Below are 57,044 nucleotides of genomic sequence, written 5' to 3' on the forward strand. Positions count from 1 at the left end.
CGGGTACGTCACCCCGCTCGAGACCAGGGCACTGACGACGCAAGACCTCGCCCCCGCAGCGTAACCACCCGCTGTCCACGATCAGGGGGGAGCTTCACTGGTCCGGAACTGAATGTCGTGTGGACCGAACACGGCGCGGGACGCCGTGTTCTCCGGGCTGGCCGAATCCGCTGATGCGGCTGGCTTGGCTTGATCATGCGTGGCAGACGGTGCCCCCGCGACGGCGGGTGGCTTCGAGTCGTCAGCAGAGCTGTGCCGGTTGTTGACGAACACCGTGGCTGCGATGCCAACGACGGGCACGACGATGCCTACGACCCACCAGGCCCAGCGCGGCTGCCCCGGCGCAGACGTGCCCGGACCCGCTGCCGACGGATTGCTACCGCTGCTGTTCGTCACAACTTCCCCACTACTTCACTGGCATCCCGGCCGTTCACACTATGACGGACTCCGTAGCCCGGTGATCAGTTCCCACTGCGTCACGGAGTCGAAGGTCGCAATCGGGCGGGCTGACCGCGCGCAGCGCCGCGAACGACGCCTCGCTGCGCAGACCTTCCGCAGAGGCTGGCCGCAACGGCGGGGCGCAAGTGAGATGATCTCTCATGCCGTCAGTGTGCTCGCGACCACTGACAACACCCACGGCGGCCCAGTAACACCCATCTGGACCTGCCCCGGGCGGGCGGCGACCTCCGGCGGGTGCTGGCGGTGCTGAGATTCCCGGAAGGAAACGGCTGGCCCTGGGCGCTCGCCGAAGGCCCGGCCGACGCCGGGGCGGCGAAAAGGTTGGTGTGCGGGGCCGAAGGAACCGGGTAACGTGTTTGTCATGTTCTTCCAAACGCCGATTTACGAGTGAGAGCGTGATGGGTCCCTGTGACGTCCTTTGATGTCGCCGCCCATCCCCCACCGATGAATCCGTAGATCACTTCACATCATTACCGGGAGAACCCGTGACCGTGAGCAAGAACATCAACAACCCCGTGGGCATGGGCGGTGGCCAGCGCAAGAAGCTGTCCCGCGCCGAACGGCAGAACAACGGTCCGCACCGCAACCTCGACCGCCAGGGCGCAGCCGACCAGAAGGCGGAGCTGGTGCGCAAGATGCGCGAGAAGACAGGCGCAGCCGAGGGCGCCGGGCAGACGAGCGACGACACCGCACAGAGCTGACGCACCGCCGCCGCAGGGCGGCACCGCATGGGGGCAGGGCCCGGACCGCGACGCGCGGTCCGGGCCCTGCTGCCGTACCGGGCACGGCCGGTCCCGCTCAGCTCTCGGCCGAGCACCCGCGTCTCAGCCGACCACCCGGGGCGGCCGCAGATTCAGCAGCCCCGTCACCACCACCCGAGCGTGCACCAGCAGCATCACCACCAGCGCGTTCCCCGTGCCCAGCCCGGGCGACACTGTCAGGAAGAGCGTGCAGGGCGTCCTTCGCCGCTTTGTGCGGGGTCAGTCCCGTCGAGCGTCCCTAGGGACGCCGGCAGTTCCGTCGCCTCAACCGTGGTGGCGACCGTCAGACCAATGCCGTGCTCCAACGCATCGTGTTCACCCGCCGGCGGGTCGACCCACGAACTCCGGACTATTACGAGCGCCGGATCAAGGAGGGCAAGACCCGGCGCGAAATCGTCCGTTGCCTCAAACGCTACGCGGCTCGGGACGTCTTCCACCTGGTCGGACAGCTACAGCCAGGACCCCGCTCACAGGGGCTGTGAGGCTGCCCCTGCAGGGCTGTCAGTGGCGGACTTACCGTGGGGCCGCCCCCGTCGCCTCGTCGAGGCCGACGGGCCAGGGCGCTGAGACGTTCGGGTCTCTGCAGAATTACACGTCATCTCATTTGGGCTGTTCGATAGCCTGCCCGTGTGGGGATCGTTGAGCGGCTGGTGCCGGATGAGCTGTGGGAGTTGTTCCAGCGTGTGGTGCCGGAGGCGCCGACTCATCCTCAGGGCGGCGGCCGCCGTCGGCACGGTGACCGGGAAGTGCTGGCCGCGATCGTGTTCGTCGCGACCTCGGGCTGCACGTGGCAGCAGTTGCCGTCCGCGTCGTTCGGGCTGTCGGGAGCGACGGCTCACCGGCGCTTCACGGAGTGGTCGAAGGCCAGGGTGTGGGCCAAGCTCCACCGCCTGGTCCTCGACGAACTCGGCTCGCGCGGCGAGCTGGACTGGTCTCGCTGCGCGATCGACTCGGTGAACATGCGGGCCCTGAAAAGGGGGAGCTGACAGGTCCGAATCCTGTCGACCGGGGCAAGTACGGCTCGAAGATCCACTTGATCACCGAGCGGACCGGCCTGCCCCTGTCTGTCGGCATCTCCGGGGCAAACCTGCACGACAGCCAGGCCCTGATCCCGCTGGTGAAGGGCATACCACCGATCCGTTCCCGGCGAGGGCGAAGGCGGCGCCGCCCGGGCAAGCTCCATGGCGACAAGGGCTACGACTACGACCACTTGCGACGATGGTTACGCGGCCGTGGCATCACGCCCCGGATCGCCCGCAAGGGCACGGACTCCAGTCAACGACTGGGCCGGCACCGCTGGACCATCGAACGCACCATGGCCTGGCTCGCCGGATGCCGGCGCCTGCACCGCCGCTACGAGCGCAAAGCCAGCCACTTCCTCGCCTTCACCAGCATCGCCTGCACCCTCATCTGCTACCGCCGCCTCACCAAATGAGACGGCTTGTAAGGACAAGGTCTGGGTGCACGGCGACCGGATCACCGACGGCCACGTCGCTCTCGACATGCGCCTCACCCCAGGTCTCGACCCTGGCGAGGTCGGCCGGGACGGGCAGTGGGTCCTCCGCAAAGCGCAGCCCTCACGCTGGGTGGCTGAGCAGCACCCCGACCTCTCAGACGTCATTCCTGACCAGGCCGACGGCGCGGACTGGAGCGAGGTCGCCTGGTCGGCCTGGGTGACCCGCGGCCTGCGTATCGGCGCGCTACAGGGCGCCGCGGTGGCAGTGGACCACGGATGGCTCTCTCGCCTCCAACCCGGCTACCGGATCGAGGAGGCTCCCGGACACGGGCTCCTGCGGATCGTGACCAAGAACCCCGAGCCGTCGCTGCTGTCGGACGGTACCGCGCACCGAACGGTGATCGGTGTCGTGATGCCCACGCCCATCGAGGGTTCGGGTGCTGTCCTTGAAGCCATCGTGCAGGACCTTGCCGGGTGAGCAAGCGGCCTCAGCTTCCAGGGGATCCCTCCGACCTGTACCTGCGCATCTCCTACGACGACGAGCTCTGGGACACCCCGCAGGCCGACACGCTGGAGCGGTGGAGTGTGTCCGTCCTCCACCGCCGGCGTGTGCACGACGGAAGCCAGGGGCCGACGGCCACGGGCAACTGCGTCACCGTGGAGTGCCCTGCGTGCACGGTCGAGGACGCCACCGTGGGGTCGATGACGTTCTACCGGGTCCACCTCGACCGCGGCCGGAATGCGTTCCGGGCGATGGAAGAGGAATCCGAGGAGCTGTACGAAACCGCCCAGGTGCTCCTCGATCCCGAGACGGGCTTCTTCACCAGCGAGGTCAGCGAACTGGTGGAGTACGTGGGCTCCGCGCTGCTCGTCATGGACCGTGTGACGCTGGATCCCCCGTGGCATGGGCATGGACTGGCGGCCGTACTTGGCTGCGAGGTGATCCACCGGCTCATGGCCGGCTGCCGGGCCATCGCCTGCTCACCTGGCATCACCGACCTCAGCAGCCAGCGTCTGACAGACCAGGCCGAGTGGGACCGCGTGAACACCAAGATCGCCCAGGGATGGCAGAGCCTCGGATTCCGCCTCTACCGCGACAACGTCTATCTCCTCTCGCCCGCCTCGCAGGACCTGGAGGAACAGCGCGGCGCCCTTCGAGGGCGGCTCGCAGAACTCGGTGCCTCCTGGCGGAAGGGGCACATCATGACTGGCCTCGCCGCCACGGGAGGCGGGCACGCCAGGGGTCGGGCTAGGCGCGGGCGGGGGGCAGTTCGTAGCGGCTGACTGCCAGGTATGTCTCCGGTGTCGCCGATTCGAGGAGACCCACGTTTCCCTCCAGGTCGAGTTCTGGCTCCCGGGGACGGCGTAGAAGGTCACTCCAGTTGCTTGCCGCACCCTGCTCATAGGCGTCGCGGAGTAGATAACGCAGCCGTGGGCGGGCTTCCTCCTGCTGTTCGCGGAAGATGCGCCGCTGGGTGAGCCCCTGTTCTTCCTGGGCTTCGTCGCTGAGTTCCAGGTCGGCAGGAGGCTGGTCCTCGGCGCGCAGTCCTGGGGTGCGCCGGGCGATGGCGAGGTCCTCCTCGTGGAGGCGCTCGCAGGCGGCGAACAGCTTCCGGGACATGCCGAGGTGGACCTCAGTTCCGGGGATGCGGCAGCTCAGGAAGTCGTCGAGGCCCATGGAGCGGATTCCGACGCGCAGCGTGTGCTCCTCCGCACCGGTCACTGCTCGGCGGGCGTCGGCCCGCATGGCGAAAGTGAGGCCATCGCTTTCCAGGGGCGTGGTCAGCCCGGAGCGCCGGTGACGGGAAGCGCGGTCGGCGGGAACGGGCACGGTGCGCAACTGTGAGGCGGGAGCCGAGCGTAGCGCCAGGTAGGCGAGCATCTGGGCGCGGGCCGCGCCGATGAGCGCGTCGTCGCTGTCGCCGAGGTGGTCTTCCAGGTTGCCGGGGCCCGCCGCGTCGTCGGCGGTGTCGGACCCGTAGGGGGCGAGCGGGGGCTGGCCGGGGTGCAGGTTGTGGTCGATGGTCAGGAAGAGGTCGTCACCGGGCCGTACGGACGCCCCGACCAGGACGGTGCGGTGCGCGTACGCGCTGAGGACGTTGCTGCCGGCCGTCAGCTGCGCCCACCCCTTGCGAAGTGTGCCGACACCGACATCGCCGCCCTTGGCCTCGATTAGCCAGTACAGCTCTTCTGCCTCGTGGTGCCCCCACAGGTCGGGCAGCTTCTTCTTCGGATCTTTGAACGTCTTGTGCAGAGCCGGGACGGGGCCGCCGAGTTCGAGGTGTTCGGTCTGGCCGAGGCCGAGCAGCGAGCGGCAGGCCCACTCGGTCATCGTCATGCCCAGCCGGTAGCCGGCGGCATTCTTCGCGCTGCGCTCGGTACCGTGGGCGTAGACCGGGTTCCAGGTGAGGCGCCTGCCCTTAGCGCCTGGCACGGGATGTCGGGGCTTCACGGGATGCGCGCCGAGGTAGGCGTACAGCGGGGCGACCCGGGCAACGAGCTCCCCGTGTGCGTAGCGCGGCTGGTTTTGCAGGTGCGGTGTGACGTCGCGGCCGACTTCGGTGGCGGCCTTGATGATTTCCCGCCATGTGGTGGTCGGCGCGTACCAGCCGTCGGCCGCCGGGAATCCGTCCGATCCGGTCCACGTCTTGTGCTTGGCCGTCCGCCACTGCCGCCGGGGCTTGTCTGCAGGTCCGTTGCGAAACAGGACCGGTATGTCGAAGCTGTCGGCGTAGGTCAGCGGCGGCTCGTCGGGGACGTGTGCGGGGATCATGCGGATCACTCTGGCACGGCTCAGGGTCCTTCCTGCCGCCGGGCGGCGGGCCGCCGATCTGCTTGACTCCCGTCGGCATGGTGCATTCACGGCCATGCCGAAGGCGACCGGCGTTGTTGGCCTGTCCGCACGCCTGCTCGCGTTGCACTGCTCACGGTCGGTCGGGCCAGAAGGTCGACAAGGGGAGTCGGACGGAGGGCAGTTGTACCGCCTGGATTGGTCCGAGAGCGGCTGCAGCAGCGCGAAGAGCTTGGTCGTAGGAGCCGGAGCCAAGGACTTCAGCAGAACAGGCAGGACAGTTACCGGGGCGGCGGGAATGACCGGCGCTGCGATCTCCGGAGCCTCGGACGTGCGCGAAGGCGTCGTCGGGAAAGTCGGCTCGCACGGCATGCCAGACTCCGAGGCGCTCGTCGTCGGGTAGCCCGGCCGCTACGGCAGGGCGCATTGGAGGCAGCAGGCGACCGTGGTCCTGGACAAGAAACACCCGGTCGGTGAAGTCGACGCTGTCCCCCTCGGGACGCTCCTGCTCCAGCCACGCCTGCGCCTCCTCGCGGGTGCCCGGCCCCCAGAGATAATCCGTCGGGAACCGCGTGGTCTCGTAGCGGGTGTCGAACTCCGCCCAGTGAGCATCGTCCCAGCGACTGCCCGGTACGAAGGGGATGGCGCGCACCACGACGTGCTGGTACTCGTCGTCCTCCTGATCTTCCATGGGACCGGGGACGGCGAGAGCGTGGGCGGGCTCCATCCGAGCCCGCCCGGAACCGTTCCAGCTCAGCACGGCGACCTCCCGGCGCAGAGGTGCCGGGTACAGGCGCCCACCGGGAGTGGCGTGCCCCCACAGCTGGTTGATCAGTTCCGCCAGATCCCGCACCGTTCGGGCCGCCTCGACGGGGGTGTCGACATGGTGGCCGGAGGGATGGGCAACGTAGTTACGCAGCCTGGCCAGCGCCTCTTCGACCGCGCGGCTGCGCCGCCCGCGGAGCAGACCCGCGGTACGCGCCCACAGGCGGAGCCCGTGCAGCATCCCGTTGAACTCGATGGCCTGGGTGGCGACGACCAGCTTCGCACGTTGCCGCGTCATTCTGTCTGCACGCTTCTTGACGTCGTCGTACGACGAGACGGTGTAGGAGACGTCCGGGGCCTGGGGGACGCGGAAGGTGATGGTGCCGGCGCACCATTCCAGGAAGCGGTCTCGCAACGCCTGCTCGTAGATGAGGAGCGCCTGGTCGCCGACGATGGTGTACACGTCGTAGCACAGCACGCCGTAGGCGAAGACGGTGCGCAGCCGCTCGAACGAGTCGCGTGTTCCGGCCGCGACACCCGCCGTCAGGTCGCAGTCGGCGATCTGACGCTGCTGGAACTCCGCAGCGTCATCGGGCTTCATACGGCCGCCGAGCCCGTAGGGATTGAACGCCAGCGACAGATCATCCGCAGCGCGCAACTCCTCAAGCGACCGGATCTCCATGTACTTCTCCTCACGATGGGAAACGGGCCAGCATGCACCTACAGGCCCCCTGTCGGCCACCCCTTTCCTTGGGGTGACTTGGCGAGGTCGACGCGAAATGACGCGGAACGGCAGTTGACCTTGGACAACGAAGCCAATCGCTCTGTCACCCAATCGAGGCGTTTGACCTCGGGATCGGGCTCGTGCAGTTCGATGCGTACGCGGCGCCGGTCGCCCTCGGCGGCGAGGAGTCGCTCGAAGGCGGAGTAGATCGCCTGGAGCATCTGCCCCGACCGCTTGCCTTACTTCTTGTAGTAGGAGAGGTCTTCGCACAGCGAGTAGGCCAGGTCCCAGTCGGACTGCTGGTAGAAGCTGGCCTGACTGGCCCCCTTCAGGGAGTCTCGCAGGATGCCAATTCCGGTCCGCCTTATACACCTTGACGGGCCGGGCCAGTCCGCGTGTCACGGACGGAACGTCGCCGCCCTTGCGCTCGCGGGGGCGAGCCAGGGCAGCTGCACGGCTGGGCACGGGGTCGGGCATCAGATCACCTCAACTCCGGCGATCTTGGCCGTTGTTGTGTAGCGTTGCTCCTGCGGACAGAGGGCAGGTCATTCTGCCCTTTCGTGCGCCCGACCGGTCTTCGCGGTCGGCTATTAGATGGGTCAGTTAACGGGCCGCTGCGAGACGCGCGCACCCGCCGGTTTCTGGCGCATTTTTTATTGAAGGCACCTGGGCCACGATCTGAAGGGTGAGAGTAAGACGGGCGCTGCAACGCCCACCTGGATGATTGCTCGCGTCGGCAGTCTCTCAGCACCAACCACGAAGTTAGTGGTCGGACTGAGGCTGCCTGCTTCCAGTTCGGCCCGTCGAGCTGGAGGCGCTCAACAGATGGACTGGAACTCCATCACCCTTTTTGTCCTCGGGGCATTCGGCATTCTGAGCCTGCTCGTAACGATGCTGACCTCGCTCGCGAGGCAGCTGCCCGAGCTAGCGAATGCCCTGCGTGCCGCGTGGTCCTCATTTCGGCGGCCCCGACGAGCGTCGCGAGTTGAGCGACAACGACCCCTAGAAGAAGCCGCCGGTCAGGAATTGAGCCGACAGCCAGGCGCAGAAGGCGAGGAACACGAAGCGACGCAGACGCACGGTGCCGGTGACTGCCGGTCGGGGCTCGTCGTGTCGGCCGATGCCGAACCACTTCCAGACGTGCTCGGAGAGGGTGTCTCGTCGGTCATCGGGGACAATGGCGACTCCTTCGATCGCACCGAACGCCCCGAGCCAGCCAACTTAGAGCTACGACCAGATATCCATGCCGGCCGAGAGGGACTCGACCCCCCACCAGTCACAGGCTTCGGAGACCGGCGCTCTACCAGTTGAGCTATAGACCCTCGTCGGTTCACAGAAGGCCGGTGTCCCTCGGTCCTGCGGAACCTGCGATCCATGCGCCGCCGCTTATCGGCCAGCGCGAGGGCGCCCCTCGTGCGTCGATCTGGCCTGGTGATGAAACCCGCAGAGCACTCGAAGGGCTGGTTTCTCGAAGGGGCATCACCAGGCACACAATCTGGTCCACGTCCGGGGCCAGGGGTGTTGCCGACCGACCCAATCGAGCGGTTCACCCAGGCCGCGTAGGTCCATCTGAACCGCCGAGATCATCCACGAATTGACGAGCGGCCCGGACGGTGGTCACGGGTCCCCGTGTTCTTCATCCGGAGCAGCGCCCGCCGGACAACCACGTGACCGCTCACGCATGGATGCCAGCACCTACTGGCCCGGCTGCACCTTCACGATGTTGATGTCTGTGGCGGCGCTCTCGGCCTCCAGCGTCCTCCTGCAGTCCTACGCGCGCTGGGCAGGTCGTAGCTCACCGCCGACGTGCGCTTCTTGCCGTCCTGTACCCACCGGACCCGGTAGTTGCTCCCTCGTCGGCTTGGTGTGCCACGACCAGCCGCGATTCCACAACCTCGCATCCAGGACTAAATGGGTGGCCCTGCCACGGTCAGAATGAGCCGGGCACTTGTGGGAGCGGCGGTGAGGACCGAACCGTCGCACGCCTCCGAAAATCAAAGTGATCAATTCTCTGTCTCCCCTACGCTGCCGGACACCGACAGCCCCTCCTGACGAGGACGCCCCGATGACGAGCAACCCTGCCGTGCACCCGGAGATCATCGACTTCTACACCCGGTCCGACGAAGCCGCACGGCTGCAGACCACCGCCACAGGCACCCTGGAGTTCGCGCGCACCCGCGAACTACTGCGCCGCCACCTCCCGCCGGCGCCGGCCCGCGTGCTCGATGTCGGCGGTGGTCCCGGAACGCACGCCCGGTGGTTGGCCAACGACGGCTACATGGTGCACGTCGTGGACCCAGTCCCCAAGCACGTCGCCCAGGCAGCCGCCATCGACGGCGTGACGGCCGAGCTGGGCGACGCCCGCCGCCTCACCGCCGCGGACAGGACGTACGACGTCGTTCTGCTTCTCGGCCCGCTCTACCACCTCCACGACAAGATCGACCGGATCTCCGCGCTGACGGAGGCGGCACGCGTGGCCCGGCCTGGCGGACTCATCGCCGCGGCGGCGATCTCCCGGTATTCGCCCCTCCTCGACTACATCGCGACCACCGGTATCACCGAGGCCGCGATCCAGGACGGGGTCCGTGACACCCTGGCCCAGGGGCGCTACGCCGGACAGCGCGGCTTCACCGTCGCCTACTTCCAGACCTCCGCCGAGCTGCGCGCGGAGGTCACGGAGGCCGGTCTTACCGATCCCAGCCTCTACGGAATCGAAGGACCCGGCTGGGTGGCGGTCAAGGCCATCGAGAAGTACACCAGCGCCAATCTCATGGGCACGGACATGTACGAAGCGGCCCTATCCGCGGCGCGCATCGCGGACCCGCACGCTGCCCTCACCGATGCCTCCGCCCACATTCTCGCCATCACCGGGCCCTGCCCGGTCTAGGGTGCCGCCTCATGACGCTGCTGATCGTGGGTGGGTCCGGGTTCCTGGGCACAGAGCTGGTCCGGCAAGCATTATCGGCGGGGCGCCCGACGGCCGCGACCTATACGACCAGGCCCGGCATCGCTCCGGGGGTTACTTGGCGCCGCCTCGACCTGCGGGATCCAGGGAGCGTGGACGCGGTCGTGGCCGAGGTGAACCCTCGCGTCATCGTCAATGCATCGAGCGGCGGGGCGGACTGGGCAGTCACAGCCGAGGGACCCGTCCGCCTCGCGATCGCCGCGGCGAAGGCCGGAAGCAGAATGATTCAGGTCTCCACCGACGCCGTCTTCTTGATCTTTATCTCGGGTTTGTGTGGCGTCGTTGCAGCTCAGGGCTTCGTTGCTGTGTGAGGGACGTTAGCCACGGTCCCGCTTCAAATAGGGTGACGGGGTGTCTCAGAGTCCTGATCAGCCGCTTCTGCCGTCTCGTCATCAAGTTGGCAGCCTGCGTGACTTCCTCCATGGAAGGACGTACTCGGCTGCCTCAGTCACCATCCGACTCGACGGTGCACCGTCTCATGCTGCGGGCTCGCCTCTGGATGACGTGAGCAAGGTCTCCGATGCCCTGTATGAGGTTGTCGACGGTCTTGCCAGGCAGGTGCTGGACGCGGTTTTCTCCGGGCAGCCGAACGCTGAGGCGCGTGGCGCATGGGTCGCGCTCTTGCTGATCGCCCAGAACTGGCGGGACTCACCTGATCTGCCGGCAGAGTTGAAGACCATGGTTGATGAGGCCCTTCCACTCTGATGGGCGGCAACGCTGGATCGTCACCAGTCGAGCTCCGTCAGGTCATCGCTCCTGGTCTCCAGCTGCGCGGAGTCTGGCAGCGGCTTCAGCCGGTGTGTCGTAGTAGCCGGGGCGAGCCAGGAGGACCGAGCTGAAGTAGTAGCCCTGTTCTTCGTCGGATTCGTCGTCCGCTTCGAAGGGGCGCCAGAAGCTGAGAAGAAGGTCTGGTGCGATGAAGGAGGCCGGGTCGTCCTCGGCCTCGGTGATCGTGGCGAGCCCTCGCAGCTGGGTGACCACCTCGGCAGCGGGCAGACCGAAGACATCGATGCCGCGGAACCGGACGATGTCCTGGCCGCTGGCGGGTCGGCCCAGCTCGATTGCTTCGAGCTTGCCGCGCGAGCAGTGAATGCTGACCATCAGGCCGCTTGGCCGGAAGACGAACCTGCCCAATTGGTCTGATTCCGAGATCGCTGAGGGATCGCGGAACGAGGCGAGCGCTTGGTCTGCCGCCTCGCGGGGCATGCCGATGACCAGGGCGCCGAGACCGGTAGGCGGCGTGAGTTCGAATTGTCGCCGTTCCGTGAACCGTGCCCCCCCTATCGGTCGATGAAAAGTGACCCCTTCCGTGATCAAGTGATCAGTCTGGCTCCATGGGAGTCAGGTGGAAGAGGTGATCGGTGTGGAGGACTGGGCTGAGATCCGGCGGCTCCACCGCGCGGAGGGCATGTCGATCAAGGGAATTGCGCGGCATCTGGGGATCGCCCGGAACACCGTGCGGCGGGCCGTGGCCAGCGACGATCCGCCGAAGTACCGGCGGGTGCCGAAGGGCTCGATCGTGGACGCGGTGGAGCCGGAGATCCGCGAGTTGCTGGCGCAGTATCCGCGGATGCCGGCCACGGTGATCGCGGAGCGGATCGGGTGGGAACGGTCGTTGTCGGTGCTGAAACGGCGGGTGCGGGAACTGCGGCCGGTCTACCTTCCGGCGGACCCGGTCTCGCGGACGGCGTATCAGCCGGGCGAGCTGGCCCAGTGCGATCTGTGGTTCCCGCCGGTGGACATCCCGCTGGGCTTCGGGCAGACCGGGCGCCCGCCGGTGCTGGTGCTGGTGGCCGGCTATTCGCGGGTCATCACCGCGCGGATGCTTCCGTCGAGGCAGGCCGCCGACCTGGTGAGCGGGCACTGGGACCTGCTGTCCGGCTGGAAAGCGGTGCCCCGGGCCTTGGTCTGGGACAACGAGGCGGCCATCGGACGCCGCCGGGAGGGTCGGGCCGTGCTCGGTCATGAGTTCGCCGCGCTGGCCGGGCTGCTGGCCTGCAAGGTGATCCTGTGCCGGCCCCGCGACCCGGAGGCCAAGGGCCTGGTCGAGCGGGCCAACGGCTACCTGGAGACGTCGTTCCTGCCCGGCCGGGTGTTCACCTCGCCGGCCGACTTCAACACACAGCTGGCCGGATGGCTCGAGGTCGCCAACCGGCGGGTGCACCGCACCCTTCAGGCCCGTCCGGCCGAGCGGTGGGAGGCCGACCGGGCCGCGATGCTGCTGCTGCCGCCGACCGCACCGCCGCGCTGGTGGCAGACCTCGGTGCGGATCGGCCGGGACCACTACATCCGCCTGGACACCTGCGACTACTCCGTCCACCCGGCCGCGATCGGGCGGATCGTGCGGATCGAGGCGGACACCGAAACGGTGCGGGCCCATCTGGACGGCCGCCTGGTCGCCGAACACGCCCGCTGCTGGGCCCGGCACCAGACGCTGACCGACCCCGACCACGCGGAGGCCGCCACGGCGATGCGGCACCAGTACCGCTCAGGCGGGGCCGTCGCCACGGCGGTGGAGGTCGCACAGCCGGATCTGCCGGCCTACGACCGCGTCTTCCATCTGATCGAAGGCGGCGGAGGAGAGGAGTAAATGCCATGGCCACCCGCACCACCACGTCCCGGGACGTCGCCGCCGAACTGGCTTTCCTCAGCCGTGCGTTGAAAGCACCGGCCCTGCTGGACGCCGCCGACCGGCTCGCCGAACGCGCCAGGGCGGAGTCCTGGACGCATCAGGAGTACCTGGCCGCCTGCCTGCAGCGCGAGGTCGCCGCCCGCGAGTCCCACGGCGGAGAAGGCCGCATCCGCGCGGCCCGTTTCCCCGCCCACAAGACCCTGGAGGAGTTCGACTTCCATCACCTGCGCGGGCTGAAACGGGAGGCGGTGGCCCATCTGGGCACTCTCGACTTCATCACCGGCAAGAAGAACGTAGTCTTCCTCGGCCCGCCCGGCACCGGCAAGACGCACCTGGCCATCGCCCTGGGCATCCGCGCCTGCCAGGCCGGACACCGCGTCGCGTTCGCCACCGCCTCCCAGTGGGTCGACCGCCTGGCCGACGCCCATACCACCGGAAAACTCCAGGACGAACTGCTGCGTCTCGTCCGCGTCCCGGTCCTGGTGATCGACGAGGTCGGCTACATCCCCTTCGAACCGGAAGCAGCGAACCTGTTCTTCCAGCTGGTCTCCGGCCGCTACGAACGTGCGTCCGTGATCGTGACCAGCAACAAGCCCTTCGGACGCTGGGGCGAGGTCTTCGGTGACGACACCGTCGCCGCCGCCATGATCGACCGTCTCGTCCATCACGCCGATGTGCTCTCCTTGAAGGGAGACTCCTACAGGCTCAAAGACCGCGACATCGGCCGCACACCGAGCGCGGCAACCGGATGAAACAACTGCACACGGGGTCAAAACTCACCGACCCCAAAGGGGTCCAGGTTCAGAGACCGCCGACACATGTCTGCATAGGACTGGATGGACGGCCCTGGACGGCTTCTACGACATGTGCCACGTGGTGCCCAGGGAGGGGCCCAGGATCAGGACCGGAGCGTCTTCCGGCCCGTCGAAGCGGTATTGCAGGGTGTTCGGTGGTGTCTCGCTCACGCCCCAGACCCTCTCACGTATCACGGACGCCCCTATAACAAGGGGCTCAGGACACCGTCCCAACCAGGTCGAACCCCTCTCGGGCGGCATGTCGCTCGAGGCATCGGATGCTCCCACGTTCGCCACACCTGACGGGCGTATCAGTGTGGCACCGTGTGTGGGCGAAAATGTCCGGAAACCGACTCGGTCATGTGGTCCAGGTGCTCGTACGAGCGTGCGACGACGTCTCGTGGTCCCCGTCCGGCGCCTGGCCTGCCGGTCCGGGCAGCCCGCCGGGACCGGCTCCTGGGAGCGGGCGTCCGGGGGCCGAATCGGCGCTCTCGCCGAGGAAACCGCCCGACTGGTGCTGCCACAGCTTGGCGTAGGCGCCGTCCGCCGCGAGCAGTTCCTCGTGCGTGCCCTGCTCTACGACGCTTCCGCGGTCGAGGACGACGAGACGGTCCATGCCGGCGACGGTGCTCAGACGGTGGGCGACCACGAGGGCCGTACGTCCGTCCATCAACCGCCACAGGGCGTCCTGGACGAGGAGCTCGCTCTCCGAGTCCAGGGCGCTGGTCGCCTCGTCGAGCAGCAGGATCGGGGCGTCGCGCAGGATGGCCCTGGCGAGGGCGACGCGCTGGCGCTGGCCGCCCGAGAGTTTCACTCCCCGCTCCCCCACCAGGGTGTCGAAGCCGTCGGCGAGCTGGTCGGCGAACTCGGTGACATGCGCGGCCGCGGCCGCCGCGTGGATCTCCTCGTCGGTGGCGCCGGGCCGGGCGAAGGCGATGTTGTCCCGCAGGCTGCGGTGGAACATGGCGGGTTCCTGCGGGACGTAGGCGATCAGTGAGCGCAGGTCCGTCTGGCGCAGCCGGCTGATGTCCTGACCACCGATCAGGATGTGGCCGTCGTCGATGTCCGACATCCGCAGCAGGAGCCGGGTGAGTGTGGTCTTGCCTCCGCCGGACCTGCCGACCAGACCGATCCGTGCGCCCGCGGGCACGTTCAGGTCGAGTCCCTGGAAAATCGGCCGCGCACCCGCGTGGGCGAAGGTCACCGCGTCGAAGCGGATGCCGGTGTCCCGCGGCGCGAGCGGTTCGGGTTCCGTCGGATCGAGCACGGTGGGCGGATCCAGCAGCAGCTCCGTGAACTGCGCGGCCTCGGTCATCGAGCTTTCCAGGCGCCGGTAGATCTGGTTGAACTCGAACATGATCTGGGTCGCGTTGGAGTAGTAGGTGAAGGCGACGACGACCTCCTCCACTCCCTGGCCCGAGCCACCGAAGGCGACGGCGACCAACAGACCCAGCACGTTGGTCAGCACCGACATGGGGGCGATCAGGGTGTCGACGCGCAGATTGCCGTAGTCCCACGATTTCAGCGTCAGGCGCCGGGAGTCCGCGACACGGCTGCGGTGTTCGTCGGCCTCCCGCCGCTCGGCCGCGAACGCCCGGATGGTCTCCATGTTCATGAGGCTGTCGGCGACGTGGCCGGACACCCGGGCGATCGCCACCTCACGGTCGTTGACGAGCCTCTGCCGGCGACGGATCAGCGGTGTCGCGGCCACCACGGTCAGCGCGATCATCACGAGGAGGCCGACGACGAGCATCGGTTCGTAGCTCCACAGCACCACGGCACCGAACACCAGGGGGACGAGACTGCCCACGATCCGGTACGTCACCGTGTCGACGAAGTCCTCGAAGCGCTTGCCGAAGCTGAGCACCCGTTTGGTCAGGGAGCCGGCGAAGTTGTCGTGGAAGAACGCCGCGTCCTTGGCGAGGAGTTCGTCCATGCCGCCCACGTACAGGTGTTCCATGCCGAGGGCGTCCACGCGGTTCAGGCAGTGCTGCCCCACCCGCCACACGGCTTCGGCGAGCAGCAACGTCACGCCGAAGCCCAGCACGTACGGCAGCGCCGAGGTGAGGGTGAGACCGCCGCCCTCGGCTGCCTGTCCCGCCAGTTTGGCGATCAGCAGGGGCGCGACGTAGCGGATGCCGATGTTGCCCACGGCCGGCAGCAGCAGCGCGGGCACGGCCAGCAGACGTAGTCGCACCAGTTCCCGGCCGTAGTGGCGCAGGGCCAGGACAACCGCGCTCCTGCCCGGCGTCGGCCCTCGCGTATCTGTTGTCCCCATCACACTCCCGGAAGGTCGGACGTCGGAAGTTTCCCGTCAGGGGAGGTCCCCGGTCCAGGCATTTACCGCGGACTGGCGAGAACCGGACAAAGCTGCGCTCGGCGTACGCGGCCTGCGATGCCCCGTCGTACCGGGAGTTCCCGAGGTGAGCGACGGGGGGCGGCACGCGGGCGGGTTCGTGTGGCCGCCGGCGGGGACCGAGGACGCGCGCCGGCACAACGACGAGTCGGTGCACGCGGACCGGTACGAGGAGTACGGCCGGCCGCGGGCCGCCGGGCCGGGTGACCGGTATACGCCGCCGGTTCACCCACGGAATGTGCCGATACCGCCTTCACCACTCCCTTTCCCGGCCACCGGCATAATCCGGTCGCCTTGGGGCACTCGGTGCCAGTGCTCCGCTCCGTCGGGAGGAAGAGATCACACAGGTAATGGATCACCCCGTCCCACTCTCCGGGTAACGTCAAGGTATGAGTCATCCGCACCCTGAGCTGAAAACCGCCCCGCCTCTTCCCGAAGGAGGGCTGCGGGTCATCCCCCTGGGCGGCCTGGGTGAGATCGGCCGCAACATGACCGTCTTCGAGCACGCCGGCAAACTGCTCATCGTCGACTGCGGCGTGCTGTTCCCCGAGGAGACCCAGCCCGGCGTGGATGTGATCCTGCCGGACTTCACCTCGATCCGGGACCGGCTGGACGACATCGTGGCCGTGGTGCTCACCCACGGGCACGAGGATCACATCGGCGGTGTGCCGTACCTGCTGCGGGAGCGGTCCGACATTCCCGTCGTCGGCTCCAAGCTGACCCTGGCGTTCCTGGAGGCCAAGCTCAAGGAACACGGCATCCGGCCGCGCACGGTGCGGGTGCGGGAGGACGACCGGCGCAGCTTCGGGCCGTTCGACTGCGAGTTCGTGGCGGTCAACCACTCCATCCCGGACAGTCTCGCGGTCGCGATCCGCACCGGCGCCGGGATGGTGCTGCACACCGGCGACTTCAAGATGGACCAGTTCCCCCTCGACGACCGCATCACCGATCTGCGTGCCTTCGCCCGCCTCGGCGAGGAGGGCGTGGACCTGTTCCTCACCGACTCCACCAACGCCGAAGTACCCGGCTTCACCACCTCCGAGCGTGAGCTGAACCCGGCGATCGAGCAGGTGATGCGCACCGCACCGCGCCGAGTCATCGTCTCCAGCTTCGCCAGCCATGTGCACCGCATCCAGCAGGTCCTGGACGCCGCCCACCAACACGGCCGCAAGGTCGCCTTCGTCGGCCGGTCGATGGTCCGCAACATGGGCATCGCCCGTGACCTGGGCTATCTGAAGGTCCCGTCCGGTCTGGTCGTGAGCACGAAGGAGCTGGAGAAGCTCCCGGACCACAAGGTCACTCTGGTGTGCACCGGCTCCCAGGGCGAACCGATGGCCGCGCTGTCACGGATGGCCAACCGCGACCACATGATCCGCATCGGCAAGGGCGACACCGTCCTGCTCGCCAGTTCCCTCATCCCCGGCAACGAGAACGCCATCTACCGGGTGATCAACGGGCTCACCCGCTGGGGCGCCCACGTGGTCCACAAGGGCAACGCCAAGGTGCACGTCTCCGGGCACGCCAGCGCCGGCGAACTCGTCTACTGCTACAACATCGTCAAACCCCGCAACGTCATGCCCGTCCACGGCGAATGGCGCCACCTACGGGCCAACGCCGACCTCGCCATCCGCACCGGCGTCGACCCCGAGCGTGTCGTCATCGCCGAGGACGGCGTCGTCGTCGACCTCGTCGACGGGCGCGCGTCCATCACCGGTAAGGTCCCCGCCGGCAACGTCTACGTGGACGGCATGGAAGTCGGCGGCGCCACCGAAGCGTCCCTCAAGGACCGCCTCACCCTCGCGGAGGAAGGCGTCGTCACGGTGGTGGCGATCGTCGACGCGGACACCGGCGCCCTCGCCGAGGCCCCCGACTTCCTGGCCCGCGGCTTCGTCCACGACGACGCCACCTTCGAGCCGGTCGTTCCCGTCATCGAGAAGACCCTGGCCACCGCGGCCGAGGAAGGCGTCGGGGACGCGCGCCAGCTGGAACAGCTCCTCGCCCGCGCCGTGGCGAACTGGGCGTTCCGCACCCACCGCCGCAAGCCCCTCATCATCCCCGTCATCATCGACGCCTGAGCCACAGCCCGGCAGCGCGGCCCCCGGTTCCCTCGCGGCCCCGCGAACAGCGGGGCCGGGCACGGAAGCCAGCAGCCACCCGAGGTGGCCGGGGTGGCAGCGCACGACACATGACGAGTCATCGGAAGGCATCACGACACGAGGGATCCGAGGTGCGGGTGGTAGTGCGTGGGGTTGCCCCGGTGGTCGAAGAGCACGCGGTAGTGCTGGTGGGCGGTCTCGTGATCGCCTTCCACGGTGGCGGCGGTGCCCAGCGCGCGGTGGGCGAGAGCGAGGACGGAACGGCTCTCCCTCGGGTCGACGAGCGACAGGGCGTACCGCGCCCGGGCGTGGGCCCCGGCCACGTCACCGCGCAGCGCGCACAGCAGCGCCTCCGTCGCGGCGGCACAGGCCGCGGCATGATCGAGACCGGCCGACGACGCGACGGCCGCGAGTTCGGCGCAGGCTGTCTGCGCACGGGCCCACCGGCCCTGTTCCAGATAGGCGAGGGCGGCTACCCCGCCGAGGCCGTCCGGCAGCGGCCCCTGCGAGGTCCACGAGGCGAACGCCGCCCTCGAGCTGGCACCCGGCCACACCCCCGGCGCCTCGATCATCCACCTGGAGTCCGGGGCCGACCGCGCGATCTTCGCCGGCGACCTCCTGCACGGCGCGATCCAGGTGCACGAGCCGCACATCAACAGCTGCTTCGAAGAGGACGAGGAGGGTGCTCGCGCCAGCCGTGCGCGCATGTTCGCGCACGCCGCGGACAACAACGCCCTCGTGCTCCCGGCGCACCTGCCCGGACACGGTGCCTTCGCGATGCGCCGCCGGGGTTCCGGCTTCGAGGTGACCGACTGGGCGCCGTTCGCCTGCACCTGATCCGACCACCCGTCCTTCGAGAAGGAACCCCCATGTCCACCAGTGGACAGCCGCCTGCGATGTGAACCCGCAGGTCAGGACCCTTTTTCAGCAGGCTCAAGAACAGCCACGCACTCCACGTGCGACGTCATCGGGAACACGTGGACGGCGAGTCTTCCTCGACGTCTGGACGGGCGCCCGGCCGTCTGCTGCTGCAAGCTCCGCGAACAGACGCGCGGAGCTTGCAGCACCCGAACCCGATCACGCTCGAAGCGACTGAGGTCAGGAAGTTCCGGGTCGCGGGCGCACCGGCCCCGCGCCGCAACAGATCAGGGGCCGCGCAGTATTGCTGCGCGGCCCCTGATCCCGTGCACGCCCGGCGCGAGAGCAGGCGCTCTCGTTCGGGTGGGCGGCAGAACCCGCACGGGCGGAGGCGGTCACCGGGCAGTGTGCGCGCTCCTCCGGGCGGGGCTGCGAGGTCAGGCCGGGGTGATGTTCTCGGCCTGCGGGCCCTTCTGGCCCTGGGTGACGTCGAACGTCACGATCTGGCCCTCCTGGAGCTCACGGAAGCCCGAGGAGTTGATCGCGGAGTAGTGCGCGAAGACATCCGGGCCGCCGCCGTCCTGGGCGATGAAGCCGAAGCCCTTTTCCGCGTTGAACCACTTCACAGTTCCCGTTGCCATGTCAATGCCTTCCGGTCGATGAACGCCTCCCACTCCATGTGGCAGGCGGAGGTGATCGCCCTGGTCCCTGCGGCACAGCACAGCAAAACGCCCACACCAAAGGCGCGGGCGAGGGTGAGCTCCGAACCACGACAGCTGACGCAGACGCTACACGCCCGCACACCGGGTCACCATAGGAAACGATCACGCCGCACACAGAAACCGTGCGCGCGGTGCCCGCCGACGCGGACGGGCGCCCTGATCTCACGCTGCTGCCGTCGGCTTCGCCGATTCGGCGGCGCGGCGGTATTCGGCGTGTGATGGCCGCGCCCGTACGCGGCGGCTGGTCGTCCGCGATCAGGACGGGGCCAGCGCACCGGTCGCACCATCATCTGCGCGACGCAGCGGGCAAGCGCCTCGGCGGCACCACGGGGCAGGTCGGCGACCGCCGCCTCCGGCAACGTGGTGATCATGGCCCGCAGCCGCGCGCCCGGCTCCGGCGACACGGTCCGGCGGACTCTCACCTGGTCCTCACCGCCGGCCCTCACAGGTCGCCCGGTGTGTCCAGACCGGTCAGGGCGCCCACCGGGTCCGGGTCGGGGGTGCCACGGGGCCACCAGTCGTCGTGGCCCGGCTCGGACTCGTAGGCGTACCACAGGTTGTCGCGGCCGAGGCGGAGCTGGACATGGCCCCGGGGGTGGGTGAGGCGGTTGCGCCAGGGGCGGAAGGCGGGGAGGTCTGCGGCGAGGAGGAGGGGGCGGGCGCGGTCGAAGCGGCCGGCCGGCGGGTCCCACGGCTCCTCGAGGACGGCGAGGCCCGTCCGTCCGCCCTGGCGCCAGGCGGCGACCGCGCGCGCCAGCTCCGCGGGGGTACGGCCGGTGGCGGTGGCGAGCGAGGAGTACAGGGCGCGCGTGGCCGCGGTCAGGCCCGAGCCGGGGCGGGCGGCGGCGAGACGCACCGCGTCGTGCCACAGGGTGAGCCGGCGGACGGGGTCGCGGCCGGTGGTGAGCAGGGCGTGCGCGCGGGCGGCGGCGTCGGTGGCCAGCTGGTCCAGCGCGAACGGGTCCGGCCCACCCGGGGACGCGGGGTACACGGGTGGCTGCTCGGGGTGCGGCGGCGGGGGCAACGGGGCCGGGAGCGGGGGAAGCCCGCGGTCGCGGCGGGCGAGGGCCTCCGCGGCCCGTACGCCGGGCAGAGGCTCCGGTTCCTTTCCCTGGGCGGCGCGGGCCGCGCGGGCGGCACTGAGCCGGGACAGCGCGTCGATCACCTCGCGCTCGCCGCGTCCGCGCAGCAGGAGCAGCACGAACGGGTCGGCGTCGAGGAGCCGGGCCGTCTGGTAGCACAGGGCCGCGGCGTGCTTGCAGGGGTGGCCGGAATCGGGGCAGCTGCACCGCGGGGCGAGGTCGCCGGGGCCGGGCAGCAGCGGGACTCCGCAGTCGGCGAGTGACTGGGGCATCTCCTTGTCCAGCAGTGCCGCGATGTGGCCGGGCCGCTCGGCGGCGGCGTCCAGGAACCTCTCCCATTCGGCGTCCCCGAACGTCCGCAGCCGCACCTGCACGCGGTACGGCCGCGGGCGGCTGCCCCGCACATAGGCGAGGACGAGGCCGGGCGTCACGGTGATGGCGTCGACGTGACCCTGCTCGGCATATCCGCGCCCACGTGCCAGGCGCGCGGCGTCCAGAGCGCCGTCCTCCAGCGCGGTGACCCACGCATGGCCCCACCAGGTCTCGGTGAGGCCCTCGCCGTCCGAGGCGCGGGGCGGGAACGCGGGGAAGGTGCGGCGGAGGTCGCCGTCCCGGGCGGGGGCGGCCATGGAACGCGGCGTGGCGTGGGGGGCGTCGGGCGTCGTCGGCGGCGACGCGGGGGTGGGGGCGGTGTCCCGCGCGGGACCGGGTGGGGCCGACGGGGCCGGGGCGGGGGGAGCGTGGGGCGTGGCGGTGGCTGAGGTCTCGGGGTGGGTGCGGGCGTCGGGGACGGGCTCCCGCTGTGGGGCGTCCGTCGGGGCGGGCATGTGGAAGGCGTCGGCGAGCGCCGCGCGTACCTCACGCGCACGGTCGTCGGCGGCACGGTCGCCGCGCGTGGTGCGCGGGACGCGAGGGGCGGGCGAGGGTGCGCGCCGTCGCGGTGTTCCGGCCCGCCCGTGCCGGTCGTCGGCCTCCTCGCGGGCGCGCAGCGCCTCCTGGCGGGCGGACCGCAGAGCGTCCCGCGCGATGTCCCCGGGACGCCGGGCCGGGCGGGCCGCGTCGCCCGGCCCCGTGACCGCCCCGGGACCGGAGGACACCGGGCCGGCTGTCGCCGCGTCGGCCCGGCCGTCCTCCGACTCCGCGCCGTCACCCGCTCTGCCGGCGGACGGCACCTCGTCACCTGCCCGGCCTGCGCCCGCCGTGCCGTCAGGCACCGGCTCACCGGACGCCGCGCCTCCCCCTGTCGCCGCGTCCGACGCCGCCTCGCCGGACGCGACGTCAGCGCCTGCCCCTTCGTCCGCCGCCCGCCCGCCGGACCGCGCCCCGCCGGACGCCACTTCACCGACCGTGACGTCGCCGGACGCGACGCCTCCGCCCGCCTCTTCGCCCCAAGCCCGCCCGCCGGACAGCGCCCCGCCGGACGTCACCTCATCGGGTGCCACCTCGCCGGACACGACGCCTCCGCCCGCCACTTCACCCCATGCCCTCCCGCCGGACCGCACCCCGCCGGATGTCACCTCATCGGGTGCCACCTCGCCGGACGTCCCCTCGCCGGACAGCGCGTCGTCGAGGCGCACCTCGGCCGCCTCGGACGTCGCGTCCTGCGGGGCGATCCGGTCCGTGCCGTCGGGGTCGCTGCTGAAGGAGGCAGCGGTACCGGTCGCCGGTTCCGAGGCGCGCCGGGCCCGCACCGCGCGACGCAGGGCCTCGCGGGCCACGTCACCCGGGCGGTGCTCCGGCGCGGTCGACGACTCGGTGGACGGCGCGGTGGTGGGCGGCTGATCCGGGGTGCCGGGGAGAGCCGGGTCGCGGGTCGCCCGGGCGCGTGCCGCGCGCAGGGCCTCGCGGGCCTCGTCCGACGGGCGGGGGGTCATGCCGGCCTCCGCAGGGACACCAGGTCGGACAGGTCGCGGTCGGACAGTTCCGTGAGGGCCGACTCGCCGGAGCCGAGGATCGCGTCGGCGAGGGCGCGCTTGGTCGCCAGCATCTCGGCGATACGGTCCTCGACCGTGCCCTCGGTGACGAGGCGGTGGACCTGGACGGGCTGGGTCTGGCCGATGCGGTAGGCACGGTCGGTGGCCTGTTCCTCGACCGCGGGGTTCCACCACCGGTCGAAGTGGACGACGTGGCCCGCGCGGGTGAGGTTGAGGCCGGTGCCTGCGGCCTTCAGGGACAGCACGAGCACCGGGGTCGCCCCGGCTTGGAAGCGGTCCACCATGCGCTCCCGCTCCGGCACCGGCGTACCGCCGTGGAGGAGGTCGACCGGGACCGCGCGCTCGGCGAGATGCGTGGTGATCAGGCGGGCCATCCCGACGTACTGGGTGAACACGAGGGCCGAGCCGTCCTCGGCGAGGAGGGTGTCCAGCAGCTCGTCCAGCAGGGCGAGTTTCCCGGAGCGGGCGGCGAGCCGGTCGCCGCCGGCCCGCGTGTGTTCCTCCTTCAGGTACAGCGCCGGGTGGTTGCAGATCTGCTTCAGCGAGGTCAGCAGTTTCAGCACCAGGCCGCGGCGGCCCATGCCCTGCGCGGTCTCGATGGCCGTCATCGACTCGCGCACCACCGCCTCGTACAGCGCGGCCTGTTCGCGGGTGAGCGGTACGGGATGGTCCGTCTCGGTCTTGGGAGGCAGTTCGGGGACGATGCCGGGATCGGACTTCTTGCGCCGCAGCAGGAAGGGGCGCACCAGTCGGGCGAGGCGCCGGGCCGCCTCCTCGTCCTCGCCGGTCTCCACCGCGCGCGCGTGCCGGGCGCGGAACGACTTCAGGGGGCCGAGGAGTCCCGGGGTCGTCCAGTCCAGGAGGGCCCACAGCTCGGAGAGGTTGTTCTCCACGGGGGTGCCGGTCAGCGCCACCCGCGCGGGGGCCGGGATCGTGCGCAGGGCCTTCGCCGTCGCGGAGTGGGGGTTCTTGACGTGCTGTGCCTCGTCGGCGACGACCATGCCCCAGGCGTGCCCGGCCAGGGCCGGCGCGGCGGAGCGCATGGTGCCGTAGGTGGTGAGGACGAAGCCGCCGGTCAGATCGTCCAGGCTGCGGTCGGGGCCGTGGAAGCGGCGGACGGGGACGCCGGGGGCGAACCGGGTGATCTCCCGCTGCCAGTTGCCGAGCAGGGAGGCCGGGCAGACCACCAGGGTCGGTTCGGTGCGGGCCCGTTTGAGATGCAGCGCGATGAGGGTGATCGTCTTGCCGAGGCCCATGTCGTCCGCGAGGCAGCCGCCGAGGCCGAGGGAGGTCATGAGGTCGAGCCAGGCCAGACCCCTGAGTTGGTAGTCGCGCAGGGTGGCGTCGAGGCCGGGCGGCGGTTCGGCGGGCAGGACGCCGGCGGTCAGGCGGGCGTGGAGGGCGGCGAGGGCTCCGGCCGGGACCACCTCGACCGTCTCGCCGTCGATCTCCGTGCTGCCGGTGAGGGCGACGGACAGCGCGTCGACCGGGTCGAGCAGCCCCAGGTCCCGTTTGCGGGCCTTGGCGACGAGGGCCGGGTCGACCAGCACCCACTGGTCGCGCAGCCGGACGACCGGACGGTGGGCCTCGGCCAGCGCGTCCATCTCCGCCTCGGTGAGCGGATCGCCGCCGAGGGCGAGCTGCCAGCCGAACCGCAGCAGGTCCTCGCTCTCGAAGAAGCCGGTGCCGTCGGTCGCGGAGCCGGGGGCGGGGCGGGCCACCGCCGTGGCGGTCAGGTCCTGCGCGAGGTCCCGGGGCCAGTGCACGGCGACCCCGGCCGCGGCGAGCCGGGTGGCCGCCACGCCGAGCAGATCGTTCAGCTCGTCCTCGGACAGGGCCAGCACGTCGGGCACGTCCTGGTCGGAGAGCCGGTCCAGGGGTGGCCAGACACGGGCCGCGCGGCGGACGGCGAGGGCGGCGTCCACCCGCGCGCGGGGGCCGAAGGCGCTGTCCGCCTCGCCCGCCCACAGGGCCGCCGCGTCGGCCACCAGGGTCGGGTCGGCGAGACTGTGCACCTGCACGATCGCGGCACCCGCGCCGCGCGCGCCGCTCCCGTCCCCGCCGGCTCCCTCGCCGGCGTCGAAGAGGTCGTACGCCGACAGGTCGAGGCGGAGCGAGATCCGTACCCCGGCGTCCATGCCGGCGGCGACCTCGGCGGCCCAGTCGTGGGCGTGGGGCAGCCGCTGGGGCTTCCGCGCGGCGAACGGCAGTCCCGAGGCGTACGGCGCGGCCGGGGTGCGGGGCAGGGTGTCGGCGACCGCGTCCAGGAAGGCGCGGACCAGCGCTTCCGGCCGGGGCAGCCGGATGGGCCCTGGGCCGGGCAGCGGGACGGCGTAACCCTCGTAGGGCAGGGCGGCGGCCACCGCGCGCAGGTGGGCCACGTCGTCCGGGTCGAGCGGGCCGGCGCGCCACGCGTCGTGGCCGGTGGCGGTCAGGCCGGGCAGCAGCCGGCCGCGGGCCGTGAGCCGCAGTGCGTGCAGGGCGGCGGCGCCCCAGCAGGCGGTGGCGGGGTGGGCCGCGGGGTCGTGCCGGGCGCGGACCAGCAGCGGCAGTGCCTCGTCGACGGGGAGGGACAGGGCGGGGGTGGTCCGCCGGCGCACTCCGGCGCCGTGCGGCCGGACGACGGTGAGTCCGGTGCGTCGCGCGGACTCGGGTCCGGCGGCCCCGTCGACCGTGGGTCCGGCCGGACCGTCGGGCTCGGATGCGGCCGTCATGTCGCGCTCGGGCATGGCCGCCCCGTCGGGCGCGGATCCGGCGTCGAGCGGTCCGAGGCCGCCTTCCCCACCGGGGGCGCCCTCGGGGTCGTAGAAGGCGATCCGTCCCTCGCGCGGGAGGGACGCGGGCAGGAAGACGGCGGCGAGCCGGACGGGGATGTCCGCCCCGCCCGTGCCGCCGGGTCCGGTCGTGTCCCGCCCGGCCGTCACGGTCCGCTCGCTCATACGTCTGGTCACCTCCCGCCCGCGTGCCGGATCAGCCGTCTTCGACTCTACGGGCGGGGTCTGACAATCGGCCCCGGCGGCCGGTGCGGATCGGTGTGCGGGATCAGGGCACGGTACGGGAGACGAGGTACACCCTCGGGTAGCCCGGCTTGTTGTGGTGGACGACGATGTCGTGCGTGGGCGCCGGCCTCTTCTGCTCGTGGACGAGTCCCGACCAGGTGCCGGGGCCGTCGAAGGTCCAGCCGGTGACGTTCCGGTCGCGCTCGCCGATGGTGATGTCGTCCCGCTTCAGATCGTTCTGCTGCACGCCCATGCTGGTGAGGAAGGCGCTCAGGCCCGCGTCGGTGGTCTCGAACTCGACGTACAGGCGGCTGGTCTTCCAGTTGTTGGTCTCGTAGGTGGCCACCCACCAGGCGGGGTGCGGGACGGGCACCTGGTAGAGGCGGCGCTGGAGCTTCGACGGCCAGCCGTAGGTCAGCCCGGTCGCGGAGTACTTCGCCTCCTTGTCCTTGCCGCTGGCCCTGCTCTGGTTCGCGGAGATCACCAGATAGCCGGCCGGGATGCCGATGAGCAGCACGATGATCAGCAGGGTGAGCGACCTGCGGCGGATCATGTGCCGCCGGTCCTCGGCCGGGCGGGGCTCGCCCGGGAAACCTGCCTGCTGGGGAAACTCGCCGGTCACAGCGACTCCTGGGTGGTACGCCGGGCCTCCGAGTACCGCTCGTAGCGCTCGTACCGCTCGACCCGGCGGCGCTTGGCGCGGCGGAAGCGGCGGGCGACCAGGCGGGCGAGGTCGGCGGCGCCGACCATGCCGGCCTCGGGGCCGAGCTGAGCGCGGACGATGTGGGCCTCGGGGCGGTAGCCGCGGCCGGTGAGCTGGCGCTTGAAGGCGTCCCGCGCGGGGCCGATCAGCAGGTCGTCGGCGGCGGAGACGCCGCCGCCGATGACGAAGCAGGAGGGGTCGAGGGCGGCGGCGAGGTTGGCGATGCCCACGCCGAGCCACTGGCCGATGTCCTGGAGCAGTTCGATGCACATCGCGTCGCCCTCGCGGGCCAGCTCGGTGATCATCGGGCCACTGATGTCGGCGATGTTTCCCTTGACGTGCTCGATGATCCCGTAGGCGACCGGCGAGTCGGCCGCGGCCAGCTCGCGCGCCTCGCGGACCAGCGCGTTGCCGGAGCTGTACTGCTCCCAGCAGCCGCGGTTGCCGCAGGGGCAGCGGTGGCCGCCGGGGACGACCTGCATATGGCCGAACTCACCGGCGACGCCGTACTTGCCGCGCTTGACCTGCCCGTCCTCCAGGATCGCGCCGCCGATGCCGGTGCCCAGGGTGATCATGACGAGGTGGTCCTCGCCGCGCCCGGCGCCGAAGCGCCACTCCGCCCAGGCGGCGGCGTTGGCGTCGTTGTCGACCAGGACGGGGACGGCGAGGCGGCCGGCGAGGCGGTCGCGCAGCGGCTCGTTGCGCCAGGACAGGTGGGGGGCGAACAGCACGCGGTTGCGGTCGGCGTCGACCCAGCCGGCCGCGCCGATGCCGACCGCGTGCACGTCGTGCCGGTCGGACAGGTCCAGCACCAGTTCGACGATGGTGTCCTCGACGACCTTCGGGCTCTTGGACTTGTCCGGGGTCTCCGTGCGGAGCCGCTCCAGGATGTTGCCGTCGGCGTCGACGACGCCCGCCATCACCTTGGTGCCGCCGATGTCGATGCCGACCGTCGGGACACGGGGCGCCGTCAGGTGGGAGCGGCGCTCCCTGGTGCCGACGGTTCTCAGGACCGGGGCACGGCGGGAGCCGATGGGGGCGGTGAAGTCGCGGTAGGTGCTCATCGTGTGCGATTGTGCCGCACGGCTCCGCCGGGTGCCGAACAGATCCCGGGTGCGTGGTGCGGATCATGGCCGGGTGCGGGTGCGTCGGGGCCGGTCGCGCAGTTCCCCGCGCCCCGGACAGTGGCGCAGGCCGTTCAGCTCGTCTCCGCCGGCCGTCCGCCTTGCCGGCTCGTCCCAGGTGATGCGGTCCCGGTGCCGTCCGCCTTCTTGTCGACGGCCGCGTCCACGAGCTGCGCCCGCTGCTGGGCCTCGCCGTCGGGGAGTACAGGAAGCGGATGGTGTCGTTCACGGCGGCCTCGGCCAACGGGCGGAGGACGCCCGTTCGGCCGCGGCGGCCCAGGGAAGGGCGGGGGTGAACGCCCCCGCTGGTTGCGTGCGCAAGGGGCTGATGACCACAGCAGCCCCAAACGCCCCCTTCCGGACACGGACACCGGGCGTCCCCGCGCGGGGGACCACAAGCCGGTCACATTGTCCGGACAATGCGACGAAGCGGAGTGCGGGTGCGCGGCGGGCGCCGCGGTGCTCAGGACCGTACGAGCAGCTGGAACTCGAAGGAGTAGCGCGAGGGCCGGTAGGTGTGCGTGCCGAACTCCACCGCGCGCCCGGTGTCGTCGAAGGTCACGCGCTGCATGGTGAGCAGCGGGGCGCCCGTCTGCTCGCCGAGCCGCTCGGCCTCGGTGGCGGTGGCGGACCGTGCGCCGATGGTCTGGCGGGCGCTGTGCAGGGTGATCCCGGCGGCCCGCATCAGCCGGTACAGACCGGTGGCCTCCAGTTGCCCGGTGTCCAGGTCGAGGAGGCCGGGCGGCAGGTAGTTGCAGAGGTGCGCCATCGGTTCCCCGTGTGTGAACCGCAGCCGTTCGAGCCGGTGCACCTCGCTGTCCTCGGCCACGCCGAGCGCGGCCGCGACCTCGGCGGACACGGCGACGACGGTGTTGACCAGCACCTTGGTGGCGGGTCGCTGCCCGGCCGCCTCCAGGTCGTCGTAGAGGCTGCTGAGTTCCAGCGGGCGCTTGACCTGGCTGTGCACCACCTGGGTGCCGACCCCGCGGCGGCGTACCAGCAGACCCTTGTCGACGAGGGACTGGATGGCCTGGCGGACGGTCGGACGGGACAGGCCGAGCCGCGCGGCGAGCTCGATCTCGTTGCCGAGCAGGGTGCCGGGGGTCAGCACGCCGCGCTCGATGGCGGACTCCAGCTGCTGGGACAGCTGGAAGTACAACGGCACGGGGGAGCCGCGGTCCACGCTCAGCTCCAGCTGCACGGTCGGGTCCACTTCTGGTTTCGGCACGGCCCGAGCGTAGCCCCGTGCGCTGTTGACGGGAAGTCGTGTAGTCCGGTTGTCCGGACATACGAATTGACAGGGAGCGGCGCCGGGCCCACTTTGTTTCCATGCGCATCGGGGTCATCGGTACGGGCCGTATCGGCACCATTCACGCCCACACACTCAGCAGGCACCGCGACGTCGGCTCCCTGATCCTCACGGACGTGGATCCGGCGCGGGCCCAGGCCCTCGCCCACCGGCTCGGCGAGACGGCGGCGCCCGGGGTGGACGAGATCTACACCTGGGGGGTGGACGCCGTGGTGATCACGGCGGCCACGTCCGCCCACGCCGATCTGATCGGCCGGGCGGCACGCGCGGGGCTGCCGGTGTTCTGCGAGAAACCCATCGCCCTGGACCTCGCGGGCACGTTACAGGCGATCACGGAGGTCGAGACCGCCGGGACAGTGCTGCAGATGGGCTTCCAGCGCCGGTTCGACACCGGCTACAGGGGCGCGCGCGAGGCGGTGCGCTCCGGACGGCTCGGGCGGCTGCACACCGTACGGGCGATGACCAGTGACCCGGAGCCGCCGCCGGCCGGGTATCTGCCGCAGTCCGGCGGCCTGTACCGGGACAGTTCGATCCACGACTTCGACATCCTGCGCTGGGTGACCGGCCGGGACGTCGTGGACGTCTACGCCGCCGGGTCCGACGCCGGACCCGCCGTGTTCCGCGAGGCGGGCGACGTCGACACGGGCGCGGCGCTCCTCACCCTCGACGACGGCACGCTCGCCACCGTCACCGCGACCCGGATGAACGGCGCGGGCTACGACGTACGCATGGAGCTCGCCGGGGAGCGGGACCAGATCGTCGTCGGCCTGGACGACCGTACGCCGATCGCGTCCACCGAGCCGACCGGGCCGCCCGCCGCGGACAGGCCGTGGACGGGGTTCCTGGAGCGGTTCGCGGCCGCGTACGAGGCCGAGCTGATCGCGTTCGTCGAGGTGGTGCGCGGCGAGCGGGCCAACCCCTGCGACGGACGCGAGGCCCTTCAGGCCCTGCTGATCGCGGAGGCGTGCGAGCTGTCCCGCCGGGAACGCAGACCCGTCCGGCCGGCGGAGCTCACGAGCGGGGCGACCGCGGCGTTCACCTGACGCGGGAGCCGGCGCAGGCGCATCCCGCGGGCGTCCGGATCCTCAAGGGCCGTCGGTCTCCTCCAGGAGGCCGGCGTCGTGGGCGAGCAGGGCGATCTGCACCCGGTTGTTGAGGTCGAGCTTGGCCAGGATCCGGGAGACATGGGTCTTGACCGTGGCCACGCTCATGTAGAGCTCCCCGGCGATCTCGGCGTTGGCCAGACCGCGGCCGACCGCGACGGCGACCTCGCGTTCGCGGTCGTTGAGGCCGCCGACCCGCGTTCGCGCGCGGGTGCGCCGCGTGTCGGCGGCGGTGCCGGCCGCGTGGGCCATCAACTGCCGGGTGACGGTGGGCGACAGCACCGGATCGCCGGCCGCGACCCGGCGCACCGCGGCGACGATCTCGGCGGGCGGGGTGTCCTTGAGGACGAACCCGGCGGCGCCCGCGCGCAGCGCCCGCAGCACCTGCTCGTCGGCGTGGAAGGTGGTGAGCACCACGACCTGCGGGGCGTCCTCGCGCCCGCGCAGCGACTCGGTCGCGGTGAGACCGTCGACCGTCGGCATCCGGATGTCCATGAGGACGACGTCCGGGCGGGTGCGGTCGACGAGCTCCTCGACCTCGCCGCCGTCGCCCGCCTCACCGACGATCTCGATGTCGTCGGCGCCGCCCATCATGAAGGACAACCCGGCCCGCACCAGCGGGTCGTCGTCGACGAGGAGCACTCTGATCGCAGCCATGGGCGGTACGTAATCACGGCCGGACGGGGCAGGACACAAGAAGCGCCCGATCCGCCGGACCGGCGCCGTGTCCCGGGGAGTTCGGCGCACCGCGCGGGCCGCGGTTCAGCCCCACGGCAGCCGCGCCCGTACCTCGAACCCGCCGTCGGAGGTGGGCCCGTGCTTCAGGGTGCCGCCCGCGAGGTTCGCCCGTTCGGTGAGACCGATCAGGCCCTGCCCGGCGCCGGGCACGGCGGGTACGTCCCCTCCCGGCGCGGGATTGCGCACGGTCACGGTGAGGTCCTCCCCCGGGCCGCCGGTGACGGACACGGTGACCTCCGTGCCGGGGGCGTGCTTGCGGGCGTTGGTCAGGCCCTCCTGGGCGATCCGGTAGGCGGTGCGGCCGACGGAGGCGGGGGCGTCCGCGGCGTCGTTGACACGGTGGTCCAGGGTGACCTTCATGCCGGCCTGCCGGGACTCGGCGACCAGGGTGTCGAGCGCCGCGAGCGTCGGCTGCGGCCGGCCCGAGTCGTCGGACTCCCGGGCGCGCAGCACGCCGATGATCTCCCGCAGGTCCTGCAGCGCCTCGTGCGCGCTCTCCCGGATGACGCCGGCCGCCCGCGCGATCTCCTCGCGCGGGGCGTCGGGCCGGAACTCGAGGGCGCCCGCGTGCACGCTCAGCAGGGTCAGCCGGTGGGCGAGCACATCGTGCATCTCCCGCGCGATGGCCTCGCGCGCGAGCCGCTGCGCCTGCTCGGCCCGCAGCCTCGCCTCCGTCTCGGCGCGCCGGGCCCGGTCCCTGAGGCTCAGCATGAGCTGCCGCTTGGACCGTACGAACATGCCCCAGCCCACGACGGCGACCGTCATCGCCATCAAGAGGATGACCGAGGCGAGATACGGCAGATCCGGATCGGGGCGCCACCAGAAGTAGAGCGGGACGAATGCCGCCTGTGCGCCGCCCACCCAGACGACGTACCGGAAGGGCCGGTGCACGGCGAGCGAGAACAGGGCGATCATGGCCACGCCGCCCGAGGTCTCCGAGACGGAGCCGACCGGGGCCATCACGGCGGCCAGTCCGAGCGGCCACCGCCGGCGCAGCCAGACCGCGGCGCAGGACAGCGCGCCGAGCACCTGGTCGGCGGTGGCCAGCGAGGCGGGGACGCGGGCGTTGGCGGTGAGCGCGTCGGCGGCGAGCAGGCCCACCCCGACGGCCAGCAGGAAGCAGGAGAAGTCGACGAGCCAGTCGCGTGCGGTGCGCCGGGGCCTGCGCCCGGAGCGGGCCTCGTCGGGGTCGAGTTGGTGGATGAGGGCGGACGGGAAGAACCATCGGGGCCCCGTGAACTCCTGGGCGTACTGCGCCGCCCTGTCACCAGTCACAGTCGACGAATCTACGCAAGGGGCACCGTGGGCGTCGCGGGTCCGGCGGGATCGTCGACCGAAGTCGCGGCACCGCAGACTTTCGGCGCGCCGGCCGGCGCGCATCGTGTCCTTCCGTCGGACAGGGCTCGCCCCGCGGCCGATGTGGGTGGGGGGTCCGCGGGGCGAGAGTCGGTGGCATGAGGCAATTGCTGGGGGTTCTGGGTTTCCTCGCCGTGGTGCAGGGGGTGGCGGGAATGGTGAGCGAGTTCTCCGACTGGGACGGGGGGCTCGTGCGGCGGTTCGATTTCCTCGACGGCTACGAGGTCTACGGGAGCATCGCCCTGCTCGTGCTGGGCGTCGCCCTGTTCGCCGCCGCGGAGAGCCGGGGCCGGAGGTCCGGCTGATCGCCGGCCGGACCTCCGGCCGGGCGGTCAGCAGCCGTGGTCGACCAGGTCGAACGAGGCGTAGTGGTCGGCGGTGTAGTAGTCCTCCTGGTGCTCCTCACCGGTGACGATGCGGCGCGCGCCACGGGTGGGGGAACCGGGCGTGATCACCGTGTACTCGTGGTAGTAGCCGCTGGACTGGCCGGGCAGCAGGCCCTCCCGGTTCTGGAAGACGGTCCCGTCCTGGTCGAACGGGTAGGGGCCGCCCTGCTCGATCAGGTCGAGCGTGTCGTGCGCCTCGGGGGGCAGGTCGGTGTAGCAGATGTCGCCGACCGCCAGGACGGAGGCGGAGGCGACCGGGCCGGCGGCGTGGGCGGTGGTCGCGGAGACCGCGCCGCCCAGGAGGAGGGTGGACAGGAGTACGGCTGCGGCGCCGGTCCGAGCGGCGCGTGGGGGGAATCGCATGACCCCATGATGACGCGCGTAGACGCTGGCATGTCAATGACAACTACGAGGAAATTCCCGTCAGGTCCGGTGAACGGCAGGGGACTTGGAGCAGCAGCGGCCATTGCCCCGGCGCGCGGTCCGGCCGGCCGTCGAGCCCGCCGCGGGCGAGGGTGTCACGGCGGACGAGGCGCGCCGCCGGGCCGCCGCGTCGCCGGACCTGATGTGCCGGCCGCCCGGGAACGGCCTGCACCTCCGTGAAGCGGCATGCGCCGCACGCCCGGGAACGGCCCGTACGCCCACGGATAGGCGTCACGCCGTGTTCGGCGGTGTCGGCGGGGATCGTCATGGAGGAACAGGCGGTCATTACCATCCCTGGCGCGGCCCGCGTGAGGGTTTGTGACCCACTGCGGACATGAATGTCCGAGTCGACACGCCAACGCATTCCGGGATACCGGAACCGCCCGCACGTCGCGGACGAGCTGACGACCGCCCGCATTCCCACCCTGGCACACCATCCGGACATCAGGAAAGATCCCCCTCGAGGAAATCCCGCATCTGGGACGGGGCTTGACGGACAGTCACGATCAATGCATCCTCCAATTACTTCCACCGGCGGACCGCCTCCGACCACGAGATAACGGCTCCACCTGCCATGACAGTCCAGTGAAGCGCACGTTTCTCGACGGTTAAAGGAAATGCAGATCCAGTGAAGAATCGTTTCTTCTCATGGAGACGCGCACCCGCCGGAAGGCTGTACCGAAGCACGTGACCAAGAAGTGAGAATCTCTCACGTTCACCGGCGGAATGACCCGCGAGTCGGCGCGACAACCGCGCGAGCAACTCGCCGATAAAGGGAGAAGAACAATGAGCGTTGACGTGGTGCGGGAATCCGCGCTGGCCGACCGGGTCGTCATCTGGGAGGAGTCCGCACGTGACGGAGCCCAGGCCAAGACCCTGATGTCCCCCGACTTCCGGGTCCGCCTCGCACGCGAGGAGGGGAAGATGTTCGGCGAGGACGGCCCCCGGCACGTGGTCTTCGCCGCCGGGTTCCCGGCGGTGTGCGCCGAGGAGTTCGAGGCGGTCCGGCAGGTCGCCGTCGAGGCCGAGGGCACGGTCAGCGTGTCAGCGGTGTGCCGGGGGACGGCCCAGGACGTGCGGCAGGCCATGGCCTCGGTCAAGGGCACCGAGCACGCCCGGATCATGGTGATCGTGCCCGCCTCGGAGGCGATGGCGCAGGTGATGACCCACCGCCCCGCCGCCGAGGCGCTGGCGGCCGGCGTGGACCTGGTCAGGGAGGCCCGTGACACGGACGACTCGGTGATCGTCGACGTGTGCCTGGCCGATGCCTCCCGCGCCGACCACGCCCTGATGGCCGCCTACTCCGCGCAGATGACCGAGGCCGGTGCCGGAGTCGTGGTCCTGGCCGACACCGTCGGCGACCAGCTCCCCGCCGAGGCCGGCGCGATGTTCACCGCCGTACTGGACCAGGCGGGCCCGGACGTGGTGTTCGCCTCCCACCTGCACAACGACCTCGGGCTGGGCCTGGCCAACACGCTCCAGGCCGTGCAGTCCGGCATCCGCGTGGTGTCCAGCTCGTGGCTGGGCATCGCCGAGCGCAGCGGCCTGGTCGCCACCGAGCAGTTGCTGTTCCTGCTCGCCTACCGGCCCGACCGCGCCAAGGAGCTGCTGGGTGAGCACGCGACGCCGTGGTGGACCGCCCCCGACCTGACCCGGCTGCCCGAGATCGCCCGCATGGTGTCGCAGGAAACGGAGGTGCCTCTGAGTGTGACCACGCCGATCGTCGGGAGCGGGGTGGGTACCATCTCCACCGGCACCCCCTTCGTCCACCCGCAGCTGTTCCAGCCCTACGACCCCCGCGAGCTGCTGGGCATCGAGCCCCGCATCCTGCTCACCCACCTGGCCAGCGCCCGAGTGATCACGGCGGTCGCCGCGCGGCTCGGACGGGAACTGGACCGGGAACAGACGAAGGCGGCGGCCCAGTGGGTCAAGAGCCGCGCCTACCGGCAGGGCCGCGCCCTGGTCGACGAGGACGAGTTCGCCGGTTTCCTCGACGGCCTCGTCGCCACTTCCTGAGAGGCACCGCATGACCAGCAGCCCCACCATCGACGCCGGCCGCGTCCGGCAGGCCCTGTCCGGCCGGCGGGCAGTGGTGCTCCCCAACCCCGCACCCCTGACGTACGTCGTCGCCGCCACCGCCCCGCGCGCCGTCAACCTCGCCAAGTCACGGCCCGCCGACCAGGCGGTCGCCCTGTGGGTCCACCACTCCCGCACCGCGGACACCGTCTTCGACGCGCTCGATCTCGGACCGGATCTGGCCGCCGCGGCCCGGCGTCTGCTCACCGAGGAACGGGTGACCCTGCTCGCTCCGCTGCGGGAACACCACCCGCTGCCCGACTGGCTGGAGCCGGCCGCCAAGGACGGGTGGACCCTCCTGTTCGGCGCGCGCTGGACTCCCCTGCTCCCGGTGGTGCGGGAGCATCCGGTCCTCTACGTCAGCAGCGCCAACCGCACCGGTCACCCGCCGGCCGCGACCGCCTCCGCCGCCCGGGCGATGTTCCCCGACGACGTCCCCGTCCTGGACCCCGCCTCGCTCCCCGGCACCGAGGAGGAACCGACGGGAACACCGCGCGCGGCCACCACCACCGTGCGCCTGCGCACCGACGGCTCGCTCGACCTGCACCGCGGCGGCGCACAGGACCGGACGCATGCGGGTGCCGGCACCTATCTGGACCACCTGCGCACCGCCTACGGTCTCCCCGGGGGCCAGGCACGGCCGTAGGACGCCACCGCCGGGAGGCGTCGCGGCGGCCGTCGGATCCGTACGGTCTCCGGGACGCCTCCCGGCGGGCGGTGCGGCGCCGGGCGTACGGCCGCCGTGGTCAGGCGTCCTCCGGGAGGTCGTACGTGCCGTACTCGGGGCTGCCCGCGACGTCGTAGCTCTGGACGGACACGCCTGCGGCGGTGATGTGCCCGCCGGTGTGCCGGAAGGCGGTCGGCAGCGACCCCTCCGCGAACAGGCGGCGCCCCGCTCCCAGGACGACCGGGTAGGTCAGCAGGTGCAGGGTGTCCACGAGTCCGAGCGTGAACAGGGACTGGGCGAGGGCACCGCTGCCGTGCACCTGGAGCTCGCCGTCGGTGCGCTCCTTGAGGGCGGTGACCTCCTTGGCGAGGTCCCCGCCGATCACCGTGGTGCCGGCCCATTCCGGGTCGGTGAGGGTGCCGGAGACGACGTACTTCGGCAGGACGTTCAGCTTGCCGGCGACCGGGTCGGCGGGATCGGTCATCTTCGGCCAGTACCCGGCGAAGATGTCGTACGTACGGCGGCCGAGGAGGAAGGCGCCCACGCGGGCGAACACCCCGTCGACGAAACGGCCGAAGTCCTCGTCCACGTACGGGACGCTCCAGCCTCCCTGGCCGAAGCCGTCCCTGGTGTCCTCCTGAGGGCCGCCGGGCGCCTGGTAGACGCCGTCGAGGGTGACGAAGGTGGTGACGACCAGCTTGCCCATGACGGTTCCTGCCTTTCGGTGAGCGGGGGGTGTGACGTCATCAGCTCAGACCCCGGCGGGGCCCGCAACTCCTCGGCCGTACGACAGGTCGACGTCCGTTCGCCGCCAGCACCCCGGGGACTCGGGCGCTGAGATGGGCCCATGACTGCACACACCTCTGAGAAGACCCTGCTCGGCAAGGCGGCTCTGGTGACCGGCGCGAGCCGCGGCATCGGTGCGGCGACGGCGCTGCGGCTCGCGCGGGACGGCGCGGACGTGGCCGTGACCTATGTGAACGGCAAGGAGGCCGCCGAGGACGTCGTCCGGGCCGTGGAGGCGCTGGGGCGCCGCGCGGTGGCCCTGCGCGCGGACGCCGGCGTTCCGGAGGACGCGGCCGGGGCGGTGACGGCGGCCGTGCGGGAACTGGGCCGGCTGGACGTCCTGGTGAACAACGCGGGCGTCGGCGTGCTCGGCCCGGTGGACACCCTGTCGCTCGAAGACGTCGACCGGGTGCTCGCGGTGAACGTGCGCGGCGTCTTCCTGACCTCCCGGGCGGCCGTCGCCCACCTGCCGCGCGGAGGGCGGATCATCACCGTCGGCACGTGTATGACCCAGCGCGTGCCCGGTCCCGGCGGGACGCTCTACGCGATGAGCAAGTCGGCGCTGGTGGGGCTGACCAAGGCCCTCGCGCGGGAGCTGGGCGAGCGCGGGATCACGGCGAACATCGTCCACCCGGGCCCGATCGACACGGACATGAACCCGGCGGACGGGCCGTACGGTCCCGGCCAGGCGGCGATGACGGCGCTGGGCCGTTTCGGCACGGCCGAGGAGGTCGCCGACACGATCGCCCACCTGGCGCGGTCCGCGTACATCACCGGCGCGGAGTTCGCCGTGGACGGCGGGCACGCGGCGTGACCCACGCCGTACCAGGCGCGCTGGGCGTCCGCCGGGCACGGCGGCTGTCCCGCGCGCCGGGCCCGGGGGAGCGCGGGGCGCCGGCGCCACGGCAGCGCGGGCACCGCGGCCAGCCCAGGGTTTCCGGGGATGTCAGCCGGCCAACTCCCGGTGGCGGGCCGCGAGTTCGGCCTCTCCCCGCTCGGTCGGGGAGCCGAACAGCCGCAGCCGGGAGATCCCGCCGTCGGGGAAGATGTCCACGCGCGCGTGCGTGCCGACCGCCGGTTCCGGCAGGACGAAGCGGTGGTTGGTGTCGGGCTGGAGGCGGGTGCGGGGCAGGATCTCGCGCCAGTCGCCGCCGCCGTTGTCGCCGCTGTCGGCGTCCTTCACCGCAACCGACGCCCAGCCCGCGCTGTTGCCCTTCAGGTAGGCCGTGTCGATCTCCAGGGCGCTGATCCGCGCCTGGGCGACCAGCCGGTAGCGGATCCAGTCGTGGCCCCGGTCGCGACGGCGCCGGGTCTCCCAGCCGTCGTCCATCTTGCGGGACCGGCCGGGCCGAATGGTGTTGGCGGCCGGCGAGTAGAACAGGTCCGAGGCGTCCTCGACCCGGCCGCCGTTCTCCAGGGCGACGACGTCGAAGGTGCCGAGCGCCGCCAGCCACGCCGGGTCGGGGACGACCTCGCCGTACACGCGCAGCCGGGCGATGCCGCCGTCGGGGTGCTGCTTGAGGCGCAGGTGGGTGAAGCGCTGTTCGACCACGACGGCGAAGCCGTTCGCCGCGTGGCCGCCCACCGGGGTGCGGGGGACGAGCGTCGTCCACTTCACGTCGTGGGAGAGCAGTTCCCCGGGGGACGGAGAGCCCGCGACCGAGGTGGCCTCGACGGACACGGCCTGCGGGTAGTTGCCGCGGAAGTGCGCGGTGTCCACGACGATGCCGCGGACGACTCCGGGCGCGCCGAGCCGGATCAGCGCCCAGTCGTGGTCCTCGGTCGTCGGCCAGGGGTGCTCGGCGGAGGTGCCGCGCCGGCGCCGGGTCTCCCAGCCGTCCATGATCTTGCCCTTGTGCCCGAACCGCTCGGGGTCGAACTCGGCGCGCCCGGGCAGCAGCAGGTTCTCGCGCTGTGCGAAGAACTCGTCGTTGGCGGCGATGACACCGGCGCCGAGCCGGCGGTCGGCGAGGTCGGCGTGGTGGGTGAAGGGGAAGTCGGCGGTGCGGTAGTCCGCGTACGGGTCACCACCGCCGTAGGGGTGCGCGTCGCCGGTGAAGCTCTCGATCGCCGTCACGGTGATCCGGTCCTGCCTCTCGGGAGTCGGTGTCAGTGGGAGCGGGTGAGCAGTCGGCCCCTCGGTTCGGTGAAGGCGCCGTCGGCGACGATGCGCCGGCCGCGCAGCCAGGTGGACCTGACGACGCCGTACAGGGTCCTGCCCGCGTACGCCGTCACGCGGTTGCGGTGCTGGAGGGCCGCCGGGTCGACGGTGAAGGTCTCGTCGGGAGCGAGGACGGCGAAGTCCGCGTCGTATCCGGGTGCGATGGCGCCCTTGCGGGCGTCGAGTCCGACGAGCGCGGCCGTTCGCGTGGACATCCAGCGCACGACGTCCTCCAGGCCGTGGCCGCGGGCGCGGGCCCCGGTCCAGACGGCCGGCAGGCTGAGCTGGAGGCCGGAGATGCCGCCCCAGGCGGTGGCGAAGTCGTCCGTCTTCAGGTCGGCGGTGGACGGGGAGTGGTCGGTGACGACGCAGTCGACGGTGCCGTCCGCCAGGGCCTGCCACAGCAGGTCCTGGTTGGCGGCCTCGCGGATGGGCGGGCAGCACTTGAACTCGCTGGCGCCGTCCGGGACCTCCTCCGCGGTGAGGGTGAGGTAGTGGGGGCAGGTCTCGACGGTGAGGCGTACGCCGTCCGCCTTGGCCGCGGCGATCACGGGCAGCGCGTCGCTGGACGACAGGTGCAGCACGTGCACCCGCGCGCCCCGACGTTTCGCCTGCTCGACGAGGAACGCGATGGCGGTGTCCTCGGCGGCGCGCGGACGGGAGGCGAGGAAGTCGGCGTACGCGGGGCCGCCGTGCTGCGGGGCGGCGGCGAGGTGGTGCGGGTCCTCGGCGTGCACGATCAGCAGCCCGTCGAAGGCGGCGATCTCCGCCAGGGAGCGGGCGAGTCGCTCCCGGTCGAGGTGCGGGAACTCGTCCACGCCGGAGGGCGACAGGAAGGCCTTGAAGCCGAAGACGCCGGCCTCGTGGAGCGGGCGCAGGTCCTTGACGTTGTCCGGCAGGGCGCCGCCCCAGAAGCCGACGTCGACGTGGGCCTGGTCGGCGGCGACGCGCCGCTTGGTGCGCAGGTGGTCGACGGTGGTGGTCGGCGGGAGGGAGTTGAGCGGCATGTCGATCAGCGTGGTGATGCCGCCGGCCGCGGCGGCCCGCGTGGCGGTCCAGAAGCCCTCCCACTCGGTGCGGCCGGGATCGTTGACGTGCACGTGGGTGTCGACCAGGCCGGGCAGCAGGACGTCGTCGCCGAGGTCCTCCAGGCGGGCGCCCTCGGTGACGGGTGCGTCGTACGGCAGTACGGCCGTGATCGAGCCGTCGGCGACCGTGACGGACGCGGAGCGCGTTCCCTCGGGAGTGATGACGCGCGTCGAGCGCAGCACCAGTTCGGCGTCGGACACCCGGATCCTCCTGAACTCCCGACTTCCACCCTGAAGAATTCAACGTTCTGTTGAAGGAGTCTTCACCTCCGCCCCCACCCCGTCAAGGGTCCGCTTCGCGCGCGGACCCACCGAGGGCCACCCCTGGACGATTCCACAAGGCGGAATTAGGCTTTCGGTAAGCAGAACGCAGCTCTGCACAAGCGGGCAGCCGACCGGCTGCCGGGTAGGCTTCTGCCCTTCCTGCCAGCCCCGAAAGGAACGCGCCGTGCCGACGTCCAGCGCCAGCACCACCGACTCCGCCAGGTCCGCCGCCAGTGGTGGCGTGCAGTCCCTCGAGCGCGCCTTCGATCTGCTCGAACGGATGGCGGACGCGGGCGGCGAGGTCGGCCTGAGCGAGCTGTCCGCGAGCAGCGGACTGCCCCTGCCGACCATCCACCGGCTGATGCGCACCCTCGTGGCGTGCGGCTACGTGCGTCAGCAGCCCAACCGCCGGTACGCGCTCGGCCCGCGGCTGATCCGGCTCGGCGAATCCGCCTCCCGGCTGCTGGGCACCTGGGCCCGGCCGTACCTGGCGCGTCTGGTGGAGGAGACCGGCGAGACGGCCAACATGGCGCTGCTCGACGGGGACGAGATCGTGTACGTGGCACAGGTGCCGTCCAAGCACTCCATGCGGATGTTCACCGAGGTCGGGCGGCGCGTCCTGCCGCACTCCACCGGCGTGGGCAAGGCCCTGCTGGCCGGTTTCCCGGCGGAGGAGGTACGGGCCCTGCTCGGCCGTACCGGCATGCCCGCCGCGACGGACAAGACCATCACGACCCCGGAGGGCTTCCTCGCGGCACTGGAGGACGTACGCCGCCAGGGCTACGCGATCGACGACAACGAGCAGGAGATCGGCGTCCGCTGCCTCGCGGTGCCCGTGCCGGACTCCCCCACGGCGGCCGCGATCTCGATCTCCGGTCCCGCGGGCCGGGTCACGGAGACGGCGACGGAGCGGATCGTGCCGGTGCTCCAGCAGGTCGCGGCGGAACTCTCCGAGGTGCTCACCACCTCGGGCAGCACCCCGGCCACCTGACCACCCACGGCCCTGTCCGCGGGGGCGTGGGTCAGCCGCGCGGTGACCGGCCGAACAGGTCCACCGCCTCGCGCAGCTCCCGCACGCCCTGGCCCAGCGCGCTCACCGAGCCGATCGCACCGGCGATCAGCAGCAGCGAGCGCCGCAGCCGGGAAATGTCCGGGTCTTCGGTGTCGGCCAGTGCCGCCAGCGCGGCAAGTTCCTCGTCCGCGATGCTCCGGTCCCGGAACTCCGCGGGATGGGCGGCGAGTTGGCGGCGTAACCGGGACACGGCGGCGGACAGCTCCCTCATCCGTGGATCCGCCTGACTGCCGGGCACACGCCTCTGCTCCACGCTCCGCAACACAGTCCTCCCCCTGGTACGCCGTCGTGCGCTCCCCTGCCCGGTCACAGCACCCCGCCGACCGGTGCGCGCCAGTAAACGCCACCCCGGGGGGTTTGCGCCAGTCCGCTGCGTCATCGACTTGTCTCACAGCGTGACGTCGTGGCCCGGGGCACCCGTCCCCCGCGCCGCGCCGGCAGCACGCCACGGGTGCTGTATGCAGGACGTATGACGACACCTCAGACGGGCGGGGACACGGCGGCGGTCACGGGACTGCTGCTCGCGGCGGGCGGCGGGCGGCGGCTCGGCGGCCGGCCCAAGGCGCTGCTCACGCACCGGGGGCGCCCCCTCGTGGAACACGCGGTGGAGGCGCTCCGCGCGGGCGGCTGCGCTCGCGTGCACGTGGTGCTCGGGGCGCGGGCGGACGAGGTGCGTGCCCGCGCCTCGCTGCCGGACTGCGTCCTCGTCGACAACCCCGCCTGGGAGCGGGGCATGGGCACCTCCCTGCGGGCCGGGCTCGACTCGCTGGCCGGCACGGGCGCGCGGGCCGCACTGGTCTCCCTGGTCGACCAGCCGGGCATCGGACCGCGGGCGATCGCCCGGGTGCTCGGCGCCTACGACTCTCCGCGGTCGCTGGTCTCGGCCGCCTACGACGGCGTACGCGGCCATCCCGTCCTGTTCGGCTCCGCGCACTGGAGCGGGATCGCCGCGACTGCGACCGGCGACCGAGGGGCACGTGCCTATCTGACGGAGCACGCGGAGCGGGTCACGCTCGTCGAGTGCGGCGACGTGGCCGAGGCGTACGACATCGACACCGAGGCCGATCTGGCGCACCTCGAATGAGCCGCCGGTGGCGGGTGAGAGGGGTGGCACCGAGCGCCGCCTTCCCTCGGCCCGGAGAATCTCGACATCAACAAAACATTGAACTTCCACTATGAGGAAACTACTATCCACTGCCCAGAAGCGCCCGCCCTCCGTACAGGCGTCCCGAGCCGTACCCGGGCCGACCGGCACCCGGTGCCATGCACGCCGAAGGAAGTGACAGCTGATGTCCGCACCAGCGCCGTCCCCGCTGGCCATCGTCGACGCCGAGCCCCTGCCCCGGCAGGAGGAGGTCCTCACCGAGGCGGCACTCGCCTTCGTGGCCGCGCTGCACCGGCGGTTCACGCCCCGGCGTGACGAACTCCTCGCCCGCCGCGCGGAGCGCCGCGCCGAGATCGCCCGCACCTCCACCCTCGACTTCCTCCAGGAGACGGCCGCCGTCCGCGCGGACGACTCCTGGACGGTGGCCCCGGCCCCGGCCGCCCTGGAGGACCGCCGCGTCGAGATCACCGGCCCCACCGACCGCAAGATGACCATCAACGCCCTCAACTCGGGAGCGAGGATCTGGCTCGCGGACTTCGAGGACGCCTCGGCGCCCACCTGGGAGAACGTGGTCCTCGGCCAGCTCAACCTGATCGACGCCTACACCCGGAACATCGACTTCACCGACCCTGGGTCCGGCAAGTCCTACGCCCTGCGCCCCAACGAGGAGCTGGCGACGGTCGTCATGCGCCCGCGCGGCTGGCACCTGAACGAGCGTCACCTCACCGACCCGGACGGCACCCCGGTGCCCGGTGCGCTCGTCGACTTCGGCCTGTACTTCTTCCACAACGCCAAGCGGCTGATCGAGCTCGGCAAGGGCCCGTACTTCTACCTCCCCAAGACGGAATCCCACCTGGAAGCCCGCCTGTGGAACGAGGTGTTCGTCTTCGCGCAGGAGTACATGGGGGTCCCCCAGGGCACCGTGCGCGCCACCGTCCTCATCGAGACGATCACGGCCGCGTACGAGATGGAGGAGATCCTCTACGAGCTGCGCGACCACGCCTCCGGGCTGAACGCCGGCCGCTGGGACTACCTGTTCTCCATCGTCAAGAACTTCCGTGACGGCGGGGCGAAGTTCGTCCTGCCCGACCGCAACGCGGTCACGATGACCGCCCCGTTCATGCGCGCGTACACCGAACTCCTCGTGCGCACCTGCCACAAGCGCGGTGCGCACGCGATCGGCGGCATGGCGGCGTTCATCCCGTCCCGCCGGGACGCCGAGGTCAACAAGGTGGCTTTCGAGAAGGTCCGCGCCGACAAGGACCGTGAGGCGAACGACGGCTTCGACGGCTCCTGGGTCGCCCACCCCGACCTGGTCCCGATCGCCATGGAGTCCTTCGACCGGGTGCTCGGCGACCGGCCGCACCAGAAGGACCGGCTGCGCGAGGACGTCGACGTGCACGCCGCCGACCTGATCGCGATCGACACCCTGGACGCCAAGCCGACGTACGCGGGCCTGGTCAACGCCGTGCAGGTCGGCATCCGCTACATCGAGGCCTGGCTGCGCGGACTCGGCGCGGTCGCCATCTTCAACCTGATGGAGGACGCGGCCACCGCCGAGATCTCCCGCTCCCAGATCTGGCAGTGGATCAACGCGGGCGTCGTCCTCGACAACGGCGAGCGGGTCACCGCCGAGCTGGCCCGCAAGATCGCCGCCGAGGAACTGGCGAACCTCCGCGCCGAGATCGGCGAGGAGGCGTTCGCGGCGGGCACCTGGCAGCAGGCCCACGACCTGCTGCTGCAGGTCTCCCTCGACGAGGACTACGCGGACTTCCTGACCCTGCCGGCGTACGAGCGGCTGAAGGGCTGAGCACGGTACGTCTCCGAGCGGCCCGGGGCCCCTCGGAGACGTACGTACGGCCGTCACCCCAGGTGCACCGACCAGTCCTGTTCCGCCGCCGGCTTGCCGTGCAGGTCGGGGACGCGCTTGAGCCAGTCCGGGCGGCCCTGCCGCGTCCTCGCCGCACGCCGGGCGTTCTCCTCGGCGAGCTCCCGCGCGCCCGGGAAGTCGGTGGGCAGCCAGGCCCGGGAGGCCCGCACGCGCGCGTGGAGGTACGTCACATACGCCTCCCGGACCGCGTCGGGCGTGGCGAACCCCGGTTCGTCGGCCAGCCAGTCGTCGGGGACCTCCGCCGCGATCTCCCGCAGCAGTTCCTCCGTCACCTTCGGCGCCAGCTCGGCGTCCGCCGCACGTACGTCGGGGCCGTAGTGGCCGAGGGCGTGGTGGCGGAAGTCGTACACCTTGGCGGGGTCGGAGCCGTCCCAGCGGTGGTGGAAGACGAGCGCGGCCCCGTGGTCGATGAGCCACAGCCGCGGCGGTGCCACGCCCAGTGTCGGCCAGACCACCAGGTTGGAGCTGTGGACGGTGCGGTCCACGTTCACCGTCAGGGCGTCGAGCCAGACGATCCGTCCGGCCTCCAGCGGATCGAGGGGGAACGCCCGCGCCACCTCCGGGGTGAAGTCCTTGGCGCCCGGGAGGTAGTCCATGCCGAGGTTGACCCCGGCGCTGGAGGTGTGCAGCTCCCGCACCTCCTGGTGGGGCTCGTCGGCCGCGATCGCCGGGTCGAAGTGCACCAGCACCAGCTCGGGGAAACGCAGCCCCAGGGCCCGGGCCAGCTCTCCCACGATCACCTCGGCGACCAGCGCCTTGCGCCCCTGCGCGGACCCGGTGAACTTCACGACGTACGTGCCGAGGTCGTCGGCCTCGACGACGCCGGGGACGGAGCCGCCGGTGTGCAGGGGCTCCACATAGCGGGTGGCGGCGACTTCTCTCAGCATTCTCCCGACCCATCCGCCTCTTCGGCCCCGTGATTTCCTCGGCCCTGCGATCCGGCTCCCGGCATGAGGTGAGCATAGTGACCGAGGGTGATGACCGGCGAGCGATTACTCTCGCCGCCGCCCGGTACATCGTCGACCGCGTCAAGGACATGGTCGTCTCCGGCGGGGAGAACGTCCATCACGGCACGGTGGACTCGGTCGAGGAGGTCAAGGGAATCGGGGTGCGGGTGCGGCCGGCCCTCACCGTCGAAGTGGAGGGCAGCGCCAAGCCCGCCAGGGTGGCCCAGGCCGTGCACCGGCACAACGCCTGACAGCCGGCCACGGCCGTCCGCCTGCCCCGTCGCGGCGGACCGTGGCCGTCGGCCGGGTGCGGCGGGCTCGTCCCCGCTTCCACCGAGCGGAAGGATCTCGGCCATGGCAGGCACTACCGCGGGCCCGGGCGCCCGGTGACCAGCAGCGCGCCGGCACTTCCCAGGGCTCTCGACGTGCTGCTCGCGCACGCGCCCGCCGGCGTCCGGGCCGAGGTGCTCGACGACCTCCCGGGAATGACGCCTCATACGGTGAGTCTCCAGGACCGTGCTGCCGTTCCGCAGCTTCGTCCAGCAGCCGATGCACCACGGGCGGCTGGTACTCGCCGGGGACGCCGCCCACACGGTGCCGCCGACCGGCGCCAAGGGCCTCAACCTCGCCCTCGCGGACGTGCGGGTGCTGGCGGAGGAACTGGAGCGGGCGGTGGCGGGCGGGGACACGGCCCCGCTGCGGACCTACAGCGAGCGGGCACTGCGCCGGGTGTGGAAGGCGCAGCACTTCTCCTCCTGGATGACCACCCTGCTGCACACGCTGCCGGACGCCACCCCGTTCGACGTCCGGCGCCAAGAGGGCGAACTGGCCGCGGTGACCGGCTCCACCGTGGGATCGACCTATCTCGCCGAGGCCTACACCGGCCGGCCGGAACGGCGCTGAGCACGGCATGGCCCCGCCGGAAGCCACCGTCGGCACACCGGAGTTCACCCGGCGATCAGCGGATTGGGCAGCGGGCGGTAGCGGGCGTCCGCGCCGTCCGCGCCGGTCCAGCGCAACAGGAGGTTGGTCTTGCCGGGGAGGGTGGGCGCGGTGAGCAGGGCGGTGGCCTCGGGGAGCTCGTGGCGGGCCAGTTCGTGGCGGACGGCGGGCCAGGGGTCGAGGCCGGGGTGGTGCTCGGCGAGGGCGGCGGCGATCTCGGTGAGGTGGTTGACGACCAGGCAGTACACCAGCCGCTCCCAGCCGGCCTCCCGGGACACCGGGGGCAGCGATGTCGCGCGGGTCGCGTCCGGGAGGAGTTTCACCCCCTCGGCGTCCCGGAAGAGGGCCTGCACGGGCATGCCGTCGGCGTCGACGGCGATCAGCGTGTTCTGCAGATGCGCCTCCAGGACGACGCCGTGCCCGGCGAAGGCCGCCAGCGCCGGGGGCACCACCTGCGCCAGGTACGCCCGCCACCAGGCGGCCGGACGCGCGGTGGTGGCGAGCGGATTGCCGTCGAAGCCCTCCGCCAGCGCGGCCGCCAGGTACGGGGTCGCGCCGAAGGCCAGATGCCCGCGCAGTCCGTCGCGCACGACGACGGCCACCTGCTCGAAGGCGAAGTCCGCGGTGCGATGGCCCCGGTCGCTCAGCCACGCCGCCGGTCCGTCGAACGCGGCGAAGGCCGAGCGCACGGCCGTGTCGGTCCCGTGCAGTGTCAGCAGGTCGTGGCGCCACAGCCGTCGGATGTCGTTGGTGATGCGCACATCCAGGCTGAACTTCAGGAACAGATCGCGTCCGGGCGCGTACACGGTGCGGAGCGCGGCCGTCGGCCACACCTCGAAGGCGGTCGTGCCCAGCCGGATCAGCCGGCCGTCGGCGAAGGCGGGGGCGAGGTCCCGGGCCGCGAGGTCCAGCTGCCAGGGGTGGGCGGGCAGCAGACGGTAGCCGGGCGGGGCGGTGCCCAGACGGTCGAGGGCCTCGGTGTCGCCCTCCTCGACGACCGCGTCCTCGCGCAGCCCGAGCAGCGTGAGCGGGAAACGGGCGTATGCCTCGGGCGCGTACGGCAGCCAGCCGGCCGCGGGGCCGCCGCCCCGCGCCTTGGGGGCGGGATGGTGGGTGTGTCCGGTGAGCAGGGACTGCTCGGAGCGCAGATACGGGTCGTCGGGCGGGGTGGCCCGGGCGCGGGCGGCGAGCAGCGCGGCCACCGTGTCCCGGCTGTCGATCATCTCGGCGGGCAGTTCGTGGTTGGACAGGCCGGTGTGCCGGCGCAGCTCCTCGGCGACGAGTCGCACCAGCTCGGTGTGGCCGACGCGCTGCCAGACGCCCTCCGTGTACACCTCGGGCGCGGCGGGGCGCCGGGTTCCGCGCACCCGCAGCAGCCGGTCCGCGCCGGGGAGGAGGTACGTCCGCTGCCCGTCGGCGTCCGGTGAGGGCTGCGGGCCGGGCAGGGGCCGGGCCACCTCGCGCAGCACGCAGTTCAGCAGCGGCACGGCCGCGTACGCGTCGGCGCGCCCGGCGAGGTCGGTGCGGCTCGCCGCGTCGTCGGCTGCGGGCGGGGGCATGAGGTCCACGCGTTCTGGTTCCCTACGGTCTGTCCGGGCGGGGACGATCAGTATCTCTGCCATCGTCCGCCCATACGTCGAGCCGATGCGTCCGGCCCCTACGTCCCACCCTGCGCGTCACCCGAGGAGTCCGCCCGTGCACCGTCCCTCCACCGCCGAGGCCGAGATCGCCGACGAGCTGAGCGCCGTACGGCCCGGACTCGTGCCCCGGTACACGGGCGGGCTGCCCGCCGCCCGCGCGGCCGTGCTGACCCGGCTGTGGCGCGGTCTGGCGCATGAACCCCTGCCGTGGATCGCCCGCCGTGACCGGCGCCGTGACGGACTCACCCTGCGGCTGGCGGACGGGCGGCGGCTGCACGGGCCGCGGGCGGATCCGTATGCCACCGGCGCGTACGTCACCGCCGTACGGCTGGACGAGGTGACGTACGACGATCCGGCGCGGCTGATGACGTCTCTCGCCGTGCCGCACTCGGCGGTCTTCGCCGCGGAACTCGGGCACAGCGTCGCGTCGTTGGCGTTGTCCCGGGCGGGTGGGCAGGCGCACCCGCAGGAGTGGCCGGCGCGGGACTGGGAGTGGGAGCAGCGGGTGGTCGACGGGCATCCGTTCCACCCCAACTGCCGTTCCCGGCCGGGTTTCTCGGTGGCCGAGCAGCTCGGCTACGGGCCCGAGCACCGGCCGGTCGTGGAGCTGGGGCTGGTGCCGGTGCCGGCCGCGGAGTGCCTGGTGACGGGGGTGTGGCCGGACTGGCTGCGGGAGGCGGGGCGGGTGGTGGTACCCGTGCATCCCTGGCAGGCGGCGCACGTGCTGAAGCGCAGGGCCGAGCGGCAGGGTGAACAGCGGCTCGCCGCACATCCGCTGATGGCGCTGCGCACCCTCGCGCTGCCGGACGGGCCGCATGTCAAGACGGCGCTGAGCGCCCGGCTGACGTCCTCGGTGCGGGACATCTCACTGGGCTCGGTCGCCGCGTCGGCGGTGCTGTCGGACTTCGGGGAGGCGGTGGCGGCGCGGACGGACGGGCTGCTGCACATCACCCGCACGCTCGGCGCGGTCGCGGCCGGGTCCCCCGACCTGGCGGCGGTGCTGCGCGAGTCGCCCGAGGAGTACGCGGCGGACGGGGAGCGGGTGGTCCCGGTGGCGGCGCTGGCGACGACCGGGCTGCCCCGCTCCCCCGACTGGCTGGGCCGGTTCGCCCGGCTCGCCCTGACGGTCGGGATGCGGCTGCTGGAGCTGGGGGTCGCCCTGGAGGCACACGGCCAGAACCTGCTCGTGGTGCTGTCGCCGGCCGGTGATCCGGTGCGGCTGGTCTACCGCGACCTGGCCGATCTGCGGGTCGGCCCGGCCCGGCTGGCCCGGCACGGCATCGAGCTCCCCGAGCTGCCGGCGCGCATGGTCACGGACGACGAGCGCGTCCTGCGGCGCAAGCTGTTCGGCTCGCTGGTCGCGGGCGCGCTGGCGGGGACGGCGGGGTCGGGACCGGTGCTGCGGGCGGCCCTGGAGAGTGCCGGACGGGACCTGCCGCGCACCCCGGACCGGGCGGCGCTGGTCGACGCACCGCTGCCCGCGAAGGCGCTGACGCTGATGCGGCTGTCACCTCGGACGGCCGGGGACCAATGGGCGGAGCTCCCCAATCCGCTGCACGAGGCGACCATGTGACGGACCGTTTTGGAGCCCGGCACCCCTGATCAATAGGATCCGCCGATGATCAGAAGAAAACGGCCGGTGGCAGGCGTCTGCGCCCTGCTCGCCGCACTGACGGCCGGGCTCGCCTTCCCGGCCGGGGCGGCCGCCGGTGAACCCACGGGCCAGGACGCGCCCAAGGTGAACCTCGTCCTCGATGTGAGCGGCTCGATGCGGGCCCGGGACATCGACGGCCGGTCCCGGATGGCGGCGGCGAAACAGGCGTTCAACGAGGTGCTGGACGCGACGCCGGAGGAGGTTCGGCTCGGCATCCGGACCCTCGGCGCCGACTACGCCGGCGACGACCGCAAGGAGGGCTGCAAGGACACCGCGCAGCTCTACCCGGTCGGCCCGCTGGACCGCACCGAGGCCAAGACGGCGGTGGCCACGCTCGTCCCGACGGGCTGGACGCCGATCGGCCCCGCGCTGCTGAAGGCGGCCGGCGACCTCGACGGCGGCGACGGCTCCAAGCGCATCGTGCTGATCAGCGACGGCGAGGACACCTGCGCCCCGCTCGACCCGTGCGAGGTGGCCCGGGAGATCGCGGCCAAGGGCATCGGCCTCACCATCGACACCCTGGGCCTGGTGCCGAACGTCAAGATGAGCCGGCAGCTCAGCTGCATCGCCGAGGCGACCGGCGGGACCTACACCTCGGTCGAGCACCAGGACGAACTCACCGACCGGGTGAACGAGTTGGTGGACCGCGCGGCCGAGCCGGTGGTGACCCCGGTGGCCACGGAGGGCGCCGACTCGTGCGACCGGGCGCCCGTGCTGCAGTCCGGTCTGTACACCGACCGCGAGGAGTTCGGGCAGCAGCGCTGGTACCGCGTGGAGGTGCTGCCGGGGCAGGAGTTGCGCGCCTCGGTGAGTGTGGCCGCGGACCGGGCCGTACGCCCGGACTACGGCGTGCTGCTGCGGGCCGTCACGGTGCACGGCCGCGAGACCGTGCGCGGCGAGGCGACCGGCAACGGCCGTACGGATGTGCTGTCCACCGGACTGCGCCACCCCGAGCCCGAGCGGGAGGGCGAGGACGGCGACGGCGACAAGCCGGCGGCCGAGGTCGTGTGCCTGGTGGTGACCAACTCCTTCTCGGCGGACTCCGGGGTGAAGACCACGCCCGGTCTTCCGCTGGAACTGACCGTCGACGTGGTGGAGGGTCCGGACGGGTCGAGCGACGTGGCCTCGTTCGGTCTGGGCCGGGGCTGGTGGCTGCTCGGCGCGCTGATCCTCACCGGCTTCCTCGCCGGTCTCGTCTGGGGCTGGCTGTCACGCTGGCGGGTCGCTGTCTGGAGGACCAACTGATGCGCGTCATCCGTGTGCTGGGCACCGCCCTGCTGACGCTCGGGCTCGCCGCCGCGCCCGCCGCGGCCGACTCCTCGCCCTCCCCGAGCGCGTCCGAGGAGGACGGGGCGCCCACCCGCGCGGGCACCTCGTTCCGTACCGCGACGGAGGTCGAACAGGGGCAGACCGCCACCGCGCGCGCGTCCACGGGCGACTACCTGTACTGGTCGTTCCCGGCGGACGCCGGGCAGCGCCCCACCGTCCGCGCGACGGTGAGGCTGCCGGAGAGCCACGCGGCCGAGACCTGGCAGATCGATGTGTACGACGGTCTGCGCCGCCGCCAGGCCTGCCAGTACGGCGCGCAGACCCGCACCGCCGGGGCGGACACGGCCTCGGTGGAGCTGGAGTGCGTGCTGCGCACGGTGCGCGCCTGGTCGGAGCCGTGGGCCGACGACCCGCTGCCGGGCACGTACTACGTCCGGCTCACGGCGCTGCGGGTGGCGACGGCCGACCTGGGCCAGCCGGTGGGCGCCGAACTGCGGGTCGACTCCCGGGATATGGGTGGCGCGGCGGCGGTGGACGGCGCGCTGGCGCAGCCGCTGGTGCCGGGCATCGCGACCCCGGTCGGGACCGACTTGGCGGAGGACGACGACTCGCCCACCGCCGTGCTGGCCGGCCTGGAACCCGAGGACGGCTGGGCCTCGGGCTGGTGGTCCGACCGCTGGCTGTGGACGGCGGCGGGCGGCGCGCTGGCCGCCCTGGCGGGTGTCGCCGGGTACCGGCTGACCCGGGGTTCCGGGCGTCCGCCCGGGGTGCCGCCGCACGCGTGACACGGTCTGCGGAAGACCCGCCCGGTGCGGGTTTTCCGCCGTTCGTGTCACATCTCCCGGAGGGCCTTGGCGAACGTGCCGTCTCCGCTCACCCCGACCCGCCCGGCGCGCACCGCGCCGGGCAGGGCCAGTTCGCCGCGGCTGATCGCCGTACACGTCCCGGTGTCCAGGGACAGCAGGGCGTCGGGCTCTGCGGGGGCCGGTCCGTCGCCGTACACGGGCCCGTCCTCCGTGCCGACGTGCAGGTGGAACCGCCCCTCCTCCAGGCGGACTTCGACCAGGCCCTGGCCCACGCCGTCCAGGGCCCGCAGCAGGGGCAGGGCGAACCAGTGGGCCCGTACCGCGTCCGTGGGGCGCCGCTCGCCCAGGTCGTCCTCGCCCCACGCGCCGAGGGCCTGGAGCACGGGCAGCAACGCGCGTCCGCGCGCGGTGAGTTCGTAGACGTAGGCCGCGCCGGGCGGGGGCAGGCGCCGCCGGGTGGTGAGAGCGTCGCGCTCCATGTCCTTCAGCCGTGAGGCCAGTACGTCCGTGCTGACGCCGGGCAGGTCCGCGTGCAGGTCGGTGTAGCGGCGCGGGCCGGCGAGGAGCTCCCGGACGATCAGCAGGGTCCAGCGGTCGCCGACGGCGTCTAGCGCGCGGGCGGCGGAACAGTACTGGTCGTAGCTTCGGCGAGGTGACATGCGACGCAGTCTAGACATGTTGTTGGACTTTCCAAGCTCCCACTTGGTAAAACCAAGCAACACCAGAAACCGGAGGGGCACGCATGGAGTTCCGGCAGTCGAGCAAGCTCAGCGAGGTCTGTTACGAGATCCGCGGTCCGGTCATCGAGCACGCCAACGCGCTGGAGGAGGCGGGGCACAGCGTGCTGCGCCTGAACACCGGCAATCCGGCCCTGTTCGGTTTCGAGGCGCCGGAGGAGATCCTCCAGGACATGATCCGGATGCTCCCGCAGGCGCACGGCTACACCGACTCGCGGGGCGTCCTCTCCGCCCGCCGGGCGGTGGCGCAGCGCTACCAGACCCTGGGCCTGGAGGTCGACGTGGACGACGTCTTCCTCGGCAACGGCGTCTCGGAGCTGGTGTCGATGGCCGTGCAGGCCCTGCTGGAGGACGGCGACGAGATCCTCATTCCCGCGCCGGACTTCCCGCTCTGGACCGCGGTGACGACCCTCGCCGGCGGCAAGGCGGTCCACTACCTGTGCGACGAGCAGGCCGACTGGTACCCCGACCTGGACGACATGGCGGCGAAGATCACGGACCGCACGAAGGCCGTGGTCATCATCAACCCCAACAACCCCACCGGCGCGGTGTATCCGAAGGAGGTCGTCGAGGGCATCCTCGACCTGGCCCGCCGGCACGGCCTCATGGTCCTCGCCGACGAGATCTACGACCAGATCCTGTACGACGACGCCGTGCACCACTCGGCCGCGGCCCTCGCCCCCGACCTGGTGGTCCTCACCTTCTGCGGACTGTCCAAGACCTACCGGGTAGCCGGGTTCCGGTCCGGCTGGCTGGTGGTCACCGGGCCGAAGCAGCACGCGAAGGACTACGTGGAGGGCCTGACCATGCTGGCCTCCATGCGCCTGTGCGCCAACACCCCCGCCCAGTACGCCATCCAGGCCGCGCTCGGCGGCCGGCAGTCCATCCGCGAGCTGACCGCGCCCGGCGGCCGGCTGCGCGAACAGCGCGACGTGGCCTGGGAGAAGCTGAACGAGATCCCCGGCGTGAGCTGTGTGAAGCCGAAGGGCGCGCTGTACGCGTTCCCGCGCATCGATCCGTCCGTGCACAGGATCCACGACGACGAGAGGTTCGTCCTGGACCTGCTGCTGCAGGAGAAGATCCAGGTGGTCCAGGGCACCGGCTTCAACTGGCCCTCCCCCGACCACTTCCGCATCCTCACCCTCCCCCACGCCGACGACCTGGAGGCGGCGATCGGCCGGATCGGCCGCTTCCTGAGCGGATACCGGCAGTAGCGACCGACCATGAGTCGGCCGCCGCCGCATCCTCCGCCCACGTCCCCACTGGCCACCGGCCCGGTACGAGCACCCGGACCGGAGCGAACCACCGGCGGGGCGAGCGCGTCCGTTTCGCCTTCGGCCCCCAGCGGTGGGCCGCCTCCGTCCCGTACGCCGCCGCTCACCGCCCCTCAGCGGTCAGGCGGTGAGCGGTTCGATGTCGGGGCGGCCCTGGGGCCGCGGTGGTCCGGGCGACGGAACCGGTTCCCCGATCTCCTCCCCCAGCGCGGTCACCGCGCCGTCCAGTACGTCCGGGCCGACGATGTTGATCAGCAACAGGCCGAGCGCGTACGACTTCTGCGTGTCCGTCATCCCGCTCGCGGCCAGCGACTCCACCGCGGTGGCCAGGTCCTGCTGCTCCTGCTCGGGCAGGTTCTGCAGCAGGGCCAGGCAGAAGGCGGGCAGGGCGACGCGGGCGCGCTCGAACCGCACCCCGCGCATGATGCGGGTGACCTGCTGGGAGCGGTCCTTGGCGCGCACCCGGTCCACACCCCGGTCGGCCACCCCCAGCAGCATCGCGAGGATGAGGTTGGGACCGACGCCGACCTCCTGGTCCCCGATGCGGACGTTGAACAGCGAGCTGCGGAACAGTGCCAGCGCGGCCAGTCCGGCGACGAGCACCTGGAGGGCCGCCGTCTGGTCGGGGGACGTGGCCCCGAACCGCCAGCCGAAGGCCCGGATGAGCCACAGGACGCCGCCGCTCGCCGCCGCGTTGAGCAGGACGTAGAACCAGGCGCTGGCGACACCCAGCAGGGCCGACGGGCGGTCGCGGTAGCGCGACATCAGCTCGGCCGTGCCCACCAGCGCCCCCAGCACGCCCGCCGCGACGAATCCCTGCACCTGGTGTCCTCCCGCCTGTCGCGTTCCCGAACCGGTCCTGCGCCGTCGTACGGACTACCGGGATCCCTCGGCGAACCGCCGCCCGGCGGCGGTCAGTTCCAGCGCCTCGTCGGTGCCCTCGGGGATCACCTCGATCAGCTCCAGGCGCCGCAGCACCTCGACCGCCTCCGCGATCTGGAGCGTGGTGAACCCGAGTTCGGACCGCAGCTCGCCGACCGCGGTGCGCGGCCTGCCGTCGAGGGCGCGCACCACCCGCGCCGCGTGGGGCGGCAGCGCGTCCGTGGGACGGGCGGCCCCGGACGGCACCTGCGCGGACGGGGACCGACGGCTCGTCGCGTCGAGAAACGTACTGAACGGATCCACGGAGTGGTCCTTGGACATCGCGGTCCTCCTTGGAGCGACACAACTACCGCACCACATCACCCCGTTGGGCGACTTGGGGCGCAAACCGTCCCCGTTCGGGCGCATCCCCCTACTATACGAGGGTGACATGGATCACAGGGTCCGTTCCGATCCGCGCGAACACGGGGAGAGCGCCGATGGGCACCCGAAACCGGACGCTGCTCATGGACCGCTGGGCGATCGGCCCGCGGCTGGGCCGGGGCGGGATGGGCACCGTCTACAGCGCCGTCGACCGGGCCGGCGGCGAGCGGTGCGCCGTGAAGGTCCTGCGCCAGGACGCCGCTTCGCATCCTCCGGGCGGGGACCCGCGCGTCCTGCGGGAGCTGCGTACCGCCGAGGCGCTCGTCCACCCCCATGTGGTGCGCACCCATGCCTGCGGGTACGCCGACGGGCGGTACTTCCTGGTGATGGAGCTGTGCGAGGGCGGCAGCCTGGAGGAGCGGGTGCGCCACGCCGGGCCGCTCGGCCCGGACGCGGCGGTCGCCCTGTTCCTCGACGTGCTCGACGGTCTGCACCACGCGCACACGGCGCCCCTGGAGGCCGTCGACGCCGAGGGCAGGCCGGTCCGCGTCACGGGTGTGGTCCACCGTGACATCAAGCCGCACAACCTTCTGCTGACGGGCGATCCGTCGGCGCCGGAGGTGAAGATCGCGGACTTCGGACTGGCCAAGTCGTACGAGCTGGCCGGGGCGAGCGGGCTGACCCGTACGGGCGCGTCGGCGGGGACACCGGCCTTCATGCCCCGGCAGCAGGTCGTCAACTTCAAGTACGCCCGGCCCGACGTGGACGTCTGGGCGGTCGCGGCGTCCCTGTACTTCGTGCTGAGCGGAGGCCGCACCCCGCGGGACTTCCCACCCGACCGCGACCCCTGGCTGACCGCCTGGCACAGCGCGCCCGTCCCGCTGTCACAGCGGGCGCCGGGCGTCCCCCCGCGCCTGGCCCGCCTGGTCGACGACGCCCTGACCGACACACCGCACATCCGCTTCCCCACCGCCGCCGCCCTCCGGTCGGCCCTGGCGGCGGTGTAGTCCCGGACACCGGGGACGCCGCTGCCGCCCTCCCCACCGCTTCCTCCCGGAAGGATCCGTCTCATGCCGGCGCACAGCTCACGCTCCTGGCCGTCGTCCGGAGACCGTTCCCCGAGGGGGGACGACACCGGCTGGCGGACGGGAGCGACGGTCCTGGGCGAGTTCGTCGTCGAACGCGCCCTGGGCAGCGGCGGATTCGGCGCGGTCGTGCTGGCGGTGAGCCGGCGCACCGGCGACCGGTACGCGATCAAGCGCGTGCACCGCGCCGACCCGGTGGAGCAGGGGCGGTTCCTCACCGAGGCGCAGCGCTGGATCGGGCTGCCGCCGCATCCGCACATCACCCCCTGCCACTTCACCCGCAGCGTGGGGAACCAGCTGGCGGTGTTCAGCGAGTACGTCGCCGGAGGGTCCCTGGCGGACTGGATCTCGGACGGACGGCTGTACGCGGGCACCCCGGGCGAGGTCCTGCGCACTGTGCTGCGCATCGCCGTGGAGGCCGCCTGGGGGCTGGACGCCGCGCACGCCCACGGGCTGCTCCACCTCGACACCAAACCCGGCAACGTCCTGCTCACCGAGGACGGCGGCGCGCGCATCACCGACTTCGGGCTCGCGGCGGGCGGCGAGCGGGACGACAAGGAGATCATCGGCACGGAGTTCGCCCTGGATTTCCTCGCCCGCGAGGGTGACGGCATCGACGCCGCGACCAGCGAGGTGCTCAAGACCGTGCTGCGGCAGACGCTGGCGGAGGCGCGCGCGCAGGAGGCGCCGCCGCCGAGCGCGGTCGCGGAGGGCGTCACCCCCGGCTACACCTCCCCGGAACAGGCCGAGGGACGCCCGCTGACCCGGCCCGCCGATCTGTGGAGCTGGGCCGTCACCGTGCTGGAGATGTTCACCGGCGGGCGTACCTGGCCGTCGGGGACCGTCGCCGGTGCCGCGCTGGAGGCGTTCCTGGAGGCACAGCGCGACGGTGCGGCCGGCCCGGTCGCCATGCCCGACGGGGTGGCCGCGCTGCTGCGGGCCTGTTTCCGGACCGATCCGCGCCAGCGTCCCGAGTCGCTGCGGGACGCGGCGGACAGCCTGGTGCGGACCGCCGTGCGGGAGTGCGGGATCCCGCTGCCCGGTGATCCGCCGCCCGCCCTGCCGCGGCCCTCCCTGAAGGGCGGCTTCGAACGGCGGATGCCCGGTGGGTCCGCCTGGCAGGATCCCCGGGAACTGCTCGGTGCCGCCTACGACGCCGCCGGCCGGGACCCCGGGGAGGCGGTGCGGTTCTGGCCGAGCGGGCACGGCAGCCGGGCCTCGCAGTCCATGGAGGATCTGCGGGCGCTCACCGAGGCGGCCCGGGTCCTCGACACCGTGCGGGACCCCGAAGTCCCGGTGCGGCTCCTGCGGGCACGGGTGACCGCCGAGTCGGGCCGGGTACGGCACAGCCTCAACGACCTGTCCGGAGCCGTCGAGGCGTACCGCTCGAGTGCCCGGGCCCTGGAGGAGCTGGAGCGCCTGGCGGGACCGGACTTCGAGCACGCCCTCTGGCTGCGGCTCACGGTGCTGCACTCGCTCGCCATCGTCCTGCGGCTGTCGGGATCCGCCGGTGAGTCGGTGGCGATCTGCGATCAGGTCCTCGACGCGGCGACCGCGCTCCCTGATCCGGTGGAGGCCGCCCGGGTCCGGGGCATGGCCCTGGGGACGAAGGCGAACGCCGTCGGCGATCCGCACGAACGGATCCCGCTGGCCGAACAGGCCGTCCGGGCCATGACCGTCGCCGGTGACGACGAGGGCCTGGCCCTGGCGCTCGCCGGCCGGGCCGCGGCGCTGGAGGAGGCGGGACGGCCGGGCGAGGCGACCGCCGTGTGGGAGCGGGCCGAGGCGATGATCGAGGC

Annotated in this window: 50 protein-coding genes and 2 pseudogenes (1 of these 52 running past the window's edge); 28 read left to right on the forward strand and 24 right to left on the reverse strand. The window is 71.9% G+C overall.

Annotated elements, in window-relative coordinates; genetic code table 11:
* Positions 1–944: 944 nt before the first annotated feature.
* The 5 genes and pseudogenes from IE178_RS15380 to IE178_RS15395 all read left to right on the forward strand — a co-directional run bounded on the left by IE178_RS15380 (position 945) and on the right by IE178_RS15395 (position 3,960).
* Positions 945–1,160, forward strand: coding sequence for a DUF6243 family protein (locus IE178_RS15380; protein ID WP_193512680.1), 216 nt, complete (start codon positions 945–947; stop codon positions 1,158–1,160).
* Positions 1,161–1,414: 254 nt separating this feature from the next.
* Positions 1,415–1,702: pseudogene (locus IE178_RS36940) on the forward strand (transposase); the annotation flags it as partial.
* A 153-nt stretch (positions 1,703–1,855) separates the two neighbouring features.
* A protein-coding gene (locus IE178_RS15385) for an IS5 family transposase (protein ID WP_318280090.1) occupies positions 1,856–2,655 on the forward strand; the annotation gives its coding sequence in 2 pieces (ribosomal slippage) (positions 1,856–2,191 and positions 2,194–2,655; 798 coding nt in all).
* A 25-nt stretch (positions 2,656–2,680) separates the two neighbouring features.
* Positions 2,681–3,154 carry a hypothetical protein gene (locus IE178_RS15390; protein WP_193512681.1) on the forward strand — a complete coding sequence of 158 codons (474 nt, stop codon included), beginning with the start codon at positions 2,681–2,683 and terminating at the stop codon, positions 3,152–3,154.
* Positions 3,151–3,960, forward strand: a complete 810-nt coding sequence (locus IE178_RS15395) for a hypothetical protein (protein ID WP_193512682.1) — start codon at positions 3,151–3,153, stop codon at positions 3,958–3,960. Before IE178_RS15390 ends, IE178_RS15395 begins: the two co-directional genes overlap by 4 nt.
* Here the strand turns inward: IE178_RS15395 and IE178_RS15400 are convergent.
* From IE178_RS15400 to IE178_RS37075, 3 genes and pseudogenes are all read right to left on the reverse strand, one after another.
* A complete protein-coding gene (locus IE178_RS15400; protein WP_318280072.1) occupies positions 3,926–5,449 on the reverse strand; it encodes a gamma-glutamyltransferase in 1,524 nt (507 codons plus the stop codon). The two genes, IE178_RS15395 and IE178_RS15400, sit on opposite strands and share 35 nt — an antisense overlap.
* Before the next feature lie 151 nt (positions 5,450–5,600).
* Positions 5,601–6,914: a hypothetical protein gene (locus IE178_RS15405; RefSeq protein WP_193512684.1), complete on the reverse strand. Its 1,314-nt coding sequence runs from the start codon at positions 6,912–6,914 to the stop codon at positions 5,601–5,603.
* A gap of 38 nt (positions 6,915–6,952) precedes the next feature.
* Positions 6,953–7,324 (reverse strand): annotated as a pseudogene (locus tag IE178_RS37075) (phage terminase small subunit).
* Between the two features lie 1,697 nt (positions 7,325–9,021).
* On the opposite strand from IE178_RS37075, the gene IE178_RS15415 reads away from it, so the two are divergent.
* From IE178_RS15415 to IE178_RS15425, 3 genes are all read left to right on the forward strand, one after another.
* Positions 9,022–9,843 (forward strand): class I SAM-dependent methyltransferase, encoded by an 822-nt coding sequence (locus IE178_RS15415; RefSeq protein ID WP_193512685.1) that lies wholly within the window; start codon positions 9,022–9,024, stop codon positions 9,841–9,843.
* A gap of 11 nt (positions 9,844–9,854) precedes the next feature.
* Positions 9,855–10,232 carry a sugar nucleotide-binding protein gene (locus IE178_RS15420; protein WP_193512686.1) on the forward strand — a complete coding sequence of 126 codons (378 nt, stop codon included), beginning with the start codon at positions 9,855–9,857 and terminating at the stop codon, positions 10,230–10,232.
* Between the two features lie 193 nt (positions 10,233–10,425).
* Complete coding sequence (locus IE178_RS15425) at positions 10,426–10,626, forward strand: hypothetical protein (RefSeq protein ID WP_193512687.1); 201 nt, start codon at positions 10,426–10,428, stop codon at positions 10,624–10,626.
* 42 nt (positions 10,627–10,668) lie between these two features.
* Here IE178_RS15425 and IE178_RS15430 read toward each other — a convergent pair whose 3' ends face one another.
* The gene (locus IE178_RS15430; RefSeq protein ID WP_318280074.1) at positions 10,669–11,238 is read right to left on the reverse strand and encodes a hypothetical protein; all 570 of its coding nucleotides are present in this window, start codon (positions 11,236–11,238) and stop codon (positions 10,669–10,671) included.
* Positions 11,239–11,275: 37 nt separating this feature from the next.
* Here IE178_RS15430 and istA point away from each other — a divergent pair, with 37 nt between their 5' ends.
* Positions 11,276–12,511, forward strand: coding sequence for an IS21 family transposase (istA, locus tag IE178_RS15435; protein WP_318280075.1), 1,236 nt, complete (start codon positions 11,276–11,278; stop codon positions 12,509–12,511).
* A 5-nt stretch (positions 12,512–12,516) separates the two neighbouring features.
* Complete coding sequence (istB, locus tag IE178_RS15440) at positions 12,517–13,305, forward strand: IS21-like element helper ATPase IstB (protein ID WP_193512689.1); 789 nt, start codon at positions 12,517–12,519, stop codon at positions 13,303–13,305.
* A 400-nt stretch (positions 13,306–13,705) separates the two neighbouring features.
* On the opposite strand, the gene IE178_RS15445 is transcribed toward istB, so the two are convergent.
* On the reverse strand, positions 13,706–15,625 hold the full coding sequence (locus tag IE178_RS15445) for an ABC transporter ATP-binding protein (protein ID WP_193512690.1): 1,920 nt from the start codon (positions 15,623–15,625) through the stop codon (positions 13,706–13,708).
* 467 nt (positions 15,626–16,092) lie between these two features.
* On the opposite strand from IE178_RS15445, the gene IE178_RS15450 reads away from it, so the two are divergent.
* Positions 16,093–17,778, forward strand: a complete 1,686-nt coding sequence (locus IE178_RS15450; protein ID WP_184761339.1) for a ribonuclease J — start codon at positions 16,093–16,095, stop codon at positions 17,776–17,778.
* A gap of 131 nt (positions 17,779–17,909) precedes the next feature.
* Here the strand turns inward: IE178_RS15450 and IE178_RS15455 are convergent, their stop codons facing one another.
* A complete protein-coding gene (locus tag IE178_RS15455; RefSeq protein ID WP_193512691.1) occupies positions 17,910–18,371 on the reverse strand; it encodes a hypothetical protein in 462 nt (153 codons plus the stop codon).
* Positions 18,372–18,375: 4 nt separating this feature from the next.
* On the opposite strand from IE178_RS15455, the gene IE178_RS15460 reads away from it, so the two are divergent.
* Positions 18,376–18,636, forward strand: coding sequence for an MBL fold metallo-hydrolase (locus tag IE178_RS15460; RefSeq protein WP_318280091.1), 261 nt, complete (start codon positions 18,376–18,378; stop codon positions 18,634–18,636).
* Positions 18,637–19,094: 458 nt separating this feature from the next.
* Here IE178_RS15460 and IE178_RS15465 read toward each other — a convergent pair whose 3' ends face one another.
* The 6 genes from IE178_RS15465 to IE178_RS15490 all read right to left on the reverse strand — a co-directional run bounded on the left by IE178_RS15465 (position 19,095) and on the right by IE178_RS15490 (position 28,422).
* Positions 19,095–19,298, reverse strand: a complete 204-nt coding sequence (locus tag IE178_RS15465) for a cold-shock protein (protein WP_053751759.1) — start codon at positions 19,296–19,298, stop codon at positions 19,095–19,097.
* A 523-nt stretch (positions 19,299–19,821) separates the two neighbouring features.
* Positions 19,822–22,335, reverse strand: coding sequence for an SWIM zinc finger family protein (locus tag IE178_RS15470; RefSeq protein WP_438874380.1), 2,514 nt, complete (start codon positions 22,333–22,335; stop codon positions 19,822–19,824).
* Entirely contained in the window at positions 22,332–25,334 is a 3,003-nt protein-coding gene (locus tag IE178_RS15475) for an SCO1167/SCO6262 family helicase (RefSeq protein ID WP_193512692.1), read from the reverse strand. The genes IE178_RS15470 and IE178_RS15475 overlap by 4 nt, the downstream gene beginning before the upstream one ends.
* A 103-nt stretch (positions 25,335–25,437) precedes the next feature.
* Entirely contained in the window at positions 25,438–26,016 is a 579-nt protein-coding gene (locus tag IE178_RS15480; protein WP_184761342.1) for a sugar kinase, read from the reverse strand.
* A complete protein-coding gene (locus tag IE178_RS15485) occupies positions 26,013–27,161 on the reverse strand; it encodes an ROK family glucokinase (protein ID WP_184761343.1) in 1,149 nt (382 codons plus the stop codon). Before IE178_RS15485 ends, IE178_RS15480 begins: the two co-directional genes overlap by 4 nt.
* A gap of 523 nt (positions 27,162–27,684) precedes the next feature.
* Complete coding sequence (locus tag IE178_RS15490; protein ID WP_184761762.1) at positions 27,685–28,422, reverse strand: GntR family transcriptional regulator; 738 nt, start codon at positions 28,420–28,422, stop codon at positions 27,685–27,687.
* Positions 28,423–28,550: 128 nt separating this feature from the next.
* Between IE178_RS15490 and IE178_RS15495 the strand changes: the two genes are divergently transcribed.
* A complete protein-coding gene (locus IE178_RS15495; protein WP_184761344.1) occupies positions 28,551–29,573 on the forward strand; it encodes a Gfo/Idh/MocA family protein in 1,023 nt (340 codons plus the stop codon).
* Positions 29,574–29,615: 42 nt separating this feature from the next.
* Here the strand turns inward: IE178_RS15495 and IE178_RS15500 are convergent, their stop codons facing one another.
* Both IE178_RS15500 and IE178_RS15505 read right to left on the reverse strand, forming a co-directional pair.
* A complete protein-coding gene (locus IE178_RS15500) occupies positions 29,616–30,290 on the reverse strand; it encodes a response regulator transcription factor (RefSeq protein WP_193512693.1) in 675 nt (224 codons plus the stop codon).
* A 105-nt stretch (positions 30,291–30,395) separates the two neighbouring features.
* A complete protein-coding gene (locus IE178_RS15505) occupies positions 30,396–31,646 on the reverse strand; it encodes a sensor histidine kinase (protein ID WP_318280076.1) in 1,251 nt (416 codons plus the stop codon).
* Between the two features lie 179 nt (positions 31,647–31,825).
* Between IE178_RS15505 and IE178_RS15510 the strand changes: the two genes are divergently transcribed.
* Positions 31,826–32,032: a hypothetical protein gene (locus IE178_RS15510; protein WP_193512695.1), complete on the forward strand. Its 207-nt coding sequence runs from the start codon at positions 31,826–31,828 to the stop codon at positions 32,030–32,032.
* A gap of 27 nt (positions 32,033–32,059) precedes the next feature.
* Here IE178_RS15510 and IE178_RS15515 read toward each other — a convergent pair whose 3' ends face one another.
* Positions 32,060–32,476 (reverse strand): guanyl-specific ribonuclease, encoded by a 417-nt coding sequence (locus IE178_RS15515; protein ID WP_184761348.1) that lies wholly within the window; start codon positions 32,474–32,476, stop codon positions 32,060–32,062.
* A gap of 846 nt (positions 32,477–33,322) precedes the next feature.
* On the opposite strand from IE178_RS15515, the gene IE178_RS15520 reads away from it, so the two are divergent.
* Together IE178_RS15520 and IE178_RS15525 are read left to right on the forward strand one after the other, a co-directional pair.
* Entirely contained in the window at positions 33,323–34,552 is a 1,230-nt protein-coding gene (locus IE178_RS15520; RefSeq protein WP_193512696.1) for a hydroxymethylglutaryl-CoA lyase-like TIM-barrel protein, read from the forward strand.
* A 10-nt stretch (positions 34,553–34,562) separates the two neighbouring features.
* The gene (locus tag IE178_RS15525; protein ID WP_193512697.1) at positions 34,563–35,258 is read left to right on the forward strand and encodes a hypothetical protein; all 696 of its coding nucleotides are present in this window, start codon (positions 34,563–34,565) and stop codon (positions 35,256–35,258) included.
* A 100-nt stretch (positions 35,259–35,358) separates the two neighbouring features.
* On the opposite strand, the gene IE178_RS15530 is transcribed toward IE178_RS15525, so the two are convergent.
* The gene (locus IE178_RS15530) at positions 35,359–35,985 is read right to left on the reverse strand and encodes a dihydrofolate reductase family protein (protein WP_193512698.1); all 627 of its coding nucleotides are present in this window, start codon (positions 35,983–35,985) and stop codon (positions 35,359–35,361) included.
* A 141-nt stretch (positions 35,986–36,126) separates the two neighbouring features.
* Here IE178_RS15530 and IE178_RS15535 point away from each other — a divergent pair, with 141 nt between their 5' ends.
* Positions 36,127–36,879 (forward strand): SDR family NAD(P)-dependent oxidoreductase, encoded by a 753-nt coding sequence (locus tag IE178_RS15535; RefSeq protein ID WP_193512699.1) that lies wholly within the window; start codon positions 36,127–36,129, stop codon positions 36,877–36,879.
* A 132-nt stretch (positions 36,880–37,011) separates the two neighbouring features.
* Here the strand turns inward: IE178_RS15535 and alc are convergent, their stop codons facing one another.
* Entirely contained in the window at positions 37,012–38,142 is a 1,131-nt protein-coding gene (gene alc, locus IE178_RS15540) for an allantoicase (protein ID WP_193512700.1), read from the reverse strand.
* Positions 38,143–38,174: 32 nt separating this feature from the next.
* Complete coding sequence (gene allB, locus IE178_RS15545) at positions 38,175–39,515, reverse strand: allantoinase AllB (RefSeq protein WP_193512701.1); 1,341 nt, start codon at positions 39,513–39,515, stop codon at positions 38,175–38,177.
* A 247-nt stretch (positions 39,516–39,762) separates the two neighbouring features.
* Between allB and allR the strand changes: the two genes are divergently transcribed.
* Entirely contained in the window at positions 39,763–40,569 is an 807-nt protein-coding gene (allR, locus tag IE178_RS15550; RefSeq protein ID WP_193512702.1) for an allantoin degradation transcriptional regulator AllR, read from the forward strand.
* A gap of 31 nt (positions 40,570–40,600) precedes the next feature.
* Here allR and IE178_RS15555 read toward each other — a convergent pair whose 3' ends face one another.
* Positions 40,601–40,915: a DUF5955 family protein gene (locus IE178_RS15555; RefSeq protein WP_193512703.1), complete on the reverse strand. Its 315-nt coding sequence runs from the start codon at positions 40,913–40,915 to the stop codon at positions 40,601–40,603.
* 204 nt (positions 40,916–41,119) lie between these two features.
* Here IE178_RS15555 and IE178_RS15560 point away from each other — a divergent pair, with 204 nt between their 5' ends.
* Both IE178_RS15560 and aceB read left to right on the forward strand, forming a co-directional pair.
* Positions 41,120–41,734 (forward strand): nucleotidyltransferase family protein, encoded by a 615-nt coding sequence (locus IE178_RS15560; protein ID WP_184761355.1) that lies wholly within the window; start codon positions 41,120–41,122, stop codon positions 41,732–41,734.
* A gap of 205 nt (positions 41,735–41,939) precedes the next feature.
* Positions 41,940–43,565, forward strand: a complete 1,626-nt coding sequence (gene aceB, locus IE178_RS15565) for a malate synthase A (RefSeq protein WP_193512704.1) — start codon at positions 41,940–41,942, stop codon at positions 43,563–43,565.
* A 53-nt stretch (positions 43,566–43,618) separates the two neighbouring features.
* Here the strand turns inward: aceB and IE178_RS15570 are convergent, their stop codons facing one another.
* A complete protein-coding gene (locus IE178_RS15570) occupies positions 43,619–44,533 on the reverse strand; it encodes a HipA family kinase (RefSeq protein ID WP_193512705.1) in 915 nt (304 codons plus the stop codon).
* A 77-nt stretch (positions 44,534–44,610) separates the two neighbouring features.
* Between IE178_RS15570 and IE178_RS15575 the strand changes: the two genes are divergently transcribed.
* Positions 44,611–44,844, forward strand: a complete 234-nt coding sequence (locus IE178_RS15575) for a hotdog family protein (protein WP_193512706.1) — start codon at positions 44,611–44,613, stop codon at positions 44,842–44,844.
* Between the two features lie 265 nt (positions 44,845–45,109).
* Positions 45,110–45,496 (forward strand): FAD-dependent monooxygenase, encoded by a 387-nt coding sequence (locus IE178_RS15580; protein WP_318280077.1) that lies wholly within the window; start codon positions 45,110–45,112, stop codon positions 45,494–45,496.
* Between the two features lie 44 nt (positions 45,497–45,540).
* On the opposite strand, the gene IE178_RS15585 is transcribed toward IE178_RS15580, so the two are convergent.
* Positions 45,541–47,094 carry an IucA/IucC family protein gene (locus tag IE178_RS15585; RefSeq protein WP_193512852.1) on the reverse strand — a complete coding sequence of 518 codons (1,554 nt, stop codon included), beginning with the start codon at positions 47,092–47,094 and terminating at the stop codon, positions 45,541–45,543.
* Between the two features lie 136 nt (positions 47,095–47,230).
* Here IE178_RS15585 and IE178_RS15590 point away from each other — a divergent pair, with 136 nt between their 5' ends.
* From IE178_RS15590 to IE178_RS15600, 3 genes are read left to right on the forward strand one after another with little or no spacing between them, the layout of a single operon-like run.
* On the forward strand, positions 47,231–48,748 hold the full coding sequence (locus IE178_RS15590; RefSeq protein WP_193512707.1) for an IucA/IucC family protein: 1,518 nt from the start codon (positions 47,231–47,233) through the stop codon (positions 48,746–48,748).
* Positions 48,749–48,793: 45 nt separating this feature from the next.
* Complete coding sequence (locus tag IE178_RS15595) at positions 48,794–50,074, forward strand: VWA domain-containing protein (RefSeq protein ID WP_193512708.1); 1,281 nt, start codon at positions 48,794–48,796, stop codon at positions 50,072–50,074.
* Positions 50,074–50,883, forward strand: a complete 810-nt coding sequence (locus tag IE178_RS15600) for a hypothetical protein (protein WP_193512709.1) — start codon at positions 50,074–50,076, stop codon at positions 50,881–50,883. The genes IE178_RS15595 and IE178_RS15600 overlap by 1 nt, the downstream gene beginning before the upstream one ends.
* Before the next feature lie 47 nt (positions 50,884–50,930).
* On the opposite strand, the gene IE178_RS15605 is transcribed toward IE178_RS15600, so the two are convergent.
* Complete coding sequence (locus tag IE178_RS15605) at positions 50,931–51,563, reverse strand: winged helix-turn-helix transcriptional regulator (protein WP_193512710.1); 633 nt, start codon at positions 51,561–51,563, stop codon at positions 50,931–50,933.
* An 83-nt stretch (positions 51,564–51,646) separates the two neighbouring features.
* Here IE178_RS15605 and IE178_RS15610 point away from each other — a divergent pair, with 83 nt between their 5' ends.
* Entirely contained in the window at positions 51,647–52,855 is a 1,209-nt protein-coding gene (locus IE178_RS15610; RefSeq protein WP_184761362.1) for a pyridoxal phosphate-dependent aminotransferase, read from the forward strand.
* A gap of 180 nt (positions 52,856–53,035) precedes the next feature.
* Here IE178_RS15610 and IE178_RS15615 read toward each other — a convergent pair whose 3' ends face one another.
* A complete protein-coding gene (locus tag IE178_RS15615; protein WP_184761363.1) occupies positions 53,036–53,737 on the reverse strand; it encodes a hypothetical protein in 702 nt (233 codons plus the stop codon).
* Between the two features lie 54 nt (positions 53,738–53,791).
* Positions 53,792–54,118, reverse strand: coding sequence for a hypothetical protein (locus tag IE178_RS15620; RefSeq protein WP_193512711.1), 327 nt, complete (start codon positions 54,116–54,118; stop codon positions 53,792–53,794).
* A 158-nt stretch (positions 54,119–54,276) separates the two neighbouring features.
* Here IE178_RS15620 and IE178_RS15625 point away from each other — a divergent pair, with 158 nt between their 5' ends.
* Both IE178_RS15625 and IE178_RS35985 read left to right on the forward strand, forming a co-directional pair.
* Entirely contained in the window at positions 54,277–55,167 is an 891-nt protein-coding gene (locus IE178_RS15625) for a serine/threonine-protein kinase (RefSeq protein ID WP_193512712.1), read from the forward strand.
* 63 nt (positions 55,168–55,230) lie between these two features.
* Positions 55,231–57,044, forward strand: the 5' portion of a protein-coding gene (locus IE178_RS35985) for a serine/threonine-protein kinase (protein ID WP_318280078.1). Its footprint extends 1,717 nt past the window's final position; only the first 1,814 of its 3,531 coding nucleotides appear in the window; its start codon is at positions 55,231–55,233; its stop codon lies beyond the right edge, outside the window.

It is taken from the genome of Streptomyces griseoloalbus (assembly GCA_014650015.1).
Lineage (GTDB): Bacteria > Actinomycetota > Actinomycetes > Streptomycetales > Streptomycetaceae > Streptomyces > Streptomyces griseoloalbus.

Excerpts from the sequence above, each read along its gene's own strand:
- IE178_RS15400 (WP_318280072.1), bottom strand. The coding sequence starts at position 5,449 with ATGATCCCCGCACACGTCCCCGACGAGCCGCCGCTGACCTACGCCGAC.
- IE178_RS15405 (WP_193512684.1), bottom strand. The coding sequence starts at position 6,914 with ATGGAGATCCGGTCGCTTGAGGAGTTGCGCGCTGCGGATGATCTGTCG.
- IE178_RS15415 (WP_193512685.1), top strand. The coding sequence starts at position 9,022 with ATGACGAGCAACCCTGCCGTGCACCCGGAGATCATCGACTTCTACACC.
- IE178_RS15420 (WP_193512686.1), top strand. The coding sequence starts at position 9,855 with ATGACGCTGCTGATCGTGGGTGGGTCCGGGTTCCTGGGCACAGAGCTG.
- istB (WP_193512689.1), top strand. The coding sequence starts at position 12,517 with ATGGCCACCCGCACCACCACGTCCCGGGACGTCGCCGCCGAACTGGCT.
- IE178_RS15445 (WP_193512690.1), bottom strand. The coding sequence starts at position 15,625 with ATGGGGACAACAGATACGCGAGGGCCGACGCCGGGCAGGAGCGCGGTT.
- IE178_RS15450 (WP_184761339.1), top strand. The coding sequence starts at position 16,093 with ATGAGTCATCCGCACCCTGAGCTGAAAACCGCCCCGCCTCTTCCCGAA.
- IE178_RS15455 (WP_193512691.1), bottom strand. The coding sequence starts at position 18,371 with ATGATCGAGGCGCCGGGGGTGTGGCCGGGTGCCAGCTCGAGGGCGGCG.
- IE178_RS15465 (WP_053751759.1), bottom strand. The coding sequence starts at position 19,298 with ATGGCAACGGGAACTGTGAAGTGGTTCAACGCGGAAAAGGGCTTCGGC.
- IE178_RS15470 (WP_438874380.1), bottom strand. The coding sequence starts at position 22,335 with ATGACCCCCCGCCCGTCGGACGAGGCCCGCGAGGCCCTGCGCGCGGCA.
- IE178_RS15475 (WP_193512692.1), bottom strand. The coding sequence starts at position 25,334 with ATGAGCGAGCGGACCGTGACGGCCGGGCGGGACACGACCGGACCCGGC.
- IE178_RS15485 (WP_184761343.1), bottom strand. The coding sequence starts at position 27,161 with ATGAGCACCTACCGCGACTTCACCGCCCCCATCGGCTCCCGCCGTGCC.
- IE178_RS15495 (WP_184761344.1), top strand. The coding sequence starts at position 28,551 with ATGCGCATCGGGGTCATCGGTACGGGCCGTATCGGCACCATTCACGCC.
- IE178_RS15500 (WP_193512693.1), bottom strand. The coding sequence starts at position 30,290 with ATGGCTGCGATCAGAGTGCTCCTCGTCGACGACGACCCGCTGGTGCGG.
- IE178_RS15510 (WP_193512695.1), top strand. The coding sequence starts at position 31,826 with ATGAGGCAATTGCTGGGGGTTCTGGGTTTCCTCGCCGTGGTGCAGGGG.
- IE178_RS15515 (WP_184761348.1), bottom strand. The coding sequence starts at position 32,476 with ATGCGATTCCCCCCACGCGCCGCTCGGACCGGCGCCGCAGCCGTACTC.
- IE178_RS15520 (WP_193512696.1), top strand. The coding sequence starts at position 33,323 with ATGAGCGTTGACGTGGTGCGGGAATCCGCGCTGGCCGACCGGGTCGTC.
- IE178_RS15525 (WP_193512697.1), top strand. The coding sequence starts at position 34,563 with ATGACCAGCAGCCCCACCATCGACGCCGGCCGCGTCCGGCAGGCCCTG.
- IE178_RS15530 (WP_193512698.1), bottom strand. The coding sequence starts at position 35,985 with ATGGGCAAGCTGGTCGTCACCACCTTCGTCACCCTCGACGGCGTCTAC.
- IE178_RS15535 (WP_193512699.1), top strand. The coding sequence starts at position 36,127 with ATGACTGCACACACCTCTGAGAAGACCCTGCTCGGCAAGGCGGCTCTG.
- IE178_RS15560 (WP_184761355.1), top strand. The coding sequence starts at position 41,120 with ATGACGACACCTCAGACGGGCGGGGACACGGCGGCGGTCACGGGACTG.
- aceB (WP_193512704.1), top strand. The coding sequence starts at position 41,940 with ATGTCCGCACCAGCGCCGTCCCCGCTGGCCATCGTCGACGCCGAGCCC.
- IE178_RS15570 (WP_193512705.1), bottom strand. The coding sequence starts at position 44,533 with ATGCTGAGAGAAGTCGCCGCCACCCGCTATGTGGAGCCCCTGCACACC.
- IE178_RS15585 (WP_193512852.1), bottom strand. The coding sequence starts at position 47,094 with ATGCCCCCGCCCGCAGCCGACGACGCGGCGAGCCGCACCGACCTCGCC.
- IE178_RS15595 (WP_193512708.1), top strand. The coding sequence starts at position 48,794 with ATGATCAGAAGAAAACGGCCGGTGGCAGGCGTCTGCGCCCTGCTCGCC.
- IE178_RS15600 (WP_193512709.1), top strand. The coding sequence starts at position 50,074 with ATGCGCGTCATCCGTGTGCTGGGCACCGCCCTGCTGACGCTCGGGCTC.
- IE178_RS15605 (WP_193512710.1), bottom strand. The coding sequence starts at position 51,563 with ATGTCACCTCGCCGAAGCTACGACCAGTACTGTTCCGCCGCCCGCGCG.
- IE178_RS15610 (WP_184761362.1), top strand. The coding sequence starts at position 51,647 with ATGGAGTTCCGGCAGTCGAGCAAGCTCAGCGAGGTCTGTTACGAGATC.
- IE178_RS15620 (WP_193512711.1), bottom strand. The coding sequence starts at position 54,118 with ATGTCCAAGGACCACTCCGTGGATCCGTTCAGTACGTTTCTCGACGCG.
- IE178_RS15625 (WP_193512712.1), top strand. The coding sequence starts at position 54,277 with ATGGGCACCCGAAACCGGACGCTGCTCATGGACCGCTGGGCGATCGGC.